46 protein-coding genes, 4 tRNA genes and 2 pseudogenes (2 of these 52 only partly in view) are annotated in these 57,281 nt (G+C 62.5%); 23 read left to right on the forward strand and 29 right to left on the reverse strand.

Annotated elements, in window-relative coordinates; all coding sequences use genetic code 11:
* Window positions 1-306, forward strand: the 3' portion of a protein-coding gene (locus J3A98_RS03615) for a LysR family transcriptional regulator (protein WP_209964072.1). 624 nt of this gene lie to the left of the window's left edge; 306 of the gene's 930 nt are visible here — the last part of the coding sequence; the start codon falls outside the window, past its left edge; it ends in the stop codon at window positions 304-306.
* Between the two features lie 43 nt (window positions 307-349).
* Here J3A98_RS03615 and J3A98_RS03620 read toward each other — a convergent pair whose 3' ends face one another.
* From J3A98_RS03620 to J3A98_RS03630, 3 genes are all read right to left on the reverse strand, one after another.
* Window positions 350-1,615 carry an outer membrane protein transport protein gene (locus J3A98_RS03620; RefSeq protein ID WP_176685475.1) on the reverse strand — a complete coding sequence of 422 codons (1,266 nt, stop codon included), beginning with the start codon at window positions 1,613-1,615 and terminating at the stop codon, window positions 350-352.
* A 147-nt stretch (window positions 1,616-1,762) separates the two neighbouring features.
* On the reverse strand, window positions 1,763-2,245 hold the full coding sequence (locus tag J3A98_RS03625; RefSeq protein ID WP_176685474.1) for a hypothetical protein: 483 nt from the start codon (window positions 2,243-2,245) through the stop codon (window positions 1,763-1,765).
* 249 nt (window positions 2,246-2,494) lie between these two features.
* Window positions 2,495-2,719 carry a hypothetical protein gene (locus tag J3A98_RS03630; protein WP_176685473.1) on the reverse strand — a complete coding sequence of 75 codons (225 nt, stop codon included), beginning with the start codon at window positions 2,717-2,719 and terminating at the stop codon, window positions 2,495-2,497.
* Window positions 2,720-3,669: 950 nt separating this feature from the next.
* On the opposite strand from J3A98_RS03630, the gene J3A98_RS03635 reads away from it, so the two are divergent.
* The gene (locus J3A98_RS03635; RefSeq protein ID WP_176685472.1) at window positions 3,670-4,089 is read left to right on the forward strand and encodes an SEL1-like repeat protein; all 420 of its coding nucleotides are present in this window, start codon (window positions 3,670-3,672) and stop codon (window positions 4,087-4,089) included.
* Between the two features lie 835 nt (window positions 4,090-4,924).
* Complete coding sequence (gene rmuC, locus J3A98_RS03640; protein WP_176685504.1) at window positions 4,925-6,298, forward strand: DNA recombination protein RmuC; 1,374 nt, start codon at window positions 4,925-4,927, stop codon at window positions 6,296-6,298.
* Here rmuC and J3A98_RS03645 read toward each other — a convergent pair.
* From J3A98_RS03645 to J3A98_RS03665, 5 genes are all read right to left on the reverse strand, one after another.
* On the reverse strand, window positions 6,270-9,749 hold the full coding sequence (locus J3A98_RS03645) for a hybrid sensor histidine kinase/response regulator (protein WP_209964077.1): 3,480 nt from the start codon (window positions 9,747-9,749) through the stop codon (window positions 6,270-6,272). The genes rmuC and J3A98_RS03645 overlap by 29 nt on opposite strands.
* Window positions 9,750-9,875: 126 nt before the next feature.
* Window positions 9,876-11,054 carry an MFS transporter gene (locus tag J3A98_RS03650; RefSeq protein ID WP_209964080.1) on the reverse strand — a complete coding sequence of 393 codons (1,179 nt, stop codon included), beginning with the start codon at window positions 11,052-11,054 and terminating at the stop codon, window positions 9,876-9,878.
* 222 nt (window positions 11,055-11,276) lie between these two features.
* Window positions 11,277-12,200 carry a LysR family transcriptional regulator gene (locus J3A98_RS03655; protein ID WP_209964083.1) on the reverse strand — a complete coding sequence of 308 codons (924 nt, stop codon included), beginning with the start codon at window positions 12,198-12,200 and terminating at the stop codon, window positions 11,277-11,279.
* 176 nt (window positions 12,201-12,376) lie between these two features.
* Window positions 12,377-13,087, reverse strand: coding sequence for an SDR family NAD(P)-dependent oxidoreductase (locus J3A98_RS03660; RefSeq protein WP_209964086.1), 711 nt, complete (start codon window positions 13,085-13,087; stop codon window positions 12,377-12,379).
* Between the two features lie 39 nt (window positions 13,088-13,126).
* Window positions 13,127-13,342 (reverse strand): 4-oxalocrotonate tautomerase family protein, encoded by a 216-nt coding sequence (locus tag J3A98_RS03665; protein WP_209964089.1) that lies wholly within the window; start codon window positions 13,340-13,342, stop codon window positions 13,127-13,129.
* 159 nt (window positions 13,343-13,501) lie between these two features.
* Here J3A98_RS03665 and J3A98_RS03670 point away from each other — a divergent pair.
* Window positions 13,502-13,720 (forward strand): annotated as a pseudogene (locus tag J3A98_RS03670) (UTRA domain-containing protein); the annotation flags it as partial.
* Between the two features lie 94 nt (window positions 13,721-13,814).
* Window positions 13,815-15,692 carry a 1-acyl-sn-glycerol-3-phosphate acyltransferase gene (locus J3A98_RS03675; protein WP_176685466.1) on the forward strand — a complete coding sequence of 626 codons (1,878 nt, stop codon included), beginning with the start codon at window positions 13,815-13,817 and terminating at the stop codon, window positions 15,690-15,692.
* A 3-nt stretch (window positions 15,693-15,695) separates the two neighbouring features.
* Here the strand turns inward: J3A98_RS03675 and sugE are convergent, their stop codons facing one another.
* Both sugE and rdgC read right to left on the reverse strand, forming a co-directional pair.
* Entirely contained in the window at window positions 15,696-16,013 is a 318-nt protein-coding gene (gene sugE / locus J3A98_RS03680; RefSeq protein ID WP_010952753.1) for a quaternary ammonium compound efflux SMR transporter SugE, read from the reverse strand.
* Between the two features lie 373 nt (window positions 16,014-16,386).
* The gene (gene rdgC, locus J3A98_RS03685) at window positions 16,387-17,307 is read right to left on the reverse strand and encodes a recombination-associated protein RdgC (RefSeq protein WP_209964092.1); all 921 of its coding nucleotides are present in this window, start codon (window positions 17,305-17,307) and stop codon (window positions 16,387-16,389) included.
* Between the two features lie 216 nt (window positions 17,308-17,523).
* Here rdgC and J3A98_RS03690 point away from each other — a divergent pair.
* The 4 genes from J3A98_RS03690 (at window position 17,524) to J3A98_RS03705 (ending at window position 18,025) form a co-directional block, all read left to right on the forward strand.
* Window positions 17,524-17,599, forward strand: a tRNA-Val gene (locus J3A98_RS03690).
* 13 nt (window positions 17,600-17,612) lie between these two features.
* A tRNA-Asp gene (locus tag J3A98_RS03695) sits at window positions 17,613-17,689 on the forward strand.
* A gap of 170 nt (window positions 17,690-17,859) precedes the next feature.
* Window positions 17,860-17,935 (forward strand) — tRNA-Val (locus J3A98_RS03700).
* A 13-nt stretch (window positions 17,936-17,948) separates the two neighbouring features.
* Window positions 17,949-18,025 (forward strand) — tRNA-Asp (locus tag J3A98_RS03705).
* 113 nt (window positions 18,026-18,138) lie between these two features.
* Here J3A98_RS03705 and map read toward each other — a convergent pair.
* Window positions 18,139-18,987, reverse strand: coding sequence for a type I methionyl aminopeptidase (gene map / locus J3A98_RS03710; protein WP_209964095.1), 849 nt, complete (start codon window positions 18,985-18,987; stop codon window positions 18,139-18,141).
* A gap of 267 nt (window positions 18,988-19,254) precedes the next feature.
* Between map and J3A98_RS03715 the strand changes: the two genes are divergently transcribed.
* From J3A98_RS03715 to J3A98_RS03750, 8 genes are all read left to right on the forward strand, one after another.
* A complete protein-coding gene (locus J3A98_RS03715) occupies window positions 19,255-23,280 on the forward strand; it encodes a bifunctional nitrate reductase/sulfite reductase flavoprotein subunit alpha (RefSeq protein WP_209964098.1) in 4,026 nt (1,341 codons plus the stop codon).
* Between the two features lie 280 nt (window positions 23,281-23,560).
* The gene (nirB, locus tag J3A98_RS03720; RefSeq protein ID WP_209964101.1) at window positions 23,561-26,113 is read left to right on the forward strand and encodes a nitrite reductase large subunit NirB; all 2,553 of its coding nucleotides are present in this window, start codon (window positions 23,561-23,563) and stop codon (window positions 26,111-26,113) included.
* Window positions 26,113-26,475, forward strand: a complete 363-nt coding sequence (gene nirD / locus J3A98_RS03725) for a nitrite reductase small subunit NirD (protein WP_209964104.1) — start codon at window positions 26,113-26,115, stop codon at window positions 26,473-26,475. Before nirB ends, nirD begins: the two co-directional genes overlap by 1 nt.
* Window positions 26,476-26,755: 280 nt before the next feature.
* Window positions 26,756-27,688, forward strand: coding sequence for a pca operon transcription factor PcaQ (gene pcaQ / locus J3A98_RS03730; RefSeq protein WP_209964107.1), 933 nt, complete (start codon window positions 26,756-26,758; stop codon window positions 27,686-27,688).
* 255 nt (window positions 27,689-27,943) lie between these two features.
* Window positions 27,944-28,696 carry an FKBP-type peptidyl-prolyl cis-trans isomerase gene (locus J3A98_RS03735; RefSeq protein ID WP_010952765.1) on the forward strand — a complete coding sequence of 251 codons (753 nt, stop codon included), beginning with the start codon at window positions 27,944-27,946 and terminating at the stop codon, window positions 28,694-28,696.
* Between the two features lie 288 nt (window positions 28,697-28,984).
* On the forward strand, window positions 28,985-29,422 hold the full coding sequence (locus J3A98_RS03740; protein ID WP_176685013.1) for a YkvA family protein: 438 nt from the start codon (window positions 28,985-28,987) through the stop codon (window positions 29,420-29,422).
* 114 nt (window positions 29,423-29,536) lie between these two features.
* Entirely contained in the window at window positions 29,537-29,875 is a 339-nt protein-coding gene (locus J3A98_RS03745; RefSeq protein ID WP_176685014.1) for a helix-turn-helix transcriptional regulator, read from the forward strand.
* A complete protein-coding gene (locus tag J3A98_RS03750) occupies window positions 29,872-30,240 on the forward strand; it encodes a hypothetical protein (protein WP_003252539.1) in 369 nt (122 codons plus the stop codon). The genes J3A98_RS03745 and J3A98_RS03750 overlap by 4 nt, the downstream gene beginning before the upstream one ends.
* Window positions 30,241-32,074: 1,834 nt before the next feature.
* On the opposite strand, the pseudogene J3A98_RS03760 reads toward J3A98_RS03750, so the two are convergent.
* Window positions 32,075-33,019, reverse strand: a pseudogene (locus J3A98_RS03760) (EAL domain-containing protein); the annotation flags it as partial.
* Between the two features lie 118 nt (window positions 33,020-33,137).
* Window positions 33,138-35,219, reverse strand: a complete 2,082-nt coding sequence (locus J3A98_RS03765; RefSeq protein WP_176685015.1) for a carboxy terminal-processing peptidase — start codon at window positions 35,217-35,219, stop codon at window positions 33,138-33,140.
* A gap of 139 nt (window positions 35,220-35,358) precedes the next feature.
* On the opposite strand from J3A98_RS03765, the gene J3A98_RS03770 reads away from it, so the two are divergent.
* Window positions 35,359-36,321: an NAD(P)H-quinone oxidoreductase gene (locus J3A98_RS03770; protein ID WP_176685016.1), complete on the forward strand. Its 963-nt coding sequence runs from the start codon at window positions 35,359-35,361 to the stop codon at window positions 36,319-36,321.
* A gap of 119 nt (window positions 36,322-36,440) precedes the next feature.
* Here the strand turns inward: J3A98_RS03770 and J3A98_RS03775 are convergent, their stop codons facing one another.
* The 6 genes from J3A98_RS03775 to J3A98_RS03800 form a co-directional block, all read right to left on the reverse strand.
* Window positions 36,441-37,094, reverse strand: a complete 654-nt coding sequence (locus J3A98_RS03775; RefSeq protein ID WP_019436775.1) for an HAD family hydrolase — start codon at window positions 37,092-37,094, stop codon at window positions 36,441-36,443.
* A 14-nt stretch (window positions 37,095-37,108) separates the two neighbouring features.
* Window positions 37,109-38,098, reverse strand: a complete 990-nt coding sequence (locus J3A98_RS03780; protein ID WP_209964110.1) for an ABC transporter ATP-binding protein — start codon at window positions 38,096-38,098, stop codon at window positions 37,109-37,111.
* Between the two features lies 1 nt (window position 38,099).
* Complete coding sequence (locus J3A98_RS03785) at window positions 38,100-38,894, reverse strand: ABC transporter permease (protein WP_209964113.1); 795 nt, start codon at window positions 38,892-38,894, stop codon at window positions 38,100-38,102.
* Entirely contained in the window at window positions 38,884-39,723 is an 840-nt protein-coding gene (locus J3A98_RS03790) for an ABC transporter permease subunit (protein ID WP_103469327.1), read from the reverse strand. The genes J3A98_RS03785 and J3A98_RS03790 overlap by 11 nt, the downstream gene beginning before the upstream one ends.
* Window positions 39,720-40,526, reverse strand: a complete 807-nt coding sequence (locus tag J3A98_RS03795) for an alkaline phosphatase family protein (RefSeq protein ID WP_003252558.1) — start codon at window positions 40,524-40,526, stop codon at window positions 39,720-39,722. The genes J3A98_RS03790 and J3A98_RS03795 overlap by 4 nt, the downstream gene beginning before the upstream one ends.
* 129 nt (window positions 40,527-40,655) lie before the next feature.
* The gene (locus J3A98_RS03800) at window positions 40,656-41,720 is read right to left on the reverse strand and encodes an extracellular solute-binding protein (RefSeq protein ID WP_021782479.1); all 1,065 of its coding nucleotides are present in this window, start codon (window positions 41,718-41,720) and stop codon (window positions 40,656-40,658) included.
* Window positions 41,721-42,048: 328 nt separating this feature from the next.
* Here J3A98_RS03800 and J3A98_RS03805 point away from each other — a divergent pair, with 328 nt between their 5' ends.
* Window positions 42,049-42,762, forward strand: coding sequence for a UTRA domain-containing protein (locus tag J3A98_RS03805; protein WP_209964116.1), 714 nt, complete (start codon window positions 42,049-42,051; stop codon window positions 42,760-42,762).
* A gap of 31 nt (window positions 42,763-42,793) precedes the next feature.
* Here the strand turns inward: J3A98_RS03805 and J3A98_RS03810 are convergent, their stop codons facing one another.
* The 7 genes from J3A98_RS03810 to minC form a co-directional block, all read right to left on the reverse strand.
* Window positions 42,794-44,941 (reverse strand): mechanosensitive ion channel domain-containing protein, encoded by a 2,148-nt coding sequence (locus tag J3A98_RS03810; RefSeq protein WP_209964119.1) that lies wholly within the window; start codon window positions 44,939-44,941, stop codon window positions 42,794-42,796.
* A 44-nt stretch (window positions 44,942-44,985) separates the two neighbouring features.
* A complete protein-coding gene (locus J3A98_RS03815) occupies window positions 44,986-45,153 on the reverse strand; it encodes a hypothetical protein (RefSeq protein WP_016501052.1) in 168 nt (55 codons plus the stop codon).
* Window positions 45,154-45,332: 179 nt separating this feature from the next.
* Window positions 45,333-46,622, reverse strand: coding sequence for a M18 family aminopeptidase (locus tag J3A98_RS03820; RefSeq protein WP_209964122.1), 1,290 nt, complete (start codon window positions 46,620-46,622; stop codon window positions 45,333-45,335).
* 169 nt (window positions 46,623-46,791) lie between these two features.
* A complete protein-coding gene (locus tag J3A98_RS03825) occupies window positions 46,792-47,427 on the reverse strand; it encodes an RluA family pseudouridine synthase (protein WP_019436776.1) in 636 nt (211 codons plus the stop codon).
* A 151-nt stretch (window positions 47,428-47,578) separates the two neighbouring features.
* Entirely contained in the window at window positions 47,579-47,833 is a 255-nt protein-coding gene (minE, locus tag J3A98_RS03830) for a cell division topological specificity factor MinE (protein WP_003252572.1), read from the reverse strand.
* A gap of 3 nt (window positions 47,834-47,836) precedes the next feature.
* Complete coding sequence (minD, locus tag J3A98_RS03835; protein WP_003252574.1) at window positions 47,837-48,649, reverse strand: septum site-determining protein MinD; 813 nt, start codon at window positions 48,647-48,649, stop codon at window positions 47,837-47,839.
* A 109-nt stretch (window positions 48,650-48,758) separates the two neighbouring features.
* The gene (gene minC / locus J3A98_RS03840) at window positions 48,759-49,520 is read right to left on the reverse strand and encodes a septum site-determining protein MinC (RefSeq protein WP_021782475.1); all 762 of its coding nucleotides are present in this window, start codon (window positions 49,518-49,520) and stop codon (window positions 48,759-48,761) included.
* Between the two features lie 111 nt (window positions 49,521-49,631).
* On the opposite strand from minC, the gene J3A98_RS03845 reads away from it, so the two are divergent.
* On the forward strand, window positions 49,632-50,567 hold the full coding sequence (locus J3A98_RS03845) for a lipid A biosynthesis lauroyl acyltransferase (protein ID WP_209964125.1): 936 nt from the start codon (window positions 49,632-49,634) through the stop codon (window positions 50,565-50,567).
* 145 nt (window positions 50,568-50,712) lie between these two features.
* Complete coding sequence (locus J3A98_RS03850; RefSeq protein WP_176685025.1) at window positions 50,713-51,861, forward strand: patatin-like phospholipase family protein; 1,149 nt, start codon at window positions 50,713-50,715, stop codon at window positions 51,859-51,861.
* A gap of 87 nt (window positions 51,862-51,948) precedes the next feature.
* On the opposite strand, the gene J3A98_RS03855 is transcribed toward J3A98_RS03850, so the two are convergent.
* Window positions 51,949-52,776 (reverse strand): VacJ family lipoprotein, encoded by an 828-nt coding sequence (locus J3A98_RS03855; RefSeq protein ID WP_176685026.1) that lies wholly within the window; start codon window positions 52,774-52,776, stop codon window positions 51,949-51,951.
* The gene (locus J3A98_RS03860; protein ID WP_176685027.1) at window positions 52,769-54,067 is read right to left on the reverse strand and encodes a serine/threonine protein kinase; all 1,299 of its coding nucleotides are present in this window, start codon (window positions 54,065-54,067) and stop codon (window positions 52,769-52,771) included. The genes J3A98_RS03855 and J3A98_RS03860 overlap by 8 nt, the downstream gene beginning before the upstream one ends.
* Before the next feature lie 190 nt (window positions 54,068-54,257).
* Here J3A98_RS03860 and J3A98_RS03865 point away from each other — a divergent pair, with 190 nt between their 5' ends.
* A complete protein-coding gene (locus J3A98_RS03865; protein WP_176685028.1) occupies window positions 54,258-54,623 on the forward strand; it encodes a hypothetical protein in 366 nt (121 codons plus the stop codon).
* 145 nt (window positions 54,624-54,768) lie between these two features.
* Here J3A98_RS03865 and J3A98_RS03870 read toward each other — a convergent pair whose 3' ends face one another.
* Window positions 54,769-56,334, reverse strand: a complete 1,566-nt coding sequence (locus J3A98_RS03870) for a beta (1-6) glucans synthase (protein ID WP_209964127.1) — start codon at window positions 56,332-56,334, stop codon at window positions 54,769-54,771.
* Between the two features lie 197 nt (window positions 56,335-56,531).
* Here J3A98_RS03870 and J3A98_RS03875 point away from each other — a divergent pair, with 197 nt between their 5' ends.
* Window positions 56,532-57,281: the 5' portion of a glycine betaine ABC transporter substrate-binding protein gene (locus J3A98_RS03875; RefSeq protein ID WP_176685030.1), read on the forward strand. Its footprint extends 111 nt past the window's final position; 750 of the gene's 861 nt are visible here — the first part of the coding sequence; its start codon is at window positions 56,532-56,534; the stop codon falls past the right edge of the window.

The following is a 57,281-nucleotide window of genomic DNA, read 5'->3' on the forward strand; positions in this document are numbered from 1 at the left end:
GGCCTGCGTTTCGAAGCGGAATTCGGCAATGTATTGATCAGCGACGATATCGATGCCCTGACCCAGATGGCCCTGCACGATGGTGGCATCACCCGCCTGGCCGAGTTCATTGTGCGGCCACACCTGGCCTCGGGCGCCTTGGTGCCGCTGTTCGAATACTGCGACAGCAGCCAGGCTTACGCCCAGACCGAGCCCATGGACATCTACCTGTGCCTGGCCGATCGCTTTGCCATGACCACCAAGGTGCGCGTTTTCATGGACTATCTGCGCGAGTGCCTGGGCGACAGCTGGCAACTGCAGGCATGAAAAAAAACCGCCACGAAGGCGGTTTTCATGTGACGCGCAAGAATCAGAAGCGGTAGGTGAGGGATGCACCGATACCGTGAGCGCTGTTCTCGTACTTGGCCTGGTAGCTGCCTTTGGTCGCGCTGACCTGATTGACCTTGGTGTCCTCCTCCCACAGGTAGGAGTAGGCGACGTCAATGGTCATGTCGTCGTTCGGGCTCCAGCCGGCACCCAGGCTGAACACCTTGCGGTCGCCAGTCGGGATGCGCGGCGAACGATCGTGGTTGTTGGTTGGCGACTGGTCGACGGTGAAGCCGGTACGCAGTACCCACTCCTTGTTGACCTTGTAGGATGCACCAATGGCGTGAGCCCAGGTGTCATGCCAGTTCTGCTCTTCGGTGATGGTCTGGAACGCCGAACCTGCCAGTGGCGCCGGCACATCGTTCTGCACGGTGATGTCTTCCAGGCGGCTCCAGCGCGTCCAGGTGCTGCCTGCGTACAGGGTCCATTGGTCGTCCAGTTCATGGGTAACCGAAAGGTCGACGGATTCAGGCGTCTTGATCTTCAGGCTGGCGTCAAACTTGTTGCCGTTGAATGGCCCGATCAGCGGGGTGCTGACACGGGTCTTGCCCTCGAGCTTGTAGTCGACCATCGAGTGATAGGTAAGACCGACACGGGTGCGGTCGGTGGCCTGGACCAGAATACCGATGTTGTAGCCAACGGCGGTATCGTCGCCCTTGATCTTCACTTCGCCGTCGTTACGGCCCGGGGTGAACGGGTTGATCAGGCTCGAGCCCAGTTCCCCTTCGATGCGGTTGATGGTCGGGCCAAAACCGATCGAGACCTTGTCGTTGAAGGCATAGCTGACAGTCGGCTGGAAGGTGACAACCTGTACGTGGCTCTTCTTGCCCCAGTAGCGCGCGGCATCATCGCTGCCGTAGTCGGTTACCAGGCCGAACGGTACGTAGACACCGAAACCGACGCTCCAGTGGTCATCGATCGGCTTGACGTAGTAACCCATGGGTACGCCAACGACAGGCACCATGTCACCATCGGTTTCCCCCCCGAGGTTGCTGCCTGGGCCCGATATGTCGGTCTTGGCGATGACGGCAGCGCCGCCCACGGTGAACTGTTCGCGCTTGAGGCGGGACATGCCGGCCGGGTTGCCGAATACGGTACTTGCATCTTCGGCAGAAGAAGAACGTCCCGCGAAACCTGTCCCCATGCTGCTGATGCTCTGTTCGTTGAGCGCGAAGCCGCTGGCGAGCAGTTGGCTGGAAGCAAGCGCAACGGCTAAGCCGAGGGAGGTTTTGAGCATTACTTTTTTCATTATTAGAAAACTCCTTGGGATCTCCGGGGCGAAAAGCTACCAACAAATCACGCGCCGCGCTATAGGCTCAATCGCAGGAGTTAGAGCGGTTTTGTAGGACAATCCGACCAAAATTCCCTTTTTTCCGGTATAGTTGTAGGACGCGTCTCAAGATGCCTGTGGCAATTTCTGATCTATGCAGGCATGCCAGGCGTGGGTGAAGTCGCGCAGGCGACCCTGGGGGTTGAAAATCTGTCGCCAGATCCGCGCCAGTGCCAGTAGATCGTCCGCCGCAGGCAATGGTGTGGCCTGCTCTTCGATGAGCATCCAGGCAATGGCAGTGGAATAGCGCAGGTTGACGGTGAGCTCCAGGTGCGGGCCACCAAGGAAGGCGTGCTGGCTGGCAAGGCCGCGAATCAGGCTGGCTAGGTCGGGATCACGGGCCAGGTATTCGTCCCAGAGCGCCTGGTGACGTTGCTCGCCGATACGGTAAAGGCCGTGCCCGCGCCGGTCATGCAGGGCTGAGCCGAGGGCTGACTGACTGGCGGCGATGCCCAGTAACAAGGCTTCGGCGCTGGCGCAGTGACGGTTCAGGTAGACCAGGGTGGGTCGGATCACATACTGACACAATTCATTCGCCGCAATACCCATGATGCCCTCGAGCAGGTAAGGGCCGGACGGGCGCTGGAGCTTGGCAGCTGGTGAATGATCAGGCCCGCCGGGAGCGGAAAGCACCGCTCGAGTTGAAGTGTAGTGTGATAATCGTGGTGTAAAGAGCTGTTTTTAAATCGATTACTGCCTGATGCTCCGGGGCATATGCCCTAAGGCAATTACGCCAGGAGCGTTCAGGCAGTCTTGCGATTGGATGATTCAGCGCTTGAATACCCCGGCATTCGCCGGTCACGCGGTAAGCGACTGACGAGTCCTGGCGATCACCGCCTGCAGCGGTTCGCTGCGGCTGTACTGTTCGTGGTACAGGCGTTCGGTGTGGCAGGCAACGCCGTGCTCGTCTACCAAGGTAAAGCTGAAGCTGCCCTTGCGTGGGGCAACGATAAGGCACTTCAGCGGCGAGAAGGCCTGGGAGAGGGTGCCAATGGCAGCCTGAATCTGATGATGAGTTTGCATATTGTTGGAGGTTCCTGCTTTAAACACGGGGATAAGATCCGTGCATGATAGAAACGTTCCAGTGACGCCTTTATTAAGGGACGAACGAACCTGACTGGAACAGGGCAGCCAGAGGGGGCGCAATCAAATGTAGGCGCTTGGGCTGACTGGTAGGTACTTCGGAAGGCAGGCAGCACGCCGAGGCCAAGGTTCTAGGCCGTCGAGGTGGGATCCTGATCAATCTGTCATGTGATTCATGCTTGCGCAGCGCAGTGCTGGCGAGTGAATCATTGAATGGGCCGGTCCTTGTTTCAGCAGAACTGCTCTTGGGGGGAACAAGTCTGCAAGGACGCTTGCGGCCAAAATTGACTTTCAGCTTGGTACTAACGAGGGGCACCTTACCGGAAGTGCAGGTGTTTGGCAAGCAGTATGTATGTTCAAGTGAGCCGCGCAGTATGGCGCGAATTCTCGCTGCTGTGAAGAGGGGGTAAATGGCCTTTATGCGGGCCGATGTGTCCTTTTCGTGCACGGAAATGAAGGTTTATGGTGCACTTGTTCACATTCGGGGCAGCGCTTGTAACGGCTTGATAACACCACCCGGCAGCCTCGCCAATGCCTTGACTGCGTGGTTAAGTCAATGAAAAAAAACACTATTTTTAGCTGGTGAAAAAATCGTCAGTTTGACCAAAGCCCCCAATTCACGGGGGTTTGAGGGGTGTGATAGGGGGTTGTCCACCGAGTTATCCACAGGAACTGTGGATTGTCCCGAGCGCTTGCTCTAGCACGGGCGTGCCAGCAACGGGATGAACTGTCCGACAATCCCCATGCTCCAAAAGACCGGTTGGTCATCCTCCTGGAAACGTCAAGAAAAGATCATTGAATTTTTTTTCAATACTCCAGAAATCGACAGGCCAGGGTGAAAAAAAAAGAGTAGAGTGGCGCGCTTTTCGAGTTACCAAAACCTGTTGCTCATGAAGTTTCGCGGTAAACACCTCGCCAGCCCCGTTGCATCGACACTTGCACCTCCCGCCAAACGCTTTTCCCTGAAAGTGGCCCTGTGGTTGCTCGATAGCCCGCGCCTGGGCGATAAACCTCAGGTCAAGCACCTGGCCGGGCGCCTGTTGAAGCAGCCGGCGCGCCAAGGTGTGGTTGTGGCGCAGAGCCGCCTGGGGCAGATGCTGTGCCGCGACTGTGGCAATGCCCGCGACCGGCGTATTGGCCATGAGCTGCTGCGTCAGGCAGCCCGCGCAGGGGATCGTCGGGCGCAGTTGGAGTACGCTCGGCTGTGTCGGCAAAACGAGCCGGAGCAGGCGCGCTATTGGCTTGAGCTTGCCGCAGGGCAGGGCTCGCAGGAAGCGCGGCGGTTGCTGCGACAGTGGTTTCCTGCCTGAGCTTCGTTGCCTGTGCGGGCCCTTTTGCGAGCAATCCCCGATGTGTGTCCATCACCGTGGTAGGAGCGGGTTTACCCGCGAATACGGTAGCGGCGGCAACGGTGAACGGCGGGTGGAAATTGGCCAGCAGGGCCGGCCTCTTCGCGGGTAAACCCGCTCCTACGGCGGCCTGTGTTCAACCCCCGCTCCTACGGCGGCCTGTGTTCAACCCCTGATGCGTGTGTAGGAGCGGGTTTACCCGCGAATACGGTGGCGGCAGCAACGGTGAGCGGCGGGTGGGGATTGGCCAGCAGGCCCGGCCCTTTCGCGGGTAAACCCGCTCCTACGGCGGCCTGTGTTCAACCCCCGATGCGTGTGTAGGAGCGGGTTTACCCGCGAATACGGTGGCGGCGGCAACGGTGAACGGCGGGTGGAAATTGGCCAGCAGGCCCGGCCCTTTCGCGGGTAAACCCGCTCCTACGGCGGCCTGTGTTCAACCCCCGATGCGTGTGTAGGAGCGGGTTTACCCGCGAATACGGTGGCGGCGGCGACGGTGAACGGCGGGTGGAGATTGGCCAGCAGGGCCGGCCTCTTCGCGGGTGAACCCGCTCCTACGGGCGACCGTGCGGGCTTTGCCTTCAGGCTTGCGCAGCGGGCAGGCCCGCGAAGAGGCCGATGCAGGCAACACGCCAGTCAGGCTGATAAGCTGCACTCAATTTGCATCAGAGCGTTCGGGGTTAGCATGACAGTGGATCTGGCCAGCATTCTGCTGGGCTTGGTGGCAGGGGCAATACCCTGTCTGGTGTGGGTCATGCAGGTGCAGCGCCGCCAGGGCGCACGGCAAGGTGAGCAGGCCTTGCTCGAAGAGCGCCTCAACGCTGCCCAGCTGGCCCAGGCCGGTCTGCAGGCGCAACTGGACGCCAGCCGCGACGAGGTCAGCGACCTCAGTGAGGCCAACGCCGTCAAACAGGCCCAGTTGGCCGCTCAAGGCCGTGAGCTGGAGCTGCTGCAGATCGACCGCGACAATGCCCGTGACGCCGCCCACGCCTGGAGCCTTGAGCGCGCCAACCGCGAAGCCGAACTGCGCCGCCTGGAAGCGCAAACCGCGCGCCTGGACGCAGAACTGCGTGAACAGCAGGAAAGCCACCAGCAACGCCTGGAAGACCTGCAGGAGGCCCGTGACACCTTGCGCGCCCAGTTCGCCGACATGGCCACCAAAATCTTCGACGAACGCGAACAGCGCTTCGCCCAGACCAGTCAGCAACACCTGGGCCAGTTGCTCGACCCGCTCAAGGAGCGCATCCATGCCTTCGAAAAACGCGTGGAGGAAAGCTACCAACAAGAGGCCCGCGAGCGCTTCTCGCTGGGCAAGGAGCTGGAGCGCCTGCAACAGCTCAACCTGCGTCTGTCCGACGAAGCCACCAACCTTACCCAGGCCTTGAAGGGCCAGAAGACCCAGGGCAACTGGGGTGAGCTGATTCTCGAACGCGTGCTGGAACATGCCGGCCTGGAAAAGGGGCGCGAATACCAGACCCAGGTCAGCCTGAAAAGCGCCGACGGCGAGCGTTTCCAGCCGGATGTGCTGATCATGCTGCCCGGCAACAAGCAGGTGGTGGTGGACGCCAAGGTCAGCCTCACGGCGTACCAGCAGTTCGTTGCCGGCAACGACGAAGCTGCGCTCAAGCAGCATGTGCAGTCGCTGCGCAGCCACGTCAAAGGCCTGTCGAGCAAGGACTACAGCCGCCTCGAAGGCCTGCACAGCCTGGATTTCGTGTTGTTGTTCGTGCCCATCGAGGCGGCCTTTTCAGCGGCCCTGCAGGCCGAGCCGAACCTGTTCCAGGAGGCCTTCGACCGGCAGATCGTGATTGTCAGCCCTACCACGTTGCTGGCGACCCTGCGGGTCATCGACAGCCTGTGGAAGCAGGAACGTCAAGGGCAGAACGCCCGCGAAATTGCCGAGCGCGCCGGCTGGCTCTACGACAAGTTCGTGCTGTTCATCCAGGATCTGGATGAGCTGGGCAACCGCTTGCAGCAGGTGGACAAGGCTTATGCCGCAGCGCGCAACAAGCTGTGCGAAGGGCGTGGCAACCTGGTCAGCCGCAGCGAGCAGCTGAAGCTTCTGGGCGCCCGTGCCAGCAAGAGCTTGCCGGCAGACTTGCTGGAGCGGGCGCTGTCCGACGAGGCGCTGCCCGAGGTAGCGGTTACTGAGCCAGGCTCAGATGGCGATTGAGCAGGGCGCGCAAGGCCGCCGGCTTGACCGGCTTGGCCAGGTAGTCCAGGCCTGATGCGTGTACCCGTGCGATGGTTTCCTTGCTGCCGTCGGCGCTGATCACCACACCGGGTACCGGCTCACCCAGCCGTGCTCGAAGCCAGCCCATCAGCCCGGTGCCGGTCTCGCCGTCGTCCAGGTGGTAGTCCACCAATGCCAGGTGCGGGCGCATGCCCTTGGCCAGCAGGGCTTCGCATTCGGCCTGGTTGCGCGCGGTCCATACCTGGCAACCCCAGCGGCTCAGCAAGCTGTTCATGCCAATCAGGATGCTGTCTTCGTTGTCCACGCAAAGCACTTGCAGCCCGGCCAGAGGCTGGCCGCCCTGTTGTTCCACCGGGGCGCTTGGCGCTGCGGCGGCCTGGCGGGCAATCGGTACGCTGACGCGGAACACCGTGCCCTTGCCCGGCCATGAGCGCACCTCCAGCGGGTGCCCCAGCACCCGGCACAGGCCGTCTGCGATCGCCAGGCCCAGGCCTAGCCCCTTCTCGGCACGGGTCTGGTGGCTGTCCAGGCGCTTGAACTCCTGAAAGATCACTTGCAGCTTGTCGTCAGCAATGCCCGGGCCACGGTCCCAGACCTCTAGCCACAAACGCTCGCCCTGCCGGCGCGCGCCCAGCAGGATCGGGCTCTTGCCGTAGCGCAGGGCATTGGTGAGGAAGTTCTGCAGCACCCGGCGTAGCAGTTTCATGTCGCTGTCCACCCGCAGGCGGCTGCCGCGCAGGCGGAACTCCAGGCCCTTCTCGGCCGCCAGCAGCTTGAACTCGGCGCCCAGGGTGTCGAACAGTTCGTTGAGGGCGAAGGGTTTGGCATCCGGGGTGATCTTGCCGTTTTCCAGGCGCGAGATGTCCAGCAGGTCGCTGATCAGCTCTTCAGCCGAGCGCAGCGAACTGTCCATGTGCTGTACCAGCTGCCGGGCCTCTTCGTTCATGCCCTCGGCCTGTTGCGACAATGCGGCAGAGAAAAGTCGTGCGGCGTTCAAAGGTTGCATCAGGTCATGGCTGACGGCGGCCAGGAAGCGGGTCTTGGAGTTGCTCACCGCTTCGGCCTGGCTCTTGGCTTCGGACAGCGCCTGGTTCAACTGCGAAAGCTCTTGGGTACGCTCTGCCACGCGTTGCTCAAGGCGTTCGTTGGCATCGCGCAGTGCCTGCTCGGCCTCGCGGAACGGGGTGATGTCGGTGAAGCTCATGACAAAGCCGCCGCCCGGCATCGGGTTGCCGATCAGCTCGATCACCCGGCCATTGGGGAACAGTCGCTCGGAGGAGTGCGCGCGGCCCTGGCGCATCCAGTGCAGCCGCCGCGCCACATGCACCTGTGCTTCGCCAGGGCCGCACAGGCCGCGCTCGGCGTTGTAGCGGATGATGTCGGCAATCGGTCGCCCAACGCTGATCAGTCCGTCCGGGTAGTTGAACAGTTCCAGGTAGCGGCGGTTCCAGGCCACCAGGTGCAAGTTCTGGTCGACCACGCTGATGCCTTGGTTGATGTTCTCGATGGCGCCTTGCAGCAGGGCGCGGTTGAACTGCAGCACCTCACTGGCTTCGTCAGCGATGCGCACCACGTCTTCCAGCTGCATTTCGCGGCCTTCGATGGCCGCCTTGACCACCGCGCGGGTCGACGAGGTACCGAGTACGCCGGCCAGCAGGCGCTCGGTGTGCTCGATCCAGTCGCCGTCGGCGTTCTGGTTAGGGTTGAAGCCCTTGCCCTGGCGGTAGGCAAAGCGGATGAAGCTCTGCCGTGCGCGCTCTTCACCGACAAAGCGCGAGGCCAGGGTCAGCAGGTCGTCGATCTGCACCGCCAGCAGCGGTTTGCTGCTGGGTCGCGCGCTGGTCTGCTGGCCAATGAACCGGCCGGCCTGCCAATGCTCGGAAACCCGTGTGCGCGACAATACCGAAACCCAGGCGAACAGGGTGAAGTTGCCCGCCAGTGACAGCACTACGCCTTGGGTCAGTGGACTGATCGGCAGGTTCAGCGGGTTGCCGTGCAGCCATGCCAGGCCAGGGAACAATTGCAACGACCAGCCCAGGCTGTGCGCGGCAATCGGCAGCACCAGGGTGTAGAACCACAGGAAAATGCCAGCGGCCAGGCCGGCGAACACGCCGCGACGGTTGGCCTGCTTCCAGTACAGCGCGCCAAGCATGGCCGGGGAGAGCTGGGTCACGGCGGCAAAGGCAATCTGGCCGATGGTCGCCAGGCTGGCGGTGGAGCCCAGCAGGCGGTAGCTGACATAGGCCAGGAGCAAGATCACCACGATGGTTACCCGGCGAACCGAAAGCATCCAGTGACGGAACGCTTCGAAAGGCCGCTCGGCGTTATTGCGGCGCAGCAGCCAAGGCAGCAGCATGTCGTTGGACACCATGGTCGACAGCGCCACGGCCTCGACGATCACCATGCCGGTAGCCGCCGAGGCACCGCCGATGAACGCCAGCAGGGCCAGGCTTGGGTGCGCCTCGGCCAGCGGCAGGCTGATGACGAACGAGTCGGAGATCACCGTGCCTGGCAGCAGCATCTGTCCGGCCAGGGCAATCGGCACCACGAACAGCGCGGCCAATGCCAGGTACATCGGGAATACCCAGCGCGCCAGGCGCAAGTCCTGCGGTTCGATGTTCTCCACCACGGTAACGTGGAACTGCCGGGGCAGGCAGATGATTGCCATCATTGCCACGGCGGTTTGCACCACCATGGACGGCCAATTGATGGTTTCTTTCCAATAGTCCTGCAAGTGGATCGACTGGCGGGCCTGGCTGAACAGGTCGTCGAAACCGTCATACAGGTTGAAAACGATGAAGATGCCCACGGCAAGGAACGCCAGCAGCTTGATCAGCGATTCGAAGGCAATCGCCAGGACCATACCGCGGTGGTGCTCGGTCACATCCAGGCTGCGGGTACCGAAGACGATGGCGAACAGCGCCAGTACCAGCGACACCACCAGCGCAGTGTCCTGCACGCGGGTGCCGGTGGCATCGGCGTTGGCGCCGATCAGCAGGTTCACGCCCAGTACGATGCCCTTGAGCTGCAAGGCGATGTACGGCAGCACGCCGACCAGGCAGATCAGCGCCACCACCACTGCCAGGGTCTGCGACTTGCCGTAGCGCGCGGCGATGAAGTCGGCGATCGAGGTGATGTTCTGCTGCTTGCTGATCAGCACCATCTTCTGCAGCACCCAAGGGGCGAAGATCAGCAGCAGTACCGGGCCCAGGTAGATTGGCAGGAACGCCCAAAGCTGTTCGGCGGCCTGGCCGACCGCGCCGAAGAAGGTCCAGCTGGTGCAGTACACGGCCAGCGACAGGCTGTACACCCAGGCACGCAGCTTTGGCGGCAATGGCGTGCTGCGGCGGTCGCCATAGAAGGCGATGGCGAACATGATGGCCATATAGGCCAGGGCGACCACGGCGATCAGCCCGCTGGACAACGACATGAAGACTCCGAAGCAAAAAGGTAACGCGGTCCCGATCAATCAGTCTGGCACGCAAGTGCCGCTTCGTCAGCGCAGACGATGGTTGTAGGAGCGGGTTCACCCGCGAATAGGCCGGAGCAGGCCACATCAACCCCTGCGGGTACCCAACCCGTAGAACACCCCTGCCAGTATCACCGACAACACCAGCAGGTAGAAGACCGCCCCCGGCCACAGGTGTACCAGTGCGAACCCCACCATCACCGGCCCCAGCGCTGCCCCCAGGTTGGACAGGTTTTGCGCGCCGTAATACACCCCGCGCAAGTGCTCCGGTGCGATCAGGTCGATAAACATGTACTCGGCCGGAATCACGATGATTTCGCCCAGCGTGAACACCAGCATCGCCAGGCACCAGGCCAGTACCGAGCCCGCCAGCGCAAAACCCAGCAAGCCGGCGATGAACAGGCCCATGCCGGCCAACAGCCACGGCATCAGGCGCTGGCGGCTGATACGCCGGCCAATCAGGTACTGCAAGGCAATGACCGTCACGGCGTTGGTGGTGACCAGATAGCCGATCAGCCGTGCGGCTTCGGCCGGGTTGCTGGTGACCACCAGGTACTGGGACAGGTAGGCGGTGAACTGGCCGAACACCACCGCGCTCAGCACCCCACCCAAGGTAAAGCACACCAGCCGATGATCCCGCGCCAGCCCCAGCGCCACTTGGCCGAAACCGGCCGCGGGTTTGTCCGGTACGCTCGCCTGCAGGCTGCGATCGCCAAGGCGCCAATAAGCCAGGCACATGGCCAGGCCAAGCGTGGCAGAAGCGATGAACGGCACATGATCGTTCAGTTCAAGCATGGCCACGCCCAGCAACGGGCCGGCGGCGTAGCCGACGTTGCTGAGGGCGTACTTGATGGCGAATACCTCCGCCCGCTCATCCACCGGCAGTAACGCGCAGAAGCCTGCCTTGGCGGCGATGTCGACCACTGCCAGGGCCAGGTTGATCAACACCAGACAAAAGAAGAACGGCAGCGCCGAACGGCTGGCGACCGCGCCGACGAAGGCCAGGGCGAACAGCAGGGTACTGGCGCTGACCAACGTGTGGTTGCGCAAGGTGTCGACCAGATGGCCACCATACAGACTCAATAGTGAGGCGATGATCAGCGCGCCACCGATCAGCAGACCGATCTGGCTGATCGGCAGCTGGAAATTGTCGGCCAGGTAAACCACCAGGTAGGGCAGGGTGAGGGCGCGGGCGACGGTAAGCGTGAAGGTGGTGGTGAGCAGCAGGCGAACGGTGTGCGGGTAGCGTTTTATGGCGGCGAGCATTGCCACGTCCTTGTTGTGGGGGTGCCGAGCACAAGCATAAGCCACATGCGGTCCCCTCGGCAGCACCGGCCACGTTCGAGTGAATGTGGGGAGTTCTCGGGCTGCTTCACAGCCCTTGCAATTTATGTCTCGAAGAGGAGTGGCCACCTGGCCCTGTCGTAGGGTTATCGCTCAAGTCATCGAGCGCGCGTGCTGGGGAAAAGGGGGAACATCTGTTCTGCGCTAGAGCGAGGCCCACTCTTCACGATACTGAACCAGAAAATCCACAAAAGCGCGCACCCTCTGCGGGACATGACGACCGTGGGGGTACAACAAGGTGTACGGCCTCGACCGCCCGCCAAACGGCGTCAATACTTCGACGAGTCGCCCGTCAGCCAGCTCTTGTTCCACGATGAACTTGTAGGTCTGGAACAATCCGGCACCATTTTTTGCGAGTGTGACTCCACCCAATACGTCGTCGGAACAGGAATAGCTTCCAGCGGTGAACACCTCACGGTCTCGGCCGTTCTCTCGGAACAGCCAAGAGATACGCCTACCGCTACTCGGAAGCTCGAATTGGATGCATTCATGCTGGTCCAGGTCCTCCAGTGCCTGCGGTGCCCCGACCTTCTCCAGGTAGGGCGGAGACGCTACGACAACCAGCTTTGCATCTTCCAGCAATCTGGCAATCATCGTGGAATCAGGTTGAGCCCGTACTCGAATCGCCAGGTCGTATCCTTCCGCAACGAAGTCGATATTTCGATTACCGAGGTGGATATCAACGGTCACCTCAGGGTATAGGTCGCGAAATTTAGGAAGCAACGGCAGGATCCGGTGGTGCCCATACGTCGTGGGCAGGCTGATACGAAGACGCCCTGACGGAGTTGCTTGAGCGCCCATGACTGCCTGCTGGGCCTCCACCAGTTGCGTGAGCGCCTGGCTGCACCGCTCGAAAAAATCCTTTCCTGCATCGGTCAATCGAATGCTTCGGGTTGTTCTTGCGAACAGCCGAGAGCCCAGCCTTTTTTCCAAGCGAAGGATCGACCTGCTTACTGCGGCCGGAGTAACACCAGCGAGCTGAGCAGCGGCAGAAAAGCTGCCCGCTTCCGCAGACAGGCAAAACAGCTCGATACTTCCCAGCTGCAGATCGTCAAAATGCCGCTTCATAGGGCTTGCACCGTATAGGGCCTAGCAGGAGGCTGAGCGTCGGACTCTGCGGTAGAGTCGCGCACCGGCATGGAAAAGTACAACTGGCGTCGAGGTCGTCTCGTGGGTAATCCCGGCCAGATAGTACAGTGAATCTGCCCATCACCCGTACGGGCCGGTGATGAGCATACTGTCGATCAATGGCCTGCGCTCTGACCGCCGTCGACGTGCAGGATCTCGCCGGTGACAAATGAAGCGCTGTCCAGGTAGAGGATCGCTTGAGCGATGTCGTTGATCTCACCCATGTGGCCGACGGGATGCAGCTTGCCCAGGGCATCGTGAGTTTCGGCGCCGTGCATCGGAGTTTTGATGATGCCAGGCGACACGGCGTTAGCGCGGATGCCGCGCTTGGCAAATTCAATGGCGATCGATTTGGTGGCAGCGTTGATGCCACCTTTGGTGAGCGATGCCATTACCGACGGAACGCCGTCGATAGCATGATCAACCAGGCTGGTGGTGACGCTGACCACATGCCCGCTACCACGCTTCACCATTTCCGCGATGGCGAGTTGGGAGATGTAGAAGAAGCCACTCATATTGGTCGCAACGACTTGCGCATAGTCTTCCTTGGTATAGCTGGTGAATGGCTTGGCGACGAAAATCCCGGCGTTGTTGACGAGAGTATCGATGCGCCCGAAGCGGGCCACTGCGTCGCGCACCACTCGTTCCGCAGTGGCCGGATCCGCAATATCACCGGCAACAGTCAGGATGTCTGGGTCGGTCGATGGTTGAATGGAGCGCGAGGTCGCTACCACCTTGTGGCCGAGGGCTCGGAACCCTTTCACCACCCCAGCACCGATGCCTTGAGATGCGCCAGTTACGATGATTACCTTTTGAGAGTCGCTCATGATGTGTTCTCTACAATGGATTAAGTTTAATTGCCTGCCTCATGATTGTGATGGCGACAATTGTTTTCGGTACTCGGTTGTTGTAATACCGGAGTAACCCCAATTGTCGGTGTCGACTTCTTCGATTACGATGTGCGTCAACTTCGGATCTTTATGAAGCACGCGCTCCATCGTTTCAGTGATTTCTTTTATCACCTGAGCCTTTTGTTCCCGGGTTACACCATCACGAGTGATGCGGACGCTGATGAATGGCATTGTAAGTTCCTCTATCAAGTGTGCATTGGGTGATGAGCAGCTGATGGAGAAACTCTAGGAACTCAGAGCGAATTGATAAATATGCCGTGAGTTACATCATTTGTGACTTCGTGTATCAAATCACGCGGTGCCATGGCTTGCTGTGCGTGTTGGCGGTCAGTGCACAGCCGTGGCAGCCTTGGCTACCCGTTTTCCAAAGCGCTGTGCGGTCAGGTAGTCGCCTACGCCGAAGAGACACTGACCGTCGAATCGGCCGACGCGGTGCATGGCCGCTTGCTGCAGCTGCCGGCCGACAGCCCGGTGGTAGTGATCGAGCGCCTGGCCCGAGACTACGCTGGCAAACCTCTGGAATGGCGCCGCTCGCTTGGCCAGGCCTGAGCCGATACTTGCCAGTCAGCGCATTTCCCATGCAGATTTGTGGCCCGGCGCGCTTGGCGAGCCTCCAATTGAAAAGCCCTCAGGACCAAGGACGATGAGTCACTCTTCGCAATTCACCTTGCTCGGCAAGCGGCGTTTCCTGCCGTTTTTCATCACTCAGTCGCTGGGTGCCTTCAACGACAACCTGTTCAAGCAGTCGCTGATCCTGGCGATTTTGTTCAAGCTCAGCCTGGGCGATGGTGACCGATCGATCTGGGTCAACTTGTGCGCCTTGCTGTTCATCCTGCCGTTTTTCCTGTTTTCGGCACTGGGTGGGCAGTTTGGCGAGAAGTTCGCCAAGGATGCGCTGATCCGTGCAATCAAACTGGCCGAAATCGTGATCATGGCGGTTGGTGCGCTAGGCTTTGTCACCAACCATCTGGCGCTGATGCTGGTGGCGCTGTTCGGTATGGGGACCCAATCGGCGCTGTTCGGCCCGGTGAAGTACTCGATCCTTCCACAGGCCCTGCGCGAGGAAGAGCTGGTAGGCGGTAATGGGCTGGTGGAAACCGGCACCTTCCTCGCCATCCTAGTCGGCACCATCGGCGCCGGGGTGATGATGTCGGCCGACAGCTACGCAACGGTGGTGGCCGGTGGCGTGGTCGGCACGGCTGTGCTCGGCTACCTCGCCAGCCGCTGGATCCCACGGGCGGCTGCCGCCTCGCCACAAATGCCGCTGGACTGGAACATCCTCAAGCAGTCGTGGGTGATCTTGCGCATGGGCCTGAGCCAGCCGCCGGCGGTGTCGCGCTCGATCGTCGGCAACTCGTGGTTCTGGTTTGTCGGCGCCATCTACCTCACGCAGATCCCGGCCTATGCCAAGGATTGGCTGCACGGTGACGGCACGGTGGTGACCCTGGTGCTGACACTGTTCTCGGTGGGCATCGCCCTGGGCTCGCTGCTGTGCGAGCGGCTCAGCGGACGCAAGGTGGAAATCGGCCTGGTGCCGTTCGGCTCCTTCGGCCTGACCCTGTTCGGCCTGCTGTGGTGGTGGCACTCTGGTGATGTGCCGGCTGCAGCAGCGCCGCACGACTGGCTGGCATTGCTGGGCATGAGCCAGGCGTGGTGGATCTTGCTGTCGATCGTTGGCCTGGGGGTGTTCGGCGGCTTCTACATCGTGCCGCTGTATGCGTTGATCCAGGCCCGCACGGCCGAGGACGAGCGCGCCAGGGTGATCGCTGCCAACAACATCCTCAATGCCTTGTTCATGGTAGTGTCGGCGGTGCTCACCATCATCCTGCTAGGCTTGGCCGAACTGAGCATTCCGCAGCTTTTCCTGGTGGTGTCGCTGCTCAATATCGCGGTCAACACCTACATCTTCAGGATCGTCCCCGAGTTCACCATGCGCTTCCTGATCTGGTTGCTCAGCCATTCGATGTACCGCGTGCAGCACCGAGACCTTGAGCGCATCCCCGATGAGGGTGCAGCGTTGCTGGTGTGCAACCACGTGTCGTTCGTCGATGCGTTGCTGCTGGGCGGGGCTATCCGCCGGCCGATCCGCTTTGTCATGTACTACAAGATCTACAACCTGCCGGTGCTCAACTTCGTGTTTCGTACTGCCGGTGCCATCCCGATTGCCGGGCGTAACGAAGACCAGGCGACGTACGAGCGGGCCTTCGCGCGGATTGCCGAGTACCTGGCTGATGGTGAACTGGTGTGCATCTTCCCGGAAGGCAAGCTGACGGGCGATGGCGAAATCGATGTCTTCAAGGGTGGGGTCAGCCGCATCCTCGAAGAAACGCCGGTACCGGTGATTCCGCTGGCCTTGCAGGGGTTGTGGGGAAGCTTCTTCAGCCGTGACCCGGCCAAAGGTTTCTTCAAGCGCCTGTGGTCGCGGGTGACCATCGTGGCGGGCGCCGCCGTCCCGGTGGAGGCGGCGCAGCCCGAGGTGTTGCGCGAACAGGTCAGCCGCCTGCGCGGCCACCTGCGATAGGGGTTAGCTGGCGCTGACTTTCAGGCCCACAAGGCCGCAGACGATCAGCGCCACACTGACCAGCCGCACCAGGGCCATGGACTCGCCGAACAGAATGATCCCGGCGATGACCGTACCGACTGCGCCTACGCCGGTCCAGATGGCATAGGCGGTGCCCAGCGGCAACTCCTTCATGGCCAGGCCCAGCAGGCCCAGGCTGATGACCATGGCGCCGACGGTAAGGACAGTGGGGAGCGGTCGAGTGAAACCGTCGGTGTATTTGAGGCCGACGGCCCAGCCGACCTCGAACAGGCCGGCGAAAAACAGGATGATCCAGGACATGAGTGTGTCTCCATCGTTTGAATGATGGGGCCGTCCCCGGAGTGGTCACGCGGTGCGTCGTGAGGTCGTCCTCACAGTGGGCACCATGGTGCCTGTCTGCGGCCTTCCGGGCAAGTCCGCGCCTGCTGGCCGATTTCCACCCGCCGTTCACCGTTGCCGCCACCACCGTATTCGCGGGTAAACCCGCTCCTACACCTATCGGGGGTGGACACACATTGGTGATTGGGCGCAGGCCGTCGTGTAGGAGCGGGTTCACCCGCGAAAGGGCCGGCCCTGCTGGCCAATCTCCACCCGCCGTTCACCATTGCCGCCGCCACCGCATTCGCGGGTGCTGGTGGAAACGATCCAAGCCAGCACCCGCATCTCATACCCGTCAGACCCCTTGCGGAATCTCTTCCCCACCCAGTGCCTCGAACAGCGCTGGCAGGAATTCGGCAAAGGTCATCATCATCAGCTGGAAGCTGGCGTCGAACTGCTGCGCAGCCTCATCGCCACCGTCCTGCTCGGCCTGCTCCTGCAGCAGTTCTTCGAACTTCAGGCGCTTGATGACCATCTTGTCGTCGAGAACGAACGACAGCTTGTCTTGCCAGGCCAGTGCCAGCTGGGTCACCACCTTGCCAGTGCTCAGGTGCAGCTGAATCTCTTCGCCGGTCAGGTCCTGGCGCTTGCAGCGCACGATACCGCCATCTTCGGCGGTGTCGCGCAGTTCGCACTCGTCCAGCACATAGAAACCTTCGGCCGCTTGCTGCGATTTGACCCAGTCGGTCATGGTAGCCACCGGCGCAATCTTCACCGTGGCCGGGCGCACCGGCAGCGAGCCCATCACTTCACGCAGGGTCGACAGCAGGTCTTCGGCCCGTTTGGCGCTGGCCGAGTTGACCAGGATCACGCCCAGGCGCGGGGCAATGGCAGCGAAGATCATCGAGCGGCGGATGAATGCACGCGGCAGGAACGCCTGGATGATTTCGTCCTTGATCTGGTCGCGCTCCTTTTTATAGACCTTGCGCATTTGCTCGGTCTCGATCTCTTCGACCTTTTCCTTGACCGCGTCGTTGACCACGCTGCTCGGCAGGATGCGTTCTTCCTTGCGCGCGGCAATCAGCAGGTACTCGCCGCTGACATGCACCAGGGGAGCGTCTTCGCCTTTGCCGAACGGCGCGACGAAACCATAGGTGGTCAGCTCCTGGCTGGCGCAGGGGCGGGCCGGCTTGCTGGCCAGGGCGGCTTCCAGCGCTTCAGGCTCGAACGGAACTTCCTGGGTCAGGCGGTAGGTCAGCAGGTTCTTGAACCACATGAGGGGCAATCTCTCCTTAATGCATAAGGCGGGCATTATTCTCCGAGCGGTGAATTGAGGCCAGCCCTGTCAGAGGGCCAGCAGTGGCTTATGCATGAAAGAATCGCCCGACAACGCTAGGTCTTTGAAAGGGCAGAGGTTTTTTTTGCAAAAAGTTTAAAAAGTGCTTGCCAGGGTGCGGGGCGCTCCGTAGAATGCGCGCCACACCGAGACGAAGGGTGATTAGCTCAGCCGGGAGAGCATCTGCCTTACAAGCAGAGGGTCGGCGGTTCGATCCCGTCATCACCCACCACTCGATGTATAGCGCAGCGGTAGTTCAGTCGGTTAGAATACCGGCCTGTCACGCCGGGGGTCGCGGGTTCGAGTCCCGTCCGCTGCGCCATATTCCACTTCCAGGGCCCACTGAACACCCGGAAGTAACAGAGAAAGCGACCTTAGGGTCGCTTTTTTTGTGCCTGATTTTTGGTGCTTGACCGAAGTGTGAAAAAACTTCGATAAGTGCTTGCCAGAGCGCCAAGTCGCCCGTAGAATGCGCGCCACACCGAGAGACATGGGTGATTAGCTCAGCCGGGAGAGCATCTGCCTTACAAGCAGAGGGTCGGCGGTTCGATCCCGTCATCACCCACCACTCGATGTATAGCGCAGCGGTAGTTCAGTCGGTTAGAATACCGGCCTGTCACGCCGGGGGTCGCGGGTTCGAGTCCCGTCCGCTGCGCCATATTCCACTTCCAGGGCCCACTGAACACCCGGAAGTAAAAAAGAAAGCGACCTTAGGGTCGCTTTTTTTATTTCTGCTTCATGCAATCGTCTCCGCCCCTCTGCAACAAGGGGCTAGCTGCGGCACTCTTCTTCCCGCAGCGTCAGCACCTCAAACCCGTCCTCGGTCACCGCCACGGTATGCTCCCACTGCGCCGACAGGCTGTGGTCACGGGTAATCACCGTCCAGCCATCCTTCAGCGTGCGCGTCCCACGCCCACCCTGGTTGATCATCGGCTCGATGGTAAACACCATGCCCGGCTTCAGCTTCATGCCCATACCACGTTGGCCAATGTGCAGCACCTCTGGCGCTTCATGCATCTGCTGGCCAATACCGTGCCCGCAATACTCGCGCACCACGCTGTAACCCGCCGCCTCGGCATGGGCTTGCACGGCATGGCCGATATCGCCCAGCGTGGCTCCGGGGCGCACCTGCTCGATGCCTTTCCACAGCGCGTCATAGGTAGTGTCGACCAATCGCCGGGCTTCTTCGCTGATCTTGCCGATGCCATACATCTTCGACGAATCGGCAATGTAGCCGCCCTGTTCCAGAGTGATGTCGACGTTGATGATCGCGCCTTCCTTGAGCACCTCATCGACCTTGGGGATGCCGTGGCATACCACGTGGTCCACCGACGTATTGAGCGAGTAAGGGAAACCGTACTGGCCTTTGCTTGCCGGCCGTGCCTTGAGCGTATCGACGATGAACGCCTCAGCGCGGTCGTTGATCTGCATCGTGGTCACACCGGGGCGGATGAAGCTGTCGAGTTCGGCGAACACCTGGGCCAGTAACTGGCCGGCGCGGCGCATCAGGTCGAGTTGGGCGGGGGTCTTGAGGATCACCTGGGACATGGGGGGAGGGTAGTTGCTCATGCTGGAAATTGCCCCAGCATAGCGCCAGCGGATACCGGCTTGCCACCGCATGGTGCGCAACCTGTGCAGGCCTCTTCGCGGGCGTGCCCGCTCCCATAGGTACGGCGCCGCCCTCAGGCCTTGCGATATCCCTGTGGGAGCGGGCATGCCCGCGAAAGGGCCGGTATAGCTGGCCCATAAATTGCTGATCTACCCTCATCCCGGGCTGTCAACGTCGACAGCCCTCACCACTTCACGACAAAGGCGCCGTGTTGCCCCGCTTGCATCAGCATGCAGGGGCAGCCGGCGCCTTTTTGCGTTTTCCACAGGAGCCCGCCCATGGCCAACAGCGAAGTACGAAGCGTCTGCCCCTACTGCGGCGTGGGCTGCGGCATCGTCATGAGCGTTGCCGATGGCAAGGTCGGCAAGATCAGCGGCGACAAGCTGCACCCGAGCAACTTTGGCCGCCTATGCACCAAAGGCCTCACCGCCCACCTGCCACTGAGTGCCAGCGGGCGCATGGCCGACGCCTACGTGCGCCAGCAACGCAGCCAGCCGCCGGTGCGCACCAGCATGGACCAGGCCATCGCCGCCACCGCCGAGCGTCTGCGCGGCATCATCGACCAGCACGGCCCGGATGCCGTGGCGCTGTATGTGTCCGGGCAAATGTCGCTGGAGGCCCAGTACCTGGCCAACAAGTTGGCCAAGGGCTTTATCCGTACGCGCCACATCGAGTCCAACTCGCGCCTGTGCATGGCCAGCGCCAGCAGTGGCTACAAGCTGTCGCTTGGCGCCGATGGCCCACCTGGCAGTTACCAGGACTTCGAGCACGCCGACGTATTTCTGGTGATCGGCGCCAACATGGCCGACTGCCACCCGATCTTGTTCCTGCGCCTGCTTGATCGGGTCAAGGCCGGCGCCAGGCTGATCGTCGTCGACCCGCGGCGCAGCGCAACCGCCGACAAGGCCGACCTGTTTCTGCAGGTGCGCCCCGGCAGTGACATGGCCTTGCTCAACGGCCTTTTGCACCTGCTGCATCGCAACGGCCACACCAACCCCGATTTCATCGCCCGCCACACCGAAGGCTGGGACGAACTGCCGGCCTTCCTCGACGACTATACCCCCGAGCGCGTAGCCGCCATCACCGGGCTGGCCGAGGCCGATATCATCAAGGCCGCCGAATGGATCGGCAGCGCCAACAACTGGATGAGCTGCTGGACCATGGGCTTGAACCAGAGCATTCACGGCACCTGGCACAGCAACGCCATCTGTAACCTGCACTTGGCCACGGGTGCCATCTGCCGCCCCGGTAGCGGCCCGTTCTCGCTGACCGGCCAGCCCAATGCCATGGGCGGCCGCGACATGGGCTACATGGGCCCCGGCTTGCCAGGCCAGCGCTCAGCGTTGGTGGAAGATGACCGCGCGTTCGTCGAACGACAATGGCAACTGCCACCCGGCAGCCTGCGCAGCGAGGGCGGCGAGGGTACGGTGGCGCTGTTCGGGCAGATGAAAACCGGTGAAGTGAAAGCCTGCTGGGTCATCTGCAGCAACCCGGTGGCCAGTGTCGCCAACCGCCAGCAAGTGATCGACGGCCTGCGCAAGGCCGAACTGGTCATTACCCAGGACGCCTTCCTTGACACCGAAACCAACCGTTACGCCGACATCCTGCTGCCGGCCGCGCTGTGGGCCGAAGGCGAGGGCGTGATGATCAACAGCGAGCGCAACCTGACCCTGATGCCCCGCGCTGTCGAGCCGCCCGGGCAAAGTTTGCCGGACTGGCAGATCATTGCCCGCGTGGCGTGTGCCATGGGCTATGCCGACGCCTTCGACTACCCCAATGCCGAAGCGGTGTATGAGGAAATACGCCGCTTCCACAACCCCTCAACCGGTTATGACCTGCGCGGTATCGGCTATGCCGAATTGCGTACGCAGCCGCGCCAGTGGCCCTGTGCGCCGGGCAGCCAACAGCAGCGCAGCCCGCTGCGCTACCTCAACGACGGCAGCAGCCAGGCGCTCCTGCTCGATGCCCAAGGAGGGCGGCCGGCACTGGCTTTCCCCACCGCCAGTGGCAAGGCGCGCTTCTTTGCGCGGCCCTGGTTACCGGCAGCGGAATTGCCGGACGATAAATACCCCATGGTGCTGAACACTGGCCGTGTGCAGCACCAATGGCACACGTTGACCAAGACCGGCAAGGTGCCGGCACTAAACAAGCTGGAGCCCGGCCCCTACCTTGAGATTCATCCCGAGGATGCTGCCCGGCTGGGTGTTGCTGAAAAGGACCAGGTGGCCGTTCGCTCGCGTCGAGGGCACGCCGTGTTGCCAGCGCGCATCAGTGACCGGGTCATGCCGGGCAACTGCTTTGCGCCGTTTCACTGGAATGACCTGATCGGTGAGCAATTGGCGATCAACGCCGCGACCTGCGATGCGGTCGACCCGCTGTCGCTGCAGCCTGCCTTCAAACACTGCGCCGTAGCCCTGGAGCGGGTCGCAGGCGAGCGCATCGACGCCCTTGATCTGAACACTGCCACTGTAGAGCCTGTCCGCATGCCGACCGCCACCCTGTCCCGCCTGCTTGGCCTGCACACTCTGCCGGTTCCGGTGCTGGCCGAAGAAGAGCGTCATTACCTGCAAGGTTTCCTGCTGGGCCTGGACCAGGCCCGCGCCGAGGGCGTACCCCGCCTGCCGGCCAGTGCGCCGCTGGCTGCCAGCCGTCGTTTGTTTGTCGACGGTTTGCTGGCCGGGCTGTTCGCCCAGCCTGCAACTGCGCCCATCTCGGCACAGGCCGCGCCATGGCATCAGGTGCTGTGGGCCTCGCAGACCGGCACTGGTGAGCAACTGGCCGAACGCTGTGCCGCGCGCCTGCGCGGTGCCGGTCTGAACGTGCAACTCAGCTGCCTGGAGGCGGTCAGCCCAAGCCAGCTGCAGGGCGTTGCCAGTGTGGTATTGATCGCCAGCACCTTTGGCGATGGCGACGCGCCCGACAGCGGCGCGGCATTCTGGCAGGCCTTGCAGGGTGAGGAGGGCGCTCACTGCGCCGGGCTGCCCTATGCCGTACTGGCCTTGGGCGACTCCAGTTACGACCAGTTCTGCGGCTTTGGCCGCAAGCTCGACCAGCGCCTGGCCGAGCTGGGAGGGCGGCGCCTACTGCAACGGGTGGACTGCGAGCCAGACTTCGACGATGCCTTTGCCGGCTGGCTCGAAGCACTATTGCCTGCACTGGGCAGTGCTGCGGCACCACCACCGGTGAGTGAACCTGCACCCTTGGCGGCCTATAGCAAGCAGCAACCCTGGATGGCCACTGTGCTGGAAAACCGCCTGCTCAATGGCCCCGGCGCCAGCAAGGAAACCCGTCAGCTGGTCTTCGACTTGGGCAGCAGCGGCTTCAGTTATGCGGCCGGCGATGCCCTGGGCGTATGGCCGCGCAACTGCCCGGCCCTGGTAGAAGAGCTGCTGACGCTGATGCAGCTCGATGGCCAGGCGATGGTCGAACTTAAAGGTCATTGCGCCATGCCATTGGCCGAAGCCCTGCAAACACACTTGGAAATTGCCAAGGTCACTGCGCAACAACTGCAGGTATTTGCCAGCAACGCGCCTGACCTGCAGCGCTTGCTGCAGCCTGAATGCAAGGCCGAGCTGCAAGATTGGCTGTGGGGCCGGCAACTGGTCGATGTGCTGCGCGCCTTCCCCCAGCAGTTGCGGCTGGCCAGCTGGCTGGAACTGCTCAAGCCATTGCAGCCGCGGCTCTATTCGATCAGCTCCAGCCCGCTGGCGCACCCAGGCCAGGTGCATCTGACGGTATCGACGGTGCGTTATGGCGAACGTAAAGGCGTGTGCTCAAGCTTCCTTGCCGACCGTGCGCAGGTGCAGAAAGTGGAGATCTTCCCGCAGGTGTCGAAGCACTTTCGCTTGCCCGAGGACGACAACGTGCCGGTGATCATGGTGGGCCCTGGTACCGGCATTGCACCGTTCCGGGCGTTCCTCGAGGAGCGAGAGGCACGGGGGGCAAAAGGCGACAACTGGCTGTTCTTCGGCGAGCAGTACGCAGCGACCGATTTCTATTACCAGGAGCAGTTGCAGGCCTGGCAAGCAGCGGGGCACCTGCGGCTGGACACGGCGTTCTCGCGGGACCAGGTTGAGAAGATCTATGTGCAACAGCGCATGCTCGAGCAGGGTGCGCTGCTGTGGCAATGGCTGGAGGCGGGGGCGTATTTCTATGTGTGTGGCGATGCCCAGCGCATGGCCAAGGATGTGGATGCGGCGTTGCGGGTGATCGTCGCCGAGCATGGCCGGATGGATGCGGCGGCGGCTGCGGCTTATGTCGAAGGCTTGAGCAAGGCCAGGCGTTATCGGCGCGATGTGTACTGAAGTGCTCCAAGATGGGGTGTTGTGCACCTTGAATGTGCATTGGCTGGGCGGGCCCAGCGCAAGTGTAGGAGCGGGTTTACCCGCGAAGAGGCCGACACAGGCAACCCAGGCAAGCCACGCATCCCAGACAACCCGATTGGCACGCTCCCTGCTTAACCTCGGATACAACAAAGCCCACTGATCAACGGCGATCAACCCGGGCCCCCTACCGTGATGAATACAGGCAAAGGCGCCTGGAGCTTCGGCTCCAGGCGCTTTTTTTTTGATCGAGGATCGGCTTATGAAGGCAACAGCGAGCAGCGGGCAACGAGAGCAACTGGTCATCGTCGGCAACGGCATGGTCGGCCACCATTGCGTCGAACAACTGGTCAGTCGCGGCGCCCTGCAGCGCTTCGAGCTGCGGGTATTCGGCGAAGAGCGCCAACGCGCGTATGACCGCGTGCACCTGTCCGAATACTTCGGCGGCAGCTGTGCCGAAACCCTGGCCCTGTGTGAGCACGATTTCTACGACGCCAATGGCGTGCACCTGCACCTGGGTGAAGCCGTGCTGGAGATCGACCGCGAGCGCCGCGAAGTCGTCACTGCCGAAGGTCGCTATGGCTACGACCAACTGGTGCTGGCCACCGGCTCCTATCCCTTCGTACCGCCGATCGAAGGCTCCAGCGGCAATGCCCGCCTGGTCTACCGCACCCTGGACGACCTTGATGGTATTCGTGCTGCCGCAGCCGGTGCCCGCCGAGGGGTGGTGGTCGGCGGTGGCCTGCTTGGCCTGGAAGCGGCCAACGCCCTCAAGTCGCTGGGGCTGGAAGCCCACGTGGTGGAATTCGCCCCACGGCTGATGCCGGTACAGCTGGACGGCGAGGGCGGTGCCGCGTTGAAGGCGCAGATCGAAGCGCTGGGTGTGGGGGTGCACCTGGCGCGCGCCACCCAGTCGGTCAGTGCCGGTGAAACCTACCGCTACCGCATGAACTTCGACGGCGGTGAGCACCTGGAAACCGACCTGATCGTGTTCTCCGCCGGTATCCGCCCACAGGATGCACTGGGCCGGGGTTGCGGCCTGGACATCGCCGCGCGCGGTGGCGTGGTCATCGATAACCACTGCCGCAGCAGCGACCCACGCATCTTCGCCATCGGCGAGTGCGCCTCGTGGAACGGCAGCGTGTTCGGCCTGGTCGCCCCGGGCTACAGCATGGCGCGCAACCTGGCCGGGCTGCTGATGGGCGAGGCGGCGGTGGCGTTCACCGGCGCCGACATGTCGACCAAGCTCAAGCTGCTGGGTGTGGATGTCGGTTCGATCGGCGATGCCCACGGTGCCACCCAGGGCGCGCGCAGCTATCGCTTCATCGATGAAGCCAACAGCGCTTACCGCCGTTTGGTGGTGGATGCCAGCGGCAAGCACGTGCTCGGCGCGGTGCTGGTCGGCGACAACAGCTATTACGACACCCTGTTGCAGTATGCCCAGAACGGCATCGCCCTGCCGGCCGACCCGGCAGCGCTCATCTTGCCGCAAGGCGGTGGTGCGCCGGCCCTGGGCGCCGATGCGCTGCCCGACAGTGCGACCATCTGCTCCTGCCACAACGTCAGCAAGGGGGCGGTGTGCGCCGCGATCGACAGCGGCTGCAGCGACCTCGCTGCGGTCAAGGGCTGCACCAAGGCCGCGACCGGCTGCGGTGGTTGCGCGGCCCTGCTCAAGCAAGTCTTCGAGCACGAACTGACGGCCCGCGGTGTGGCGGTGGACAAGAGCCTGTGCGAGCATTTTGCCTACACCCGGCAGGAGCTGTACGGGTTGGTGCGGGTGGAGGGTATCCGCACCTTCAGCGAACTGCTCGAACGCCATGGCAAGGGCCATCTGGGGTGTGACATCTGCAAGCCGGCAGTGGGCAACATTCTCGCCTCGTGCTGGAACCAGCCGATCATGGACCCGGCGCTGGTGCCGCTGCAGGACACCAACGACACCTTCATGGCCAACATGCAGAAAAACGGCACCTATTCGGTGGTGCCGCGCATTCCCGGCGGTGAAATAACCCCCGACAAGCTCATTGTCATCGGCCAGGTGGCCAAGAAATACGACCTGTACACCAAGATCACCGGTGGCCAGCGCATCGACCTGTTTGGCGCCCAGTTGCACGAGCTGCCGCTGATCTGGGGCGAACTGATCGAGGCCGGTTTCGAAACCGGCCACGCCTACGGCAAGTCGACCCGCACGGTGAAGTCGTGCGTGGGCAGTACCTGGTGCCGTTATGGCGTGCAGGACAGTGTCGCCATGGCCCTGCGCCTGGAAGATCGCTACAAGGGCTTGCGCAGCCCCCACAAGCTCAAGTTCGCGGTATCGGGTTGCACCCGTGAATGCGCCGAGGCGCAGAGCAAGGACATCGGCGTTATCGCCACCGACAAGGGCTGGAACCTGTACGTATGCGGCAACGGCGGCATGCGCCCGCGGCATGCCGAGCTGTTCGCCACCGACCTGGACGACGAAACCCTGGTGCGCCTGATCGACCGCGTGCTGATGTTCTACATCCGCACGGCCGACAAGCTGCAGCGCACCTCGGTGTGGCGTGAAAACCTGGAAGGCGGGCTGGACTACCTGAAGCAGGTGATCATCGACGACAGCCTGGGCCTGGCCAGCGAGCTGGAAGCACAGATGCAGCATGTGGTCGACCAGTATGAATGCGAATGGGCCAATGCCCTCAACGACCCGGAGAAGCTCAAGCGCTTCCGCACCTTCGTCAACGACCGACGCGCCGACCCGGACGTGCACTTCGTGCGCGAACGCGAGCAACGCCGGCCCGCTGCACCACTGCACCTGATCCCAACTGTCGAGGAGGCTGTCTGATGAACCTGGCCAATGCTGCTGTGAACACGCAGGAAAACTGGCAGACGGTGTGCCAGGCACAAGACCTGGTGGCCGACTCCGGGGTCGTGGTTTGGGTCGATGGGGCCCAGGTGGCGTTGTTCTACCTGCCGGGGCAGGCGCAGCCGCTGTACGCGGTGGAAAACCGCGACCCGCGCTCCGGCGCCAACATCATCGGCCGCGGGCTGGTGGGTAGCGTGCAAGGTGAGTTGGTGGTGGCCGCGCCGCTCTACAAGCAGCACTTCAGCCTGCTGAGCGGGGAGTGCCTGGAGGATAGCGCGCAGCGGTTGCGGGTATGGCCGGTACGGATGAAGGGTGAGGCGGTGGAGCTGGCTTTGGCCTGACAACCCTTTGCTGCCTGTGCCGGCCTCTTCGCGGGCAAGCCCGCTCCCACAGAGTCTGCACCGCCTTCAAATACGGCGCTGCACCTGTGGGGCCATCGGCAGGGGAACTGCTCAATGGCAGCCCCCCCGGTGGGCGAGCTGGCGCGGCTTTGTTGAATTGCCGACGAAGCCTGCTTTTCTCGGTATTTCCGCTAGATCCTCGGACTGCCGCTCGGGTCATCCCGCCGCCAGCAGCGCGACCCGGATACGCCGCAAGTAGCGATGCGGTAAGCTTGCTGCCATGAACCTCGACACCCGCATCAAATACCGCCACCTGCTGTGCTTTCTGGAGATTGCCCGGCAGGGCAGCCTGGCCAGGGCGGCCGATATCCTGTCGATCAGCCAGCCGGCGATTTCCAAGACCCTCAAGGAGCTTGAGGACCTGCTCGAGGCGCGCCTGTTCGAGCGCAGCCGGCAGGGTGTCGAGCTGACCCCGGCTGGCACCCGCTTCATGCGTTACGCCGGGCCCAGTGTGCAGGCACTGCGCGATGGTGTCAGCAGCTTGCGTGGCGAGGCGAGGGCGCCGTCGCAGGTGCGCATCGGCGTGCTGTCCACGGTCGAAGGCCTGCTCATGCCCGAGGTGCTGTGCCGCCTGCATCAGCGCCATGAAGCGCTGGTGATCAGCGTGGTCACCGGGGTCAGCGCGCAGTTGCTTGGCCAGCTTCACCTGGGGGAGCTGGAACTGGTGGTGGGGCGCATGACCGACAGTCCGCAAATCCAGGGGTTGTCGTTCGAGCACCTGTACAGCGAGTCGATGAGCCTGGTGGTGCGCCCGGGTCACCCGCTGCTGGCCAGTACGCCCGTGGAGCGAGGGCAGGTGGGGCGTTACCCGCTGGTGCTGCCGCCGGCCGGCACCACCATCCGCCAGCACGCCGACAGCCTGTTCGTGCAATGCGGCATCCAGATGCCGGCGCAGCGCCTGGAAACCCTGTCGCTGGCCCTGAGCCGGCGCTACCTGCTGGGCAGCGATGGCCTCTGGGTGGCGCCGCGTGATGCCGTGCTGCTCGACCTGCGCCGTGGCGAACTGGTCGAGCTTGACCTGGGTGTGCGTGAGCCGGGAGGGTCGGTGGGGATTTGCCGCAATGCCGCCTTGCCGATGAGTTTGCCGGCGCAGTGGGTGGGTGAGGTGCTGCGGGAGGTGGCGGGGGAATATCGGGAGGGGCGTTATCCTTGAGGTTTTCGGTGGCCTGCCTGCCCTGGGGTTTCCGACCTCAGAACCCGCAGAAATAAAAGGCCACAAAAAACCGGCAAACCCGGCACAAAGGGTCAATACTGGCCAATGGCTGTAAAGCCTTCGATGAAGAAGCTTTTAACGACTGAACTTCCTTACGAAAACCCGCTCCTATGCCGGTAGCCATTGGTCATGGCCGCCTGCTAAGCTCGCGGCTTTACCCTGATTGCCCTTATGGCGCATGAACAAGGAAATAGCATGAAACAGCATCGTTTGGCGGCTGCGGTTGCCCTGGTAGGCCTGGTACTGGCTGGCTGCGATCAACAAGCCAGCAGCCCCGAGCTGAAGACTCCGGCGCAGAAAGCCTCCTACGGTATCGGCCTGAACATGGGCAAGAGCCTGGCTCAGGAAGGCATGGAAGACCTTGATTCGAAAGCAGTCGCCCTCGGCATCGAAGACGCCGTTAGCAAGAAAGAACAACGCATCAAGGACGAAGAGCTGGTAGAGGCCTTCACCGCATTGCAGAAACGCGCCGAGGAGCGCCTGGCCAAGGCCAGCGAAGAAGCCGCCTCCGCCGGCAAGAAGTTCCTCGAAGAAAACGCCAAGAAGCCAGGCGTGGTCACCACTGCCTCGGGCCTGCAGTATGAAGTGGTCAAGAAGGCCGACGGCCCGCAGCCAAAGCCGACAGACGTGGTCACTGTCCACTACGAAGGCAAGCTGATCGATGGCAAGGTATTCGACAGCTCCGTCGAGCGTGGCAGCCCGATCGACCTGCCGGTCAGCGGCGTGATCCCAGGTTGGGTCGAAGGCTTGCAACTGATGCACGTCGGCGAGAAGTACAAGTTGTTCATCCCGGCTGAACTGGCTTATGGCGCGCAAAGCCCAAGCCCGCTGATCCCGGCCAACTCGGTACTGGTGTTCGATCTGGAACTGATCGCCATCAAGGACCCGGCCCAGTTGCAAGGCGCCGAGCCGCAAGCAGAAGCGCCTGAAGAAGCACCTGCCAAGTAACATTGGCTGGTTGTCGAAAACGCCCCACATTGATGGGGCGTTTTCGTTTGTGCCGATTGGACGAACCTGCGACAGCTGATACTGTCCGAGGAAATGCAACGTGAAGAAGTAGGATGTTTCTGATGCAAATCGTTTGCGGCGTAGGTAGTCATGGCGTGAAACGACTGTGTAAAAAACGCCCGATCTGACCCGGCCCCTTGCCAGGCAGGCACCTGAGGTCGGAAACATCGCCCTGTTCACAAGGTTATCCACAATAAATGTGGATAACCTTTTCCTCTCGGAGGCTCCATGAGCGCACCCTGGAATTTTGCTCGTTTCCTGCCTTTGGCCGAGCGCCTGCTCAGCCGCGGGCGGTTGCCGGCCTTGCTGTTCGCGGTGGCGCGCAAAGGCCCGCGCCTGGGACAACTGCGTGAAGATGTGAAGCTGCTGCAGTCGCTGTGCCTGGCCTGGTGGAGGGGTGAGTACCGCGCCATCAGCCCCAAGGCGCTGGTCACTGTCGTGGCTGGTCTGCTGTATTTCGTCAGCCCCATCGATGCTATCCCGGACTGGTTGCTGGGGGTGGGTTTCCTCGATGACATCGCGGTGCTGGGCTGGGTGCTGAAAACCGTGGCCGACGAGTTGGCGCGTTTCAAGGCCTGGCGCGATAACCAGGCACCCGAACGGCTGCGCGCGGTCGAGCGCCTGCCGGCTACCCCGGAAGCACTGCGGCTGGAGCGCAACAGCTAATCAAACTGGCCTGAATATCACCTCAACTGCACAGACCTCGGAGTTGGTAATATAATTGGCATAAGGGTTATGCCTACGGATTACATGCTGTAATCCTTTTTAAAGGGGTTTGTAATGGGTATTCAGGTCATCAGCCGGGACGGTCAACCCGAGTACGCCGTCGTTCCCTGGGAGCAATACCAGGCGTTGCTCAAGGCTGCAGGGCAGGCACCTGCCGAGGCGGTTTCCGGTGAGGCGCAGGGCGTTGTTGCCAGTGCCCCCCTGCCAGCCTTCAACGAAGTCGCCCAGATTCGCCAGGCCAAGGGCATTGCCCCTGAGCAACTGGCGCGCAATGTCGGGGTGAGCCCGGCGTATCTGGCCATGATCGAATCGGGTGAGCGCCAGCCAGATGCTGCCATCCGCCGCGCCCTGGCCTGGCATCTGGGGGTGGCTGGCTGGAGCGAGCCATCATGAGCCAGGTCAGGATCAGCCGTCAGCACTGGGATAACCTGCTGGGTGAGCTTGACCTGGCCCGTCGTCAACGTCACTTGCTGACATACCGAGCACTGATCGAGCGCTTGCAGTTGCCCAGCCCGGCCATGCAGACGCTGACTGCCGCGCTGGAATACCTGGCGGTGCTGGATGCCCGTGCCGAGCAGCCATTACGCAGTTCGCTGGTGATCAGCCAAGGCGCCAGCCGTTTGCCGCGTACTGGCTTCTTTGAGTGTGTCGAGCGCCTGGGGCGGTTTACCGGGCCGGTCGATGGCATGGAGGCCGCCTCGTGGCATGCCTCTGAGGTGGTTCGGGTGTTCGAGTACAGCTATCCCGAAACGGCCTGAAGCGTTACCCATTCCAGCCTATTCGCTACAGGTGGTGACCCTGAGCGAGAGGGCAGGGCCTGCTGGCCAATTTCCACCCGTCGTTCTCCGTTGCCGCCGCTACCGTATTCGCGGGTAAACCCGCTCCTACGCAGATCGGAGGTGGACACGCATCTGGGGTCGGACTCAGGCCGTCGTGTAGGAGCGGGTTCACCCGCGAAGAGGCCGGCCCTGCTGGCCAATATCCACCCGCCGTTCACCGTTGCCGCCGCCACCGTATTCGCGGGTAAACCCGCTCCTACGCAGATCGGAGGTGGACACGCATCTGGGGTCGGACTCAGGCCGTCGTGTAGGAGCGGGTTCACCCGCGAAGAGGCCGGCCCTGCTGGCCAATATCCACCCGCCGTTCACCGTTGCCGCCGCCACCGTATTCGCGGGTAAACCCGCTCCTACGCAGATCGGTGGTGGACACGCATCTGGGGTCGGACTCAGGCCGTCGTGTAGGAGCGGGTTCACCCGCGAAGAGGCCGGCCCTGCTGGCCAATATCCACCCGCCGTTCACCGTTGCCGCCGCCACCGTATTCGCGGGTAAACCCGCTCCTACGCAGATCGGAGGTGGACACGCATCTGGGGTCGGACTCAGGCCGTCGTGTAGGAGCGGGTTCACCCGCGAAGAGGCCGGCCCTGCTGGCCAATATCCACCCGCCGTTCACCGTTGCCGCCGCCACCGTATTCGCGGGTAAACCCGCTCCTACGCAGATCGGTGGTGGACACACATCTGGGGTCGGACTCAGGCCGTCGTAGGAGCGGGTTCACCCGCGAAGAGGCCGGCCCTGCTGGCCAATATCCACCCGCCGTTCACCGTTGCCGCCGCCACCGTATTCGCGGGTAAACCCGCTCCTACGCAGATCGGAGGTGGACACGCATCTGGGGTCGGACTCAGGCCGTCGTGTAGGAGCGGGTTCACCCGCGAAGAGGCCGGCCCTGCTAGCCAATTTCCATCCACCGTTCACCGTTGCCGCCGCCACCGTATTCGCGGGTAAACCCGCTCCTACGCAGATCGGTGGTGGACACGCATCTGGGGTCGGACTCAGGCCGTCGTGTAGGAGCGGGTTCACCCGCGAAGAGGCCGGTCCTGCTGGCCAATATCCACCCGCCGTTCACCGTTGCCGCCGCCACCGTATTCGCGGGTAAACCCGCTCCTACGCAGATCGGAGGTGGACACGCATCTGGGGGCGGACTCAGGCCGTCGTGTAGGAGCGGGTTCACCCGCGAAGAGGCCGGCCCTGCTAGCCAATTTCCATCCACCGTTCACCGTTGCCGCCGCCACCGTATTCGCGGGTAAACCCGCTCCTACGCAGATCGGTGGTGGACACGCATCTGGGGTCGGACTCAGGCCGTCGTGTAGGAGCGGGTTCACCCGCGAAGAGGCCGGTCCTGCTGGCCAATTTCCATCCACCGTTCACCGTTGCCGCCGCCACCGTATTCGCGGGTAAACCCGCTCCTACGCAGATCGGTGGTGGACACGCATCTGGGGTCGGACTCAGGCCGTCGTGTAGGAGCGGGTTCACCCGCGAAGAGGCCGGCCCTGCTGGCCAATATCCACCCGCCGTTCACCGTTGCCGCCGCCACCGTATTCGCGGGTAAACCCGCTCCTACGCAGATCGGAGGTGGACACGCATCTGGGGTCGGACTCAGGCCGTCGTGTAGGAGCGGGTTCACCCGCGAAGAGGCCGGTCCTGCTGGCCAATATCCATCCACCGTTCACCGTTGCCGCCGCCACCGTATTCGCGGGTAAACCCGCTCCTACCACGGTGGTGGGCACACATCGGGGGTTGGAATCAGGCTGTTGTAGGAGCGGGTTCACCCGCGAATAGGCCGGCACAGGCAGCGCATCCCTGTGAATCAACCCGCACCCCCTGCCATCGGCATCCACCACTTCCAATGCCTCCAGGTGCTGGTATCGGCCAAATAGCTCCAGCAGCTGCCCGATCGTGGCATTCAAGTGCACTGTCGGTTGTTCAGCCAGTGGCACCTGCGTCAGTGCTGGTAAAAGCCCGCTGTCGCGTACCCCCATCTCCTGTGGCCGCCCTAACAAGTAGCCCTGCACCAGGTCCACGCCCATCTCCACCAGCACCGCCAGCTCTTCCGCCAGCTCGATGCCCTCGGCAATCACCTGTGCCTTCGACGCTCGGGCGATCTGCAGAATGGAGCCAACAAACTCGCGCTTGAGCGGGTCACGGTGGATGCCGTCAATGAAGTGCCGGTCGATCTTCACGTATTCGGGGCGCAGCTCCGACCACAGGCGCAGGCTGGAATATCCCGCGCCCAGGTCGTCGATGGCAATCGAGAAGCCCATGTCGCGATAGTGGTGCAGGGCATTGGACAGCAGCTGGAAATCGTCGGTGGGCGTGTGCTCGGTCAACTCGATCACCACCCGGCTGGGCGGCAGGCCAACCTGTTCGAGCAGTTTCAGGGTCAGGCCAGAAGGGTAGTGCGGCTCCAGCAGCGATTCGGGCGAGATGTTGAGAAACAGTTTGCCCTGCAGTTGCTGCTCGCTGAAGCGTCGGCAGGCGCTTTCTCGGCAAGCGGCTTCCAGCTCGGTCAGGCGGCCGGCCTGGCGGGCGATGGTAAACAGGTTGAGCGGCGCATGTAGCGGGCTGTTGGACGGACCACGGCTCAGCGCCTCATGGCCGAACACCCTATGTTCACTCAGGCACACGATAGGCTGGAACAGACTGTGAATACTGCGTTGAGCCAGGATGGCACTCAAGGCACTGAGCTGTTCGGCAACGGTCATGATGTATTCCTGAAAATGAAAAGGCCGGGCATCTACATGCCCGGCCCCCATATTTCACGACAGCACGATGACTGTTTGATGACAGGTCGCATTATTCTGCCATCATTGCTGAGGTGCCTTACTTCTTGGCCACCTTGGTGCTGGCACTGAGGTAGTCGATCAGGATGCGACCGGTTTCCGCAAGGTAAGCGTCGTCTTCCGGCTTGGTGTTTTCATCCTCGACCGGCAGAGCGTCTTCGTCCTCTTTCTTCAGCTCTTTCAGCGGTTCTTCACCCTTGGCCTTGCGGCGGATGTTTTCCAGCGCCAGTTGCTTGGTCTCGATGCTGTCGTGGCGGGCGCGGCGTTCCTGTTCGTTGAGGCTGACGGTTTTCTCGTTCATCAGCTTCTGGGTCAGGGCCAGGCGGTCGCGGATGTAGGTGAACTCGGCATCCTTGTCGCTGCGTGCCTCATGCTGCGCCTTGAGCTGGGCCAGGAACGGCCTGAACGGATCGGCTACAGGCTTGACCACCGGGCGGATGGTGTCCCACGGCATGGCCTCTGGCAGGGCGCTCTCGCCGATTTCCTTGGTGTCGATGATCGATGGGTAGTCGATGTCCGGCAGTACCCCCTGATGCTGGGTGCTCTGCCCGGAAACGCGGTAGAACTTGGCCAGGGTCAGCTTCAGCTCGCCATGGTTGAGCGGCTGGATGGTCTGCACGGTGCCTTTGCCGAAGGTCTGGCCACCGATGATCAGCGCGCGGTGGTAGTCCTGCATGGCACCGGCGAAGATCTCCGATGCCGAGGCCGACAGGCGGTTGACCAGCAATGCCAGCGGGCCCTTGTAGAAGGCCCCCGGGTTTTCGTCTTCCAGCACGTCGACGCGGCCGTCACTATTGCGCACCAGCACGGTCGGGCCTTTTTCGATGAACAGGCTGGTCAGCTCGGTGGCTTCCTGCAGCGAGCCGCCGCCGTTGTTGCGCAGGTCGATGACCACGCCATCGACTTTTTCTTTTTGCAGTTCGGTGAGCAGCTTCTTCACGTCACGCGTGGTGCTCTTGTACTCCGGGTCGCCCGCACGGTAGGCCTTGAAGTCCAGGTAGAAGGCTGGAATCTCGATGATGCCCAGCTTGTAGTCACGCCCGTCCTGCTTGAGCTTGAGCACCGACTTCTTCGCCGCCTGCTCTTCAAGCTTCACCGCTTCACGGGTGATCGACACAATCTTGCTGGTCTGGTCGCTAGGTGCATTGCTGGCCGGGATGATTTCCAGGCGCACCACCGAGCCTTTCGGGCCACGGATCAGCTTGACCACTTCGTCCAGGCGCCAGCCCACCACGTCGACCATTTCCTTGTTGCCCTGGGCTACGCCGATGATTTTGTCGGCCGGGGCCACCTGCTTGGTCTTGGCTGCCGGGCCTGCCGGCACCAGGCGCACGATCTTGACCTGGTCGTTGTCGCTTTGCAGCACCGCACCGATGCCTTCGAGCGACAGGCTCATGTTGATGTCGAAGTTCTCGGCGTTGTCCGGCGACAGGTAGTTGGTGTGTGGGTCGTAGGACTGGGCGAAGGTGTTGATGTAGGCCTGGAAGATGTCCTCGGCACGGGTCTGATCCAGGCGCGCGAGCTGGTTCTTGTAACGCTTGATCAGGGTTTCCTGGATCTGCTTGGGTTCCTTGCCGGCGATCTTCTGGCGCAGCACTTCGTCTTTCACGCGTTTGCGCCACAAGTCGTCGAGCTCGGCCTGGTTCTTCATCCACGGTGCGTCCTTGCGATCGATCAGCAAGGTTTCCTTGGTGGTGAAGTCCATCTTGTCCACGCCCTTGTTCAGCTCGGCCAGGGCGAAGTCCAGGCGTTGCTTGACGCGGTCGAGGTAGCGTTTGTAGATGGTGAAGCCCGGGTCCAGGTTGCCGCTCTTGAGGAAATCGTCGAATTGCCTTTTCCATTTATCGAATTCGGCAATGTCGGCAGCGGTGAAGTAGCTGCGCGCCGGGTCCAGCAGCTTGATGTAGCTGTCGTAGATAATGACCGAACGGGCATCGTCCAGAGGTGGCTTGCTGTAGTGGTGGCGCTTGAGCAATTCCACCACGTTGAGGCTGGCGACGATCTCGTCGCGGTCGGGCTGCAGGCTGTCCCACTTGTTGGCGGCCGCCGCATTGCCGCCGAGCGTGAGGCTGCCCAGGCCGATCATCACAGCCAGTGCGGTGCTTGGAAGGAAATGCTTCATGCTGATTCGACGTGGAGGCAATTGATCACGCATAGTAGGCCGTCTTTTCCGTTGCCGGTTCCATGGAGCCGGGCAAATACTGCAAAAGGCCTGAGGTAAGCGACCTCAGGCCCAGTCATGATTCAACTATGGAGGCACTGTGAAGGCATTGCAAGGCGTTGACGGACATGTGGAGTGGGTCGAGGCCGAGCGCCCGACCTGTGACGCGGGCCAAGTGCGCATTCGCGTGGCCGCAGCGGGGCTGAACCGCGCCGACCTGCTGCAGATGAAAGGTTTGTACCCGCCACCACCAGGTGCCAGCCCGTACATGGGACTGGAGTGTTCCGGGGTGATTGAAGAGGTGGGGGCTGGTGCCGATTGGCGCGTGGGTGACCGCGTTTGCGCCCTGCTGGCCAGCGGCGCCATGGCCGAGGAAGTGGTGGTCGATGCCCGTCACGTCCTGCCGGTACCCGAAGGCCTTGGCCTGCATGAGGCGGCAGCGCTGCCGGAGGTGTATGCCACCGCCTGGCTGAACATCTTCCAGCTCGGTGCGGTGAAGGCTGGCGAGAAGGTGCTGGTGCACGCCGGCGCCAGTGGCGTTGGCTCGGCCGCCATCCAGCTGTGCAAGGCGTTCGGCAGCCCGGTGTGGGTCAGCGTCGGTTCGCAGGATCGTCTGGCCTACTGCCAAGCGCTGGGCGCTGCGGGTGGTGTGGTCCGTAACGAGAACCTGGACGAGCTGGAAGGTTTTGGCCCGTTCGACGTGATTCTCGACCCGGTGGGCGCTAGCTACGGTGAGCTGAACCTCAAACTGCTGGCCCGCGACGGTCGCTGGGTGATCATCGGCCTGATGGGCGGACGCAAGTTTGAGCTGGACCTGGCCCAAGTGCTGGGCAAGCGCCTGGAAATCACCGGTTCCACCCTGCGCAACCGTGACGACGGCTTCAAGGCCGAGCTGCTGAGCGAACTGCAGCAGCACGTATGGCCACTGTTTGCCGAGGGGCGTTTGTCGCCGCAGCTGGTCGATACCTATCCGGTGGAGTTTGCCCAGGCGGCGTATGCCGAGCTGGAGACCAATCAGGTGTCGGGCAAGCTGGTGATGGTGATCGACCCTAGCCTGGTGTAAGCCGGCCAGGCCCCTTCACGGGTAAACCCGCACCTGCATTGAGATCGCCACAATTTGAACACTGTGCGATGTAGGAGCGGGTTTACCCGCGAAGAAGCCGGCACAACCCACAAAAACCTTCAGCTCCAGCTCAGAATCGGCCACCCGTTGATCTCGGCATGCTCGCGCAACACCGCATCCGGGTTCACCACATGCGGATGATCCACCTTCAACAGCAACGGTAAGTCATTCCTCGAATCGGAATAGAAACTCGCGCCCTCCAGGTTCTCCTGCTCCTGATCCAGCCACTCCAGCAACCGGGTGATCTTGCCCTCACGATAGGTCAGCACCCCGTGGGTCTTGCCGGTGTACACCCCGTTCACTGCCTCCAGCTCGATGGCCAGGTATTCATCCACACCCAGTCTCGCGGCAATCGGCCCGACCAGGTGCGTGCCCGACGCGGAAATGATCAGGATGCGATCCCCACGCTTGCGGTGCTCGGCAATGCAGCGGCAGGCGTCACCGTAGATGATCGGTTCGATCACTTCTTCGACCCACGGTGCCACCAGGTGCTCGACTTCTTCCAGGGTGCGCCCGGCAATCGGCTCCAGGCTGAAAGCCATGTAGTCCTCCATCTGCAGGTGGCCCCTGCCATAGGCTTCCATCAGTTCATGGTCGCGGCGCAGGAAATCCTTGCCGTCGACCCAGCCCAACCGGGCCATCTGCTCGCTCCACAGTGAGGCGCAGTCGCCGTGGATCAGGGTCTCATCCAGATCGAAAATTGCCAGTGCCATTGTGTTGAGTCTCCTTAAGCCACTTCCCGCAGCGCAGTGGGGTCGATCGACACGCTTACCCGTTTCCCGTCCGCGTGCAAGTCGGCCGGCGAGCGGTTGAGCACATCGACCACCAGCTCCACTTCGCGCACCTGCACTCGGTAGCGGATCACGTTGCCCAGCAGACTGTGGCTGCGTACCTCGGCGTCCAGCTCGCCGTGCTCGCCAAGGGTGATCGACTCTGGGCGGATCGCCAGGCGGCTGGCCACCGGGCGCTGCAGCAGGCGGCTGGCGCTGTCGGCGTCGAGCAGGTTGTAGTTGCCGATAAAGCCGGCGGCAAACAGGTCCACGGGAGCGGTGTAGAGGGTTTCGGCATCGCCGCTCTGGACGATGCGCCCCTGGTTCATCAGGAAGATGCGGTCGGACATGGTCAGCGCTTCCTCCTGATCGTGAGTGACGAATATGGTGGTCAGCCCCAGTTCGCGCTGGATGGCGCGAATCTGCTCGCGCAGGTGCTTGCGGATACGCGCATCCAGCGCCGACAACGGTTCGTCGAGCAGCAGCAGGCGCGGGCGGGTGACCAGTGAGCGTGCCAGGGCCACGCGCTGGCACTGGCCACCGGAAAGCTGGTGCGGGTAGCGCCCGGCGAACTTGCCCAGCTCCACCAGCTCAAGCGCCTCGTGTACCCGCAGCTGGCTTTCATCGGCCTTGACCTTCTGCATGCGCAGGCCAAAGGCGACATTCTGCTCCACGGTCATGTTGGGGAACAGCGCGTAGCTCTGGAACACCATGCCGATGCCACGTTTTTGCGGGCTTAGCGGCACGATGTCGTGGCCGTCGAGCAGTATCTGCCCGCTATCCACCGAGGTCAGCCCGGCAATGCAACGCAGCAGGGTGGACTTGCCGCAGCCGGACGGGCCGAGCAGGGTGACGAATTCGCCGCGTTCGATGTGGCAGTCGATGCTCTCGAACACCGGGCTGCCGGCGTAGCTTTTCTGCAGTTTCTGTACGCTGACGAAGCTCATGTCAGGTCTTGTCCTTGTTCAGGCGGTTGGCGACCCAGGTCAGTACCAGCACGAAGGCGAAGTAGGAGATCACCAGCGCGCTGTTGAAGTGGCCACTGCTGTTGCGCATGTTGTTCAGGTACACCTGCAGGGTCTCGTAGCGGGTGCCGACCAGCAGGTTGGCAAACACGAATTCGCCGAACAGGAACGAGAACGACAGCAGCAATGCCACCATCAGGCCCTGGCGCAGGTTCGGCAGCACCACCAGCAGTGCGGCCTGCCAGGTGCTGGCGCCAAGCAGTTGCGCGGCGTCCATCAGGTCGCGCAGGTTGATGGCCTGCAGGTTGTTGGTGATGGCCCGGTACATGAACGGCAGGGCGATGGTGAAGTAGCAGCCGATCAGGATCCACGGTGTGCCGACCATGGCCATCGGCCCGCTGCCATACAGCTGCAGCAGCCCCACCGACGACACCACCGGCGGCACCGCGAATGGCAGCAGGATGAGGATGTTCATCAGCGCGTCGAGCCGCGGGAAGTGGTAATGCACCACGAACAGCAGTGGCAAGATCAGCGCCACCGACAGCAGCAGTGCGCCTACGCACACCAGCAACGACTGGCCGAAGGCCGCAAGGAAGCGCGGCTCGCTCCACAGTGCCGCATACCACTTGAGGGTCAGGCCGCTGGGCAGCAGGGTCGCCGACCAGCTGGTGGCCAGCGAGTAGAGGAGGGTGCCGGCCAGGGGCAGCAGCAGGATCAGGAACAGCAGGTAGACCACGAGGCGGTGGTACCAGCCGCCGGAACGGATGTCAGCGCGCATGGTAGCTCCTTTTCAGCAGCCATTGATGCACCACCGTGACCAGCGTCATCAGCCCCACCAGCACCATTGCCAGGGCGCTGGCCAGGTTCGGATCGAGGCTGATGTCGCCCGCCACCAGGCCGGCGATGCGGATCGGCAGTACGTTGAAGTTGCCGGTGGTCAGTGCGTACACGGTGGCGTAGGCGCCGAGGGCATTGGCCAGCAGGATGACGAAAGTGCCCAGCAGCGCCGGGGCCAGCACCGGCAGGCCGATGTGCCGCCAGTACTGCCAGTGGTTGGCGCCCAGCAGCGCGGCTGACTCGCGCCAGTCTTCGCGCAGGGCGTCGAAGGCGGGGTAGAGCAGCAATACGCCCAGCGGGATCTGGAAGTAGGTGTACACCAGGATCAACCCGCTTTTGGAATAGATACTGAAGTCCTCCAGCAGGCCAACTTGCTTCAGCAGCAGGGTCAGCGCGCCGTTGAAGCCGAGCAGGATGATGAAGGCAAAGGCCAGCGGCACACCGGCAAAGTTGCTGGTCATGTTGGCGAAGGCGCTGACGAAGTCGCGCAGCTTCGAGTCCACCTGGCGCAGCGAGTAGGCGCCGAGGGTCGCAATGACGATGCCGAACACGCTCGACCAGAAGCTGATTTCCAGGCTGCGTTGCAACGCCTGCAGGTAGAACTTGGAGGCGAACACCTTGCTGAAGTTGTCGATGCCCCAGCCGGCTTCCGATTGCAGGCTGTTGATCGCCACCCAGGCCAGTGGGGCGACCTGGAAGATGACGAAGAACACGGCGAACGGCAGCAGGCAGAGCAGGGCCAGGTAGCGGCCACGTATGCCGCCACTCACTTCAGTAGCTCCCGGCAAACCGTCTTGTCGTGCGCGGCGCCCAGCAGCTCGCAGATGGTGCCGCACAGTTCGGTCTGCAGCGGTTTGGCGGCCGGGTCCAGGCTGAAGGCGTCGCCGAAGACGAACAGCGGCACTTCACGTTCTTCAGCCAGCAGGCCGTTGTGCGAGCGGTCGTTGTTCATGCCGTGGTCGGCGGTGACCAATACCTGGTAGCCCTCCTCGAGCCAACCGGGCAGGTAGTCGGCCAGCAGGATGTCGACGCTGCGTGCAGCATTGCGATACTGGCTGCTGTCCAGGCCGTGGCGGTGACCCACGTCGTCAACGCTCATCGGGTGCACCAGCAGGAAGTTGGGGGCGTGACGGCGGCGCAGGTACTCGCCATCGGCCAGAAGGTGCGAATCGGGGTAACGGTCGTCCCAGTAGAACAGCCCGTGCTGGATCGGCAGCTTCGGCGCGTGGGTGTGGCGGTCGCGCTGCGGGTCGAAGGGCGAGCGATTGTACAGCTCGCTCATCCAGTGATAGGCCGCCGCCGCGGTGCCCAGGTTGGCCTCGCGGGCGTAGTGAAACACGCTGCGCTGGTTGGACAGGCGGTTGATGTTGTTGTGCACGATGCCGCTGTCGATTGGCGGCACGCCGGTGAGGATGCATTCGTACAGCGGCCGCGACAGCGATGGCAGCTCGCATTCCACGCGGTACAGCGCGGCACGGTCGGCCTCGACGTAGGCGTGCAGGTGGCCCATCGCATGGTGGGCGACCTGGTAGTTGAGGCCGTCGAGCAGGACCAGGATGACGTTGTGTTGCATGTTTTCTCCAGTCATGAACCGCGTTGGCATCTTCGCGGGTAAACCCGCTCCTACATGTATCGCGTATCCCTGTGTAGGAGCGGGTTTACCCGCGAAAGGGCCGGATCAGGCGCTACAAAGCCCGGCCCCTTACTCCATCTCGATGATCACCTGCTCCTGCCACATCTGCGGCAGTTTCTTCGAGGTGGCTTCCCAGGCCTCGGCATTCTTGATCGGTTGGGCGGCACCGTACTGGTCGTTGGGCAGTAGCTTGGCCTGCACATCCGCCGGCAGTTTCAGGTGCTCGGCCCGGATCGGCCGCGCATGGCCCTTGGCCAGGTTGATCTGCCCGGCATCGCTGAAGATGTATTCACGGGTCAGCTTGGCCGCGTTGGGGTGCTTGGCGTACTTGTTGATGACCGTGGTATAGCCGGAAATCACCGAGCCGTCCGAGGGGATCAGCACTTCAAAACGCTTGGGATCGATCTGTTCACGGTAGCTCAGGCCGTTGAAGTCCCACACTACGCCAACTTCCACTTCGCCCTTTTCCAGGGTCTGGATGGTCGGGTTGGCCAGTGACAGGCGCTTCTGCTGCGCCAGCTTGGTGAACAACTGCAGGCCTGGCTGGATGTTCTGCTCGTCACCTTTGTAGGCGATGGCCGCAGCCAGCACACCGTTGGCGGCCTGGGCGGCGGTGCCGACGTCGCCAATGGCAACCTTGTACTTGCCTTTTTCCAGGTCATGCCAGGTTTTCGGCCGTTCTTCTTCCTTGACCAGGTCCTTGTTGATGATGAAGGCGATGGTGCCGGTATAGGCCAGCGCCCAGTGGCCGTCCTTGTCCTTGGCCCATTCCGGCACCTGGTCCCAGGTGCTTGGTTTGTAAGGCTGGCTGACGCCCTTGGTCACCGCGATCGGGCCGAAAGCGGCACCCACGTCACCGATGTCGGCGCTGGCGTTGTCCTTCTCGGCTTCGAACTTGGCCAGTTCCTGGGCCGAACTCATGTCGGTGTCGCTGTGCTTGAGTCCGTACTTGCTGGCCAGGTCTTCCCAGGTGCCTTTCCAGTTGGCCCAGGCGTCGGGCATGCCCACGCTGTTGACAGTGCCTTCCTTGCGGGCGGCGTCTTCCAGGGCCTTGAGGTCAGTGCCAGCGGCCATGGCCGTGGTACACAACGCGATGGCCGAACCGAGCAGTGACGCCATGAAGAACTTTTTCATCCGAAGCTCCTTTGGGTGGGTGCCTTTACGATCGTTGTTCTGGGTAAAGCCGTTGCAAGCCTTTGACTGGCACCTTTGGTCTAGGTCAGCAAACCTTGAGCCAAGGTAGGCCGCTTGCGTGACAGTTTGATGTAGGGAGGGGGCCGGTGAGGGCCCTGAAGCTACAGCGTAGACCAGGTAATCGCCCCGGTTCTGCTGGCTTGGCGCGTTTCTGGCAGTACCTGGCACAAGCCTTTGTCACAGGATGTTCATCAGCCCTGCATAGGCTTGCACTATTCTCAATCTGCCCTGTGATGGGGCTGGACTAGTCCAGATAGGTAACCTTTTGATGCAGTCGACGCCCCCGCGTGCGGTAACAGCCATCTGCCATGCCCTGCAGGAGCAGATCGAGCATGGCCTGCTGGCGCCGGGAGGCAAGCTGCCGGCCGAGCGGCGGCTCAGCGAGGTGTTCGACACCACGCGCATTACCCTGCGTGAGGCGTTGGTGCAGCTTGAGGCCCAAGGCTTGATCTACCGCGAAGAGCGCCGAGGCTGGTTCGTTGCGCCGCAGCGCTTGACCTATGACCTGATCGAGCGCAGCCACTTCCATGCCATGGTGCGCGATCAGGGGCGGGTGGCCAGCACCGAACTGCTGTCGGCGAGGCTGCAGCCGGCTTCGGCGGCCATTTGTGCACGCTTGCAGCTGCCGGCGTTGTCCAGCGTGGTGCGCGTCTGTCGGTTACGGCGGATTGACGGGCGGGCGGTGCTGTATGCCGAGCATTACCTCAACCCCCGGTACTTTCCCGGCATTCTCGAACACGACCTGGCGCAGTCACTGACCGAGATTTATGGGCGGGTGTATGGCATCGCATACGGGCAGGTGTGCTTCGAGATCCTGCCGACAGCGTTGCCGGTGGAGGCGGCCAGTGCCTTGAAAGTGTCGGCGGGCAGCCCGGGGCTGCACATTACCCGGGTCAACAGTGACCAGCATGGGCACTTGATCGACTGCGACCTCGAGTATTGGCGGCATGATGCGATCCGCATTCGTGCCCAGGCTGGATGAGGTGTTGCCTTCTTCGCGGGTAAACCCGCTCCTACGAACCGGCCTCCGTCATCCCACCCCCACCGGCTGTCACCACTTGCACCGACAATCGCGGCGTCGCCAGGTCAAGCCCGGCCTCATCCAGTTGCCGCTTCAAGGCCAGGTTGAACGCCCGCGACACCTCCCACTGCTTGATCGGCGCGGTCTTGAACCGTGCCCGCAAGATCGCCGAGCCTGACTCGAAGTTCTCCACCCCCTGCAGCTCCAACGGTGACCAGATGTTGCGGCGCATCAGCGGGTCATTGCGCAGCTTCTGCCCCACTTCGCGAATCAGCGTGATCGCCTGGTCGATGTTCATGCTGTGCGGTATTGCCACGCGGAAGATCGCGTAGCCGAACTCCCGCGAGTAGTTCTTGATGCTCTTGATCTCGCTGAACGGGATGGTATGCACAATGCCGTCGATGTCGCGCAGGCGCACGGTACGAATGGTCAACCCTTCCACCGTGCCCAGGTGGCCGCCGACATCCACGTAGTCGTCGATGGCCAGCGAATCCTCGATGATGATGAACAGGCCGGTGATCAGGTCGGCCACCAGCGACTGCGCGCCAAAACCGATGGCCAGGCCGATCACACCGGCACCGGCCAGCAGCGGGGTGACGTTCATGCCCATGTTGGCCAGTGCGACGATGACCGCGATGATGAAGATGACCACGAACATCACGTTGCGGATCAACGGCATCATGGTTTGCGCGCGGGCGTTGGCCAGCCCCCGGCGCGAGCCCACCAGGGCATGGTGTACGGCGGTGTCGGCAAGGATCCACACCAGCCAGGCCACCATCAGCGTACCGGCCAGGCCCAGCAGGCGCAGGCTGACGTCATGGCCGTTGCCCTCGGCGAAGCTGATCATCGACACGCCCCACACGCGCAGGCCCAACTCGATAAACACCAGCCAGATGAACAGGTGCACCAGCAGGTAGCCGAAGTTGCGCAGGCGCTCGGTGTACACCGCCTGGCGCTTGCTGGCCCGCTTGGGGTTGGCAGTATGGCGGCGCACCAGGCCGTTGAGCACCATGCACACCACCACCAGCACCGTGCACATCAGCGACTGGCGTAGGGCGGTGCTGGTGTCGCCGGCGGAGACGAAGGTGGCGAACAGCGAAATGGCTACAAGGATCAGCGCTGGAATGAACCAGAAGCTGCCGAGGATCTCGATGGTATCGCTGAGGGTGCGTCGGGTCAGGCGCCTCGACAGTGGCTGGTTGCGGATCAGGTGGGCGATCGGGCGGCGGAAGCGCAGGATGAACAACCCGGTGCACAGCGCCGCAATCACATTGGCCAAGGTCGCCAGGGCGTGGGCCAGGTGGGTACCGAGGGCCACCAGCATGCGTGGATCGCTCATCGCCTCGCCAAACGCGGCGAAGCTGCCGATCAGCCACAACGGGCGAAACGCCTGGCGCCGCAGGATGTGCAGGGCACGGTGGCGGTGTGGGCCGTCCAGCAAGGAAAAGGCGATGACGCAAATGGCCGAAAAGCAGGTACCGACCACCAGGGCGTAGGCCAGCACCATGGCCAGGGATTTGCCCAGCGATGGCGGCAGCACGAAACTCAGGTACACCGTGAACACCAGCGCGACCAACCATGGGCCGAGCTTGCGCAAGGCAAAGCGCACCAGGTCCCAGGTACGCGGGTGCTGTGGCAGTTCTTCGCTCAGGCCAAAGCGCAGGCGTACCCGATGGCCGACCCAGTTGAAGGCGTAGGCCAGCACGCTCCACACGGCAATCACTGCAGCAAAACCGAACAGGATCGCCGGCCACTGGTGCACGGGCACCATCAGTTCGGTCAGTTCGGCCTGGGCCTGTTCGATTTCCGCAGCCCAGCGGTGGAATGGACTGGCATCGCCGCTGAACTGTTTTTCAAAGTCATGCAGGGCACCGCCGATCAGGCCGAGCACACCCTGTTCAACACTGGGTTGCGATTGCCGGGTGGCGTCGCGCAGTTTTTTCAGGTCGGCCAGCAGCTTGGCCCGTTGCTGGTCGTTTTCGAGGTTCTTGATCACCTCGTCCAGCGATTTGCCCAGCGGCTCGGTGGCCTCTGGCTGGGCGGGCGCGCTGCCGCCCAGCAGGCCAGGCAGGCCCGCCGCTTGTGCCGGGGCAATGAAAAGCAACAGCAGCAGGAACAGGTAACGCAGGAGGGCAGGCACTGGAAAATCTACCTCAGGTCAAACGATTGACCGAGTGTAGAGGTTTATGTCGGCAGTTTCTCGAGGATCTTCCAGCAGGTGAGGCCGAAAATACCCAAGGTGCCGATCCACATCATCAGTACACCGATGTTGCGTTCGCGCATGCTGAAGCCGATGGTCAGCAGCATCAGGAACAGGAACACCGGCACGAACAGAGACAGGAACGGGGACATGGACAGCAATCCTTTTGCAGTGGGGCCATATAACAAGCATAGCGCTTGGCAAACGAGGCGTGATTGACCTTGAGCATGTGCAAGCAGGCCTGGCCTCTTCGCGGGTGAACCCGCTCCTACGGGGACCGCACAACCCCGTAGGAGCGGGTTCACCCGCGAAGAGGCCAGGCCTGCTTACATCAAGGCAGCTCGCGGCTACGGTAGAACGCGGTCAGTACCTTCACCAGGTGCGCCAGGTCATGGCTGCCGCACAGCTCGCGAATGGAGTGCATGGCAAAGGTCGGCAAACCGATATCCACCGTGCGCACACCCAGGTGGCTGGCGGTGATCGGCCCGATGGTCGAGCCACAGCCCATGTCGCTGCGCACCACAAAGCTCTGCACCGGTACTTCCTCGGCCATGCACAAGTGGCGGAAGAACCCGGCCGTCTCGCTGTTGGTGGCGTAACGCTGGTTGTTGTTCACTTTGATCACGGGCCCGGCGTTGAGCTTCGGCCCGTGGTTGCCGTCATGCTTGTCGGCGTAGTTGGGGTGCACGCCGTGAGCGTTGTCGGCCGACACCATCAGCGAGCGCTGGAGGGTGCGCACATAGGTGTCGCCACCGGGCAGCAGGCGCTGCAGGGTCTGCTCCAGCATCGGGCCATCGGCACCGCAGGCCGAGCAACTGCCGACTTCTTCGTGGTCGTTGCACACCAGCACACAGGTTTCGTCGCTGTCGGCGGCCAGCAGGGCCTGCAAACCGGCGTAGCACGACAGCAGGTTGTCCAGGCGGGCGCCGGCGATGAAGTCACCATTCAGGCCGATCAGCGCGGCGTCCTGCGTGTCGTAAAAGCTGAGCTCGTAGTCCAGCACCACGTCGGCGATCAATTCGTGCTCGCGGGCCAGTTGCTCGGTGAGCAGGGCGCGGAAGTCAATGCGTTCGTCACCGGCCACTTGGGCGAGGATGGGGGGCAGCTCGTTCTGCGGGTTGATTGCCCAGCCTTCGTTGGCGGTGCGGTTCAGGTGGATCGCCAGGTTGGGGATGATCGCGATTGGCAGCTTGAAGTCGATCAGCTGGCTTTCGACCTTGCCGTCACGGCGGTAGGTGACGCGGCCGGCCAGCGACAGGTCGCGGTCGAACCAGGGTGCCAGCAACGCGCCGCCATACACTTCCACGCCCAGTTGCAGGAAACCTTGGCGCTGTAGCTCGGGCTGAGGCTTGACCCGCAAGCACGGGCTGTCAGTGTGGGCGCCGACCATGCGGATGCCATTGAGCAGCGGGGACTGCTTGCCCAGTTTGATGGCGATGATTGAAGAATCGTTGCGGGTGACGTAGTAGCGGCCGCCACCCTCGGGGTCCCAACTGTCGCGCTCGTCCAGGCGCTTGTAGCCGGCCGCCTCAAGGCGCTGGACCAGGCTGGCGGTGGCATGGAAGGGCGTGGGGGAGGCCTTGAGAAAGTCGATAAGGCCGGTATTCAGTGCATCGCGCATAGCTCACTCCAGACAGCAGTGGCGCGAGTTTAACGCAGAATGTCGACAATTGGTGTCTGCATCTTCGCGACCAAAGCCGCTCCCACAGGTATTACACAGCCCCTGAGAGCGGCGCGGTCCCTGTGGGAGCGGCATTAGCCGCGAAGAGGCCGGTACAGGCCCTGCGAAATCAGAACGGTGCCGGGCACTCGAACTTCAACCGCTGCCCGGACACCGGGTGGGTAAAGCTCAGCATCGAGGCATGCAGGCACAGCCGCTCATGGGCCGCCAGGGCTTGCGGGTTGGCGTACAGCCGATCACCCAGCAGCGGGTGCCCGATCGACAGCATGTGCACGCGCAGCTGGTGCGAACGCCCGGTAATCGGCGTCAGCTCCACCCGACAGTGATCGCCGCAGCGCTCGACGATACGCCAGAAGGTCAGGGCGTGCTTGCCCTGCTCGTGGTCCACCACATGCCGTGGTTTGGTCGGTGGGTCGTAACGCAGCGGCAGGTCGATGCTGCCGCTGTCCAGCGCCGGCTGGCCCCAGCACAGTGCGGTGTAGGCTTTTTCGGTTTCACGGTCGTGAAACTGGCGCGACAGCTCGCGGTGGCTGTCGGCATCGCGGGCCAGCAGGATGATGCCGGAGGTTTCCCAGTCCAGACGGTGCACGATCAACGCATCGGGGTAGCCGTTTTCCTGCAGGCGGGTGATCAGGCAGTCCTTGTTGTCCTCGGCACGGCCAGGGACCGACAGTAGCAGGGTCGGTTTGTTGATCACCAGGATGGCGGCGTCTTCGAAGAGGATCTGGACATTCGACAGCGGCATTGCAGGTCTCACGAAAATAGCGTTAAACGCTGGGGCCGCTTTGCGGCCCTTCGCGGGCAAGCCCGCTCCTACAAAGGATATGCGTTCCCCTGTAGGAGCGGGCTTGCCCGCGAAGGGCTGCAAGGCAGCCCCAAGTTGTCGACTACGCGGATCAGCGATCCGGCAGGGTGATGTTCAGCTCGAGAATCGAGCAGCTGCCCTGGTTTTCCAGCTCGATATGCACATCATCGTTGCCGATGTTCACATATTTGCGGATCACTTCCAGCAGTTCTTTCTGCAGTGCGGGCAGGTAGTCCGGTTCGCTGCGTTGGCCGCGCTCGTGCGCCACGATGATCTGTAGACGCTCTTTCGCTACCGACGCGCTGGTCTGTTTCTGTCTGCCACGAAAGAAGTCAAAAAGGTTCATGGTTTATTTGCTCCCGAAAATGCGCTCGAAGAATCCCTTCTTCTGTACATCGATGAAGCGCATCGGCTTCTCTTTGCCCAGCAGGCGGTCGACCGCATCACTGTAGGCCTGGCCGGCATCGCTCTGGTCATCGAGAATGACCGGGATACCTTGGTTGGACGCCTTGAGGACGGCCTGCGACTCCGGGATCACACCCTTGAGCTTGATCGACAGGATTTCTTCCACGTCGGCCACGCTCAGCATTTCGCCTTTGACGACGCGCTCTGGGTGGTAGCGGGTGATCAGCAGATGCTCCTTGATCGGCTCTTCACCGTTTTCGGAGCGGCGCGACTTGCTCGACAGAATGCCCAGCATGCGGTCGGAGTCACGTACCGACGACACTTCCGGGTTGGTGACCACGATGGCTTCGTCAGCGAAGTACATGGCCAGGTGAGCACCTTTTTCGATACCGGCCGGCGAGTCGCAGATGACGTACTCGAAGTCCTTTTTCAGGTCCATCAGTACCTTTTCCACGCCTTCCTGGGTCAGCGCGTCCTTGTCACGGGTCTGGCTGGCGGCCAGCACGTACAGGTTCTCGAGGCGCTTGTCCTTGATCAGGGCCTGCTGCAGGTTGGCTTCGCCGTTGACCACGTTGACGAAGTCGTACACCACGCGGCGTTCGCAGCCCATGATCAGGTCGAGGTTACGCAGGCCCACGTCGAAGTCGACAATGACGGTCTTGTGGCCGCGCAGTGCGAGGCCGGTACCAATGGCGGCGCTGGTAGTGGTCTTGCCCACACCCCCCTTGCCGGAAGTAACCACGAGAATCTTGGCCAAGGTGTTTCACCCCTAAAAATAGTCGGGACACTTGTCCCTGCAAAAAACTGAAATAGCTAAATAAAGGCAACGGTAAAAAAGTTGCTCTAAAAATGCTGGCAAGTATCCGTTAAAGACGGGTGATGTTCAACACGTCACCAGACAGGCTGACTTGCACGCTGGTCCCCCACAGTGGATCCCGGCGCAGGTCTTCGCAAACCTTGTACTGGCCGGCGATCGAGACCATTTCGGCGGTCATCTGCTGGCAGAAGATACGCGCCTTGGTGTTGCCTTTGATGCCGGCCAGGGCGCGGCCACGCATGGCGCCGTACACATGGATGTTGCCATCGGCCAGAAGTTCCGCACCTGGGCTGACCGAGGCGGTAACAATCAGGTCCCCCCCCTGAGCATAGATCTGTTGGCCACCGCGTACTGGCGAAGTAATGATGCGGGTTGGGCGCACCTCGGGTTCGGGGGGCGGTGGTGGCGCCGGGGCCGGTTCGGGCTTTTTGACCACCTCGGGCTCGGGCTCCAGCGGCCGTTCGCGGGCCCCTGACGGCGGCAGCACCGGCAGGTCGATGGCGATGGCAGCGGCGATGTCCTCGATGCGGTTGGCGCGGATGGCCAGGGTACGCAGGCCGTGGTGTCGGCAAATCCGCATCAAGCCGGGCAGGTCGACCGCCCCTTCGTCGGCCGGCAGCTTGTCCAGCGCCAGCACCAGCGGTGTATTGCTGAAGAAGTTAGGGGCCTGGGCGACTTTGGCCGCCAACTGGCGGTCGAGGGCTTCAAGGTCATTGCGTGCCAGTTCCAGTACCGTAATGGCGAGCATGCTGCCCTTGAGCTGGAACACGGAGGCGGTGTCGGGTGTGTGGTTTGGGCTCATGGTCTGCATAGACGGCTTGTTGCGAAAAAAGTGCCCTGACTTATAACGAGAACACCGGTTGCCCGCAACATGCGCTGATCCGTTGTAGAATGCGCGGCCTTTGTCTTTCCGGATGCTTCAATGGAACGCCCGCGTTTTCGTCTCTATTACCTTCACCCCAAGTTCTGGGGCCTGTGGCTGGGCCTGGGCCTGCTGTGGCTGGTAGTCCAGTTGCCGTACCGGGTGCTGCTGAAGATCGGTGCCGTGCTGGGCGCCGTCATGTATCACGTCGCCGGTGAACGTCGACGCATCGCCGCGCGTAACCTGGAGCTGTGCTTCCCGGAGCTGTCTGTCGACGAACGGCAGCGTTTGCTCAAGGCCAACTTCGCTTCAACCGGCATCGCCTTCTTCGAAATGGCCATGAGCTGGTGGTGGCCCAAGGCAAGGCTGGCGCGCCTGGCCCATATCGAGGGCCTTGAGCACCTGCAGGCCGCCCAGCAGGCGGGGCAGGGCGCGATCCTCATGGCGGTGCACTTCACGACCCTGGAAATCGGCGCTGCGCTGCTCGGTCAGCAGCACACCATCGACGGCATGTACCGCGAACACGGCAATGCACTGTTCGACTTCATCCAGCGCAGCGGCCGCGAGCGGCACAACCTCGACTCGCTGGCGGTGGAGCGCGAAGACGTGCGCGGCATGCTCAAGCTGCTGCGTTCGGGCCGGGCGATCTGGTACGCACCGGACCAGGACTACGGCGCCAAGCAAAGTATCTTCGTGCCGCTGTTCGGCATCCCGGCAGCGACGGTAACGGCCACTACCAAGTTCGCCCGGTTGGGGAAGGCGCAAGTGATCCCGTTCACCCAGAAGCGTCTGGAGGATGGCAGCGGCTATCGGCTGGTCATCCACCCGCCGCTGGCGGATTTCCCCGGTGAAAGCGAAGAGGCCGATTGCCTGCGCATCAACCGGTGGGTCGAGAGCGTGTTGCGCGAGTGCCCCGAGCAGTACCTGTGGGCGCACCGTCGGTTCAAGTCGCGGCCCGAAGGGGCGCCGCGGCTGTATGACAAGAAAAAGCGCTGAACCTTGTAAGCAGGCCTGGCCTCTTCGCGGGTAAACCCGCTCCTGCAGGATTACCACAGGTTCTGCATATTGCGGGGCCCTGTGGGAGCGGGTTCACCCGCGAAGAGGCCGGGCATGAAAGCACCTTGACCCCAGGAAGGACTCCATGGCTCCACCCCCGGTAACCGGTCTCATCCTGTCTGGCGGCGGCGCCCGCGCCGCCTACCAGGTAGGCGTGCTGGCGGGCATCGCCGAGTTGCTGCCCGCCGGCGCGCACAACCCGTTCCCGGTCATCGTCGGCACCTCCGCCGGGGCCATCAACGCGGTCACCCTGGCCAGTGGTGCCGTGCACTTCAACGACGCCGTGCAGCGGCTCACTGCCTTCTGGCAGAATTTCCGCAGCCATCTGGTCATCCGCAGCGACTGGCCCGGGGTCGTGCGCCAGGCCAGCCGTTTCGTCGGCCACAACCTGCTGGGGCTGGGTGGCCAGGCCCCCGTGGCGTTGCTCGACAGCAGCCCTTTGCGCAGCCTGCTGCAAACGCACCTGAACCTGGATGGCATCGGCCACGCCTTGGCCGCCGAGCAACTGCGCGCCGTGGCAGTGACCGCCTTTGGCTACGAGTCTGGCCAGGCGGTGACCTTCTACCAAGGCCGCGGCACCATCGAGGCCTGGTTGCGTCACCGGCGTATTGGCGTACCTGCACCGTTGACCATCGACCACCTGCTGGCCAGCGCGGCGATCCCGCTGCTGTTCGCCCCGGTGCAACTAGGCGGTGAATATTACGGCGACGGTGCAGTGCGCCAATCGGCGCCGATCAGTCCGGCCTTGCACCTGGGGGCCAGCCGCGTGCTGGTGGTCGGGGTCAGCGGAAACCCGCAGCGGCCAGCGCCACCGTTGCCGCCCCAGCGTGTGTTCAGCGGGCAGCAGCCGAGCCTGGCGCAGATCGGCGGGCACATGCTCAACAGTACGTTCATTGACAGCCTGGAAGACGATATCGAACTGCTGCAGCGCCTCAACCACTTGAGCGGGCTGTTGCCAGCGCACCTGGATGCCCGGCGCCTGGGGCTGGCCCCGATTGACGTACTGGTGGTGGCACCCAGTCAGCCGCTGGACGAGATTGCCGCTCGGCACCGCCGCGAGTTGCCGGCGGCGTTACGCCTGTTTTTACGTGGGCCGGGGGCGACGCGCACCAGCGGGGCGGGGGTGCTGAGCTATTTGCTGTTCGAGGCCAGCTATTGCAGTGAACTGATCGAGTTGGGGCGGCGCGATGCCCTGGCCAAGAAGCGCGAGCTTTGCGAGTTCCTGGGGGGGTGATGTTGCTTGTGTGGGCCCTTTCGCGGGTGAACCCGCTCCTACAAGTTTGTGTAATACCTGTGCAGGAGCGAAAGGGCCGCAGCAGGCTTATTCGGCTATCTGCAACTTGCGCGCCTGGGTATACACATACCGCACCTTTTCATATTCGAACGGCGAGTTGAGCTGGCCATAGCGGAATTTGGTCGTATAGCGCTTGTCCACCACGCGCAAGGCGAAGATTTCCGGGTGGTCGCTGCTGACTTCAGCCACGTTCAGGTAGTTGACTGCCTGCTCTCCCGCATAGTCCACCACCAGCCCGGTGGTATCGCGCAGGTTCGATGGGCCTAGCACCGGCAGCATCAGGTACGGCCCATCCGGCACGCCATAGAAGCCCAGGGTCTGGCCAAAGTCTTCGCTCTGGCGCGGCAGGCCCATGCTGGTCGCCGGATCCCACAGCCCACCCACGCCGATAATCGTGTTGAACATCAGTCGCGCAGTGATTTCTGCAGAGCGCTTGGCTTTGAGCTGCAACACGCTGTTGAACAGGTTCGGCACATCGCCAAGGTTGTTGAAGAAGTTGCTCACCCCCGTGCGCACGAAACTTGGAGTGACATACTGGTAGCCATTCACCAGCGGCAGCAGCACCCATTGGTCCAGTCGGTAGTTGAAGTGATAGATGCGCCGGTTGATCGACTCCAGCGGGTCGTACACGTTAAGCGCCGCCAAGGTTGAGCGCTCGAATTCGCGCTGGTCCAGCCCAGGGTTGAATTTCAGCTCACGCAGCGGGTCGAGGAAGCCATCGGCTTCGGGCGCCAGGGGCGCGGTACTGCTCACCTGTGGGTCGGCTTCGACCACGCTGGCTCGTGGGGCGGTTTCGGCGGCCAGGGTGTGGCCAGCGGCAAGCAGGGCAGTGGCGAAGAGGAGTTTGTTAACCACGGAAGAACTCCAGCATGGCGTCACTGTTGACGCGGTAGTTGAGGTTGCCGCAATGGCCGCCATGGGGGTAGAGCGTCAGCCGGTCACCGAACACCTTGCGCAAAAAGCCAATGTCGCCCGGGCCGAGAATGACGTCGTCGGCGTTGTGCATCACGGCGATCTTGTCACTGCTGCGCAGGTAGTCTTCCAGGGCATACAGGCTGACTTGGTTGACCAATTGCAGGATGCTGTTGCCGTCGGTGCGGGCGCGCCACATCGGAATCACCTGTTCGGTCATGTAGCAGTCGAAGTCGCACTGCAGGGCGCGCTTGAAGAACGGCGTGAGGCTGCTGCCTTCGGTGATCGGGAATTTCGGCGGAATGATCAGGCCGCGGCGGTTGATCAGGTCGGAAGTGAAGGCGATGTCGGCTGCCGAGAAGCGGAACGAGGTGCCGATCAGCATGGCCATCTGTTCGTTGGACAGGTGCTGGCGCGACTGCTGGAAGTCGTACAGCAAGGCGTCGTTCAGGTCGATGTAGCCCTTGTCCTGGAAGTAGCGGGTGAGTTTTTCCAGCATCAGCTCATAGAACGTGGTGCTGCGGTCGATGCCCTTGACCTGGGTTTGCACCAGCTTGTCGAGGTTGTTGATCGAGGTGTAGAGGTTGACCGGTGGGTTGAGCAGCAGCACACGCTTGAAGTTGAAGCTGCGGCGGGTCTCGTCCAGGTGGCTGACGAAGGCGGCGTCGAGCGCACCCAGGCTGTAACCGGTGAGGTAGAAGTCACTGACCGGCAGGCGTGGATGCTGGGCGCGCACGGCCTGCATCACCCGGTACATGTCTTCGGCGTCTTCCTGGCTGATGCCGGGGGTGGCAAAGCGTGAGGCTGCACTCATGAAGTCATAGCTGGTGGGCGATGACAGTTGCACCACGTGGAAGCCGGCCTGGTAGAACAGCTTTTTCAGGTATTCATTGATGCTGCTGCTGTAGGGCGCGCCGGTGCCGGCGATGATGAAGATCAGCGGCGCTTCGCGATCCTGGCGAGCCAGGCGGTACCTGAGCTTCTTCACTGCCCAGAAGTTGTCGGGCAACGTGAACTCACGTTCCGGGCGCAAGTTCAGGCTGTAATCGGACTGATTGATTTCATCGTCGCTGGGCAAGTCAGGGCGCTTGTCCGGCGGGGTGGTGGCGATGGTCGCCTCGAACGGGTTGGTCAAAGGGTAGCCATAGCTGGCAGCGTCGATATCCCGCGCTGAAGCGGCCACAGCCATGAGCAGGCTACCGAGCAGGGCAGCGAGGCGCAAAGATCGAAGCATGTAATCCCCCAAAAGAACGCAAGGTCGAGCAGTGTGCAGGCTAGGACCACAACCAGGCGGGCAAAGTTGCCCGCTGCGGTGGTCTTTGGCGTACTTGCTATCTGCAACATAGCTGCCGGTGTGTGATTTTGCCTTACAACCGGGCATAAGCGATCATGGATGCTTTCGATTACCGCTATTGGAGAACAGGATGTCTCGTTCGCTGCCGACGGCGTTGCTGGTGCTGTTTCTGGGGCTCTGGCTTGCGGCCAGTTATGGCGTGCGTTACGGCCTCATGGAGGATGGCCAGTGGGTAGGGCTGTGCGCAGTGCCGACGGCGTACTGGCAGTGCGAGGTGCGTTCGCTGCTGGGGTTGGGCATTCACTATCAGGTAATGGCCTGGGGCGGGCTGGGCCTTGCATTACTGGCCCAGTTCGTTTCCGCGCGTGCCGGCTGGTGGCTGGCAGTGTTGGCGTTGGTGTTCGCGGTGCCGGCGCTGGTGCTGTACACCGCCAGCATTGCGGTGTTTGCGCTGGTACTGGCGGGGTTGCGCCTGGTCAGGCAACCCCCATTGTAAGCAGCTGCGCGTACCTGTGGGAGCGGCCTTGTGTCGCGAAAGGCAGGGTTAAAGCTTCACAGCAAAAATTGCTGGGGCCGCTGCGCGCCCCTTTCGCGACACAAGGCCACACAAGGTCCGCGCTGGGCTTGAGGGATATGCAGTATCAAGCCTGGCGCATCCGCAAGCTGCGCCACAACGCCGCCGTCATCAGCACACTCACCACCGCCCAGCCCCAGGCCTGCTGGTTCTCCAGCCCTTCCACGAACAACTGCGGCGCCACTCCGGCGCCGACGATGAATGCCAGCAACGCCACCTCCGCCCGCCGTGCCCGCACCGGCCACAGCACATACACCAGCGCCGGCAACGCCAGGGCCGCACTGGGGAAGCTGCGGTAGCGCGGGTCGAACACCATTGCCAGCATGCTCACCGCCGCAGCAAAGCCCGCCGTCAGCAACAGCCAGCCGGCTCGCACCTGAAGCCAGGTGAACAAGCGCTCACGCCAGCCGGCCCGCCGCGCCAGCGCCAACAACGCATGGGCCAGCACCAGCAGGTTCAGCCCGGCCAGCATCAGTGCCCACAACCATTCCCCGGCAAAGCGCGCATGAGTACGCATCAACTCGCCCCACAGGCCCAGGCAAGCGGCGCCAAACGCCGCCAGCAATGGCAGCAGCAAGGCCGCCATCGGTGTAGCGGGGCGCCCGGCCAGCGCCAGCATGATCACCATCAGCACGGCGCTGGCCAGCAGCCACTGCGGCCAGTCATGCAGGTTGCTCACTGGCCCTTCGAGCACGCCCTTGTCCTGCCGGTCCGCGTCGTATAGCCCCCAGTAACCCCCCACTGCGCCCTCATTGACGCGTTTCCAAGGTTGATCGAAGGCTTCGATCAGGTTGTAGTGCCAGCCATTGCGCTCGGCCATGGCCACAAAGCCACGGATGAAGCGCGCCTCATTGACCCGGCTGGGCACCGCGGTTTCACGCTGGCGGCCTTCGCTGGGCCAGCCGGTTTCGCCAATCAGTATGTCCTTGGGCGCGAAGCGTGTGCCGAACACACGGCGCACATCGGCAACGTGGGCCAAGGCATCGTCGATGCCACGCGGGTCGTCCTCCCAGTAGGGCAGCAGATGGATGGTCAGGAAGTCCACTGCCGGGGCCACCTGCGGGTGCTGCAGCCAGAACTCCCAGACATCGGCGTAGGTCACGGGCACCTTGACCTGGCGCTTCACCCGCGCGATCAATTTGGCCAGGTGGGCACCGGTCACCTCCTTGCGCAACAGTGTCTCATTGCCGACGATCACCGCGCTGACCACGTCAGGGTTGGCGTTGGCAGCGGCGATCAGCAGGTTGATTTCCTTCTCGGTGTTGGCCGGGTGTGCGTTCACCCAGGCGCCCAGCATCACCTTCAGGCCATGCTTGCGTGCCAGCGCCGGGATTGCCTCAAGACCGCTCATGGAATAGGTACGGATGCACTGAAACCGCTCGGCCAGTAACGCCAGGTCGGCGTCCATCCGCGTCGGTCGCAGGCGAAACGGCTGGTCATAAGGCGACTGGTCTTTGTCGAACGGCGTGTACGAGGCGCATTGCAGTTTGTGCGCAGGGCTGGCCGCATCGGGCAGGTGCACCGGCTTGCCCAGCCCGTACCAGAGCCCCCCCAGCCCGAGCAGGGCCAGCAGGCAGGCAAGCAGGTACAACGGTAACAACAGGCGGCTACAACTGGGCATCGGGCGGTCCATCGTCTGGTACAAAAGGCTGGATAGTAGCCCGGCGCCAAACCTTTGGCATGCAAGGATCGCGCAGACCGATGCCGACCGATGGCGCTAATGGCATAGTGCTGTCGCATATGGGGCGGGTATAGGTCGCAGCTGGATCAGGTCGACTTGTGTTGCAGGACGATGATGCAATCTCCAAGACCTGACGAGGGGATGCTTTGATGGCAACTTTGAAGAAAATGCGACGTTTACTGGGTGTGGGCACCGCCCTGGTAATGGCCATGAGCGCTGCACAGGCTATGGCCAAAGAAGTAAGCATTGGTTACGTGGATGGTTGGGCCGACAGCGTGGCGACCACCAACGTGGCCGCCGAAGTAATCAAGCAAAAACTCGGCTACGACGTGAAGCTGCAGGCCGTGGCCACGGGGATCATGTGGCAGGGTGTGGCAACTGGAAAACTCGATGCCATGTTGTCGGCCTGGTTGCCGGTGACCCATGGTGAGTACTGGGCCAAGAACAAGGACAACGTGGTCGACTACGGCCCTAACTTCAAGGACGCCAAGATCGGCCTGATCGTCCCCGAATACGTCAAGGCAGTGAGCATCGCCGACCTCAAGACCGACAATACCTTCAAGGACAGAATTGTCGGCATCGACGCAGGCTCCGGTGTGATGCTCAAGACCGACCAGGCGATCAAGGACTATGACCTGACGGGTTACAAGTTGCAGGCCAGCTCGGGCGCGGCGATGACTGCGGAGCTGGGCCGCGCCTATGCCAAGCAGCAGTCGATTGCGGTGACCGGTTGGGTTCCGCACTGGATGTTCGCCAAGTGGAAGCTGAAGTTCCTCGAAGACCCGAAAGGCGTGTATGGCGCGGCAGAAACCGTGAACAGCATCGGCAGCAAGGAACTGGCAGCCAAGGCACCGGAAGTGGCGGAGTTCCTGAAGAAGTTCAACTGGCAGTCCAAGGAC

Source organism: Pseudomonas sp. BP6, assembly GCF_017875935.1.
Lineage (GTDB): Bacteria > Pseudomonadota > Gammaproteobacteria > Pseudomonadales > Pseudomonadaceae > Aquipseudomonas > Aquipseudomonas putida_Y.

Bases quoted from the DNA above. Each gene is read 5' to 3' on its own strand.
- J3A98_RS03620 (WP_176685475.1), bottom strand. From the start codon at position 1,615: ATGAAAAAAGTAATGCTCAAAACCTCCCTCGGCTTAGCCGTTGCGCTT.
- J3A98_RS03625 (WP_176685474.1), bottom strand. From the start codon at position 2,245: ATGGGTATTGCGGCGAATGAATTGTGTCAGTATGTGATCCGACCCACC.
- J3A98_RS03630 (WP_176685473.1), bottom strand. From the start codon at position 2,719: ATGCAAACTCATCATCAGATTCAGGCTGCCATTGGCACCCTCTCCCAG.
- J3A98_RS03635 (WP_176685472.1), top strand. From the start codon at position 3,670: ATGAAGTTTCGCGGTAAACACCTCGCCAGCCCCGTTGCATCGACACTT.
- J3A98_RS03645 (WP_209964077.1), bottom strand. From the start codon at position 9,749: ATGTCGTTGTCCAGCGGGCTGATCGCCGTGGTCGCCCTGGCCTATATG.
- J3A98_RS03650 (WP_209964080.1), bottom strand. From the start codon at position 11,054: ATGCTCGCCGCCATAAAACGCTACCCGCACACCGTTCGCCTGCTGCTC.
- J3A98_RS03655 (WP_209964083.1), bottom strand. From the start codon at position 12,200: ATGAAGCGGCATTTTGACGATCTGCAGCTGGGAAGTATCGAGCTGTTT.
- J3A98_RS03660 (WP_209964086.1), bottom strand. From the start codon at position 13,087: ATGAGCGACTCTCAAAAGGTAATCATCGTAACTGGCGCATCTCAAGGC.
- J3A98_RS03665 (WP_209964089.1), bottom strand. From the start codon at position 13,342: ATGCCATTCATCAGCGTCCGCATCACTCGTGATGGTGTAACCCGGGAA.
- J3A98_RS03675 (WP_176685466.1), top strand. From the start codon at position 13,815: ATGAGTCACTCTTCGCAATTCACCTTGCTCGGCAAGCGGCGTTTCCTG.
- sugE (WP_010952753.1), bottom strand. From the start codon at position 16,013: ATGTCCTGGATCATCCTGTTTTTCGCCGGCCTGTTCGAGGTCGGCTGG.
- rdgC (WP_209964092.1), bottom strand. From the start codon at position 17,307: ATGTGGTTCAAGAACCTGCTGACCTACCGCCTGACCCAGGAAGTTCCG.
- map (WP_209964095.1), bottom strand. From the start codon at position 18,987: ATGCGGTGGCAAGCCGGTATCCGCTGGCGCTATGCTGGGGCAATTTCC.
- J3A98_RS03715 (WP_209964098.1), top strand. From the start codon at position 19,255: ATGGCCAACAGCGAAGTACGAAGCGTCTGCCCCTACTGCGGCGTGGGC.
- nirB (WP_209964101.1), top strand. From the start codon at position 23,561: ATGAAGGCAACAGCGAGCAGCGGGCAACGAGAGCAACTGGTCATCGTC.
- nirD (WP_209964104.1), top strand. From the start codon at position 26,113: ATGAACCTGGCCAATGCTGCTGTGAACACGCAGGAAAACTGGCAGACG.
- pcaQ (WP_209964107.1), top strand. From the start codon at position 26,756: ATGAACCTCGACACCCGCATCAAATACCGCCACCTGCTGTGCTTTCTG.
- J3A98_RS03735 (WP_010952765.1), top strand. From the start codon at position 27,944: ATGAAACAGCATCGTTTGGCGGCTGCGGTTGCCCTGGTAGGCCTGGTA.
- J3A98_RS03740 (WP_176685013.1), top strand. From the start codon at position 28,985: ATGAGCGCACCCTGGAATTTTGCTCGTTTCCTGCCTTTGGCCGAGCGC.
- J3A98_RS03745 (WP_176685014.1), top strand. From the start codon at position 29,537: ATGGGTATTCAGGTCATCAGCCGGGACGGTCAACCCGAGTACGCCGTC.
- J3A98_RS03750 (WP_003252539.1), top strand. From the start codon at position 29,872: ATGAGCCAGGTCAGGATCAGCCGTCAGCACTGGGATAACCTGCTGGGT.
- J3A98_RS03765 (WP_176685015.1), bottom strand. From the start codon at position 35,219: ATGAAGCATTTCCTTCCAAGCACCGCACTGGCTGTGATGATCGGCCTG.
- J3A98_RS03775 (WP_019436775.1), bottom strand. From the start codon at position 37,094: ATGGCACTGGCAATTTTCGATCTGGATGAGACCCTGATCCACGGCGAC.
- J3A98_RS03780 (WP_209964110.1), bottom strand. From the start codon at position 38,098: ATGAGCTTCGTCAGCGTACAGAAACTGCAGAAAAGCTACGCCGGCAGC.
- J3A98_RS03785 (WP_209964113.1), bottom strand. From the start codon at position 38,894: ATGCGCGCTGACATCCGTTCCGGCGGCTGGTACCACCGCCTCGTGGTC.
- J3A98_RS03795 (WP_003252558.1), bottom strand. From the start codon at position 40,526: ATGCAACACAACGTCATCCTGGTCCTGCTCGACGGCCTCAACTACCAG.
- J3A98_RS03800 (WP_021782479.1), bottom strand. From the start codon at position 41,720: ATGAAAAAGTTCTTCATGGCGTCACTGCTCGGTTCGGCCATCGCGTTG.
- J3A98_RS03805 (WP_209964116.1), top strand. From the start codon at position 42,049: ATGCAGTCGACGCCCCCGCGTGCGGTAACAGCCATCTGCCATGCCCTG.
- J3A98_RS03815 (WP_016501052.1), bottom strand. From the start codon at position 45,153: ATGTCCCCGTTCCTGTCTCTGTTCGTGCCGGTGTTCCTGTTCCTGATG.
- J3A98_RS03820 (WP_209964122.1), bottom strand. From the start codon at position 46,622: ATGCGCGATGCACTGAATACCGGCCTTATCGACTTTCTCAAGGCCTCC.
- J3A98_RS03825 (WP_019436776.1), bottom strand. From the start codon at position 47,427: ATGCCGCTGTCGAATGTCCAGATCCTCTTCGAAGACGCCGCCATCCTG.
- minE (WP_003252572.1), bottom strand. From the start codon at position 47,833: ATGAACCTTTTTGACTTCTTTCGTGGCAGACAGAAACAGACCAGCGCG.
- minC (WP_021782475.1), bottom strand. From the start codon at position 49,520: ATGCAGACCATGAGCCCAAACCACACACCCGACACCGCCTCCGTGTTC.
- J3A98_RS03845 (WP_209964125.1), top strand. From the start codon at position 49,632: ATGGAACGCCCGCGTTTTCGTCTCTATTACCTTCACCCCAAGTTCTGG.
- J3A98_RS03850 (WP_176685025.1), top strand. From the start codon at position 50,713: ATGGCTCCACCCCCGGTAACCGGTCTCATCCTGTCTGGCGGCGGCGCC.
- J3A98_RS03860 (WP_176685027.1), bottom strand. From the start codon at position 54,067: ATGCTTCGATCTTTGCGCCTCGCTGCCCTGCTCGGTAGCCTGCTCATG.
- J3A98_RS03865 (WP_176685028.1), top strand. From the start codon at position 54,258: ATGTCTCGTTCGCTGCCGACGGCGTTGCTGGTGCTGTTTCTGGGGCTC.
- J3A98_RS03870 (WP_209964127.1), bottom strand. From the start codon at position 56,334: ATGGACCGCCCGATGCCCAGTTGTAGCCGCCTGTTGTTACCGTTGTAC.